Source organism: Nocardia sp. IFM 10818, assembly GCF_054655275.1.
Window position 1 is genome coordinate 4,936,450 of record NZ_BAAHJH010000001.1, and the last position, 56,741, is coordinate 4,993,190.

A 56,741-nucleotide genomic window follows, 5' to 3' on the forward strand; every position below is an offset into this window, starting at 1 on the left:
ACGGCAACCAGCTGTGGACCAGCTGCAACGACAACGGTTTCATGGTGCTGCAACTGTCCGACGAGGTCTACACCCCGCCGGCCGATCAGCGGTCCGTGGTGGGCTCGTGACGGCCGCCCGCTGGACCCGCGCCGCCGCCCTGGCCGCCGTCACCCTGCTCGCCCTCGGCGCGGGATTCCTGCTGCGGCCCCTGCTCGTCCCCGAGAACCGTTCCGCGCCACCGGTTCTGACGCCCACCGAGATCGGCTTCATCCAGGACATGTCGCTGCACCACCAGCAGGCCCTGTTCATGGTGCAACGCCTGGACCCGGCGGCCGATGCGGGCATCCGCCGCCTCGCCACCCAGATCGCCGATACCCAGCGCGCCGAGATCGGCACGCTCACCGGCTGGTTGCGCCTGGCCAACGCCTCTCCCACCAATCCGAACCCCATGTCCTGGATGCACGGCGAGAGCCATGCGGCCCACGGTGCTTCGGCGGTCATGCCCGGCATGGCCACCCTCGCCGAGCTCGACGTGCTCTCCGCCGCTCGCGGCGCGGATGCCGAAACCGTATTCCTCCAGCTCATGCTGCGCCACCACGCGGGCGGTGTAACGATGGCCAAAGCCGCCGACGAGCTGATCACCGCCGGCCCGGTCAAGGAAACCGCCCGCGCAATGATCACCTCCCAGTCCCAGGAAGCCGGGCTGATGACCCTCCTGCTCGCCGAACGCGGCGCGCAACCCTTGTCGTAGCCTGACATTGGTTCGATCACCCTGGGAGGAACCATGTCGTGGACCCTGACAAAGGACCCGGCCGCATTCGATCGCGCCGCGAGCGCATACTTGGCGTCCGATCCGATCCGCCACACCATCCCGCTCTCGGTCGTCGCCAATCTCAGGGCCGGGCGCGCGAGCTACGATGCGACGCTGTTCGGCTGGTGGACCGATGAAACCCGCACCGTCACCGCCGTATTCATTCACACCCGCCCTGGCCCCTCGGGCTCTACGGAGTCCGGGAGCCCGCGGCCAGCGAGCTGGTCCGGCTGCTGACCGAGGGCGGTCACGAGATCGGCGAGGTGAACGCCGAAGCGGCGACCGCGCACCTGTTCACCGGCGCGTGGACGGACGCCCACGGGCGAAACACCAAGGCCGCCACCGGCATGCGCCTCTACCGCCTGGGCGAGCTCATCGCCCCCGCGCCGCCCCCGCCCGGTGCGGCACGGCAAGCCGGGGTCGCCGACACCGACCTGATCGCCCAGTGGTTCACCGCATTCCAGGCCGAGACCGGCGGCCCGCCCGCCGATCAGCACCGGTCCGCCGCGACCCGTATCGAGCTCGGCACGGCCGTCCTCTGGGAGGACGACGGCCCGGCGGCGGTCGCCTGCTGCTGGCTGCCGTTCCACGGCGTCGCCCGTATCGCTCCGGTCTACACACCGCCCGCCCGGCGCGGACACGGATACGGCGGCGCGGTCACCGCGGCGATCGTCCAGCGCGCCCGGGAACTGGACGCGCAGGAGGTCGTGCTGTTCGCCGACCTGGCCAATCCGACCAGCAATGCGCTCTACCAGCGCTTGGGATTCCGGCCCGTCGCCGACTTCGCCATTCGCGAGATGTGCTGAGCGCCGGCCGCCCGAAACCCGCTCGCACCCGCTCCGAGCCGCTCGGTATCGTCAATCTTGTTCGACGTGCCGCCGTGCTTTTTCGACGTGCCACCGTGGCCGGGAGAGGTTGATCCACGCATGACCGAGGCCCATCGCATGACCGAGGCCCATCGCATGACCGAGTCGCAGCAGCTCACCATTCCGGACCACATTCACGGCTACCCGGATATCGCTTTCGGCGGCTATGTGGCCGGACTGCTCGCCGCCCGCAGTCCGGCCGACACCGTGCGCGTGGATTTTCGCCGTGCGCTCCACGTCGGCAGGCCGGTACACCTCATCGAATCCGGCGACGACCGCGCCGCTCTGACCGCGCCGGACGGCAGCGTCCTGGTGGAGGCGAGCCCGTCGGCCCTCGCCATCACCCCGCCCCCGGCGCCGTCCTGGGCGGTGGCGAAAACCGCGACCGAAACCGCCCTCACCTCCCCCCAACGGCAGGTCACCGACTGCTACGGCTGCGGTATCGCCTGTCCGCCCGGCCGCGGGCTGCGCCTGTTCCCCTGGTCCACACCCGATCACGTCCTGATCGCCGCCGCCTGGACTCCCGATCCGAACCTCGCCGACGCCAGCGGTGAACTACCACCCGAGGTGGTGTGGGCCGCCCTCGACTGCCCCGGCGGCATCGCCGCCTGGGTCCAATCCGATATGGGCCAGGGCGCTTTCACGGCCGCCTTGACCGCCACCCAGCTCCGCCCGGTCCCGGCCGGAGCCGAATACATCTCCCACGCCTGGTCGATCGCCCGCGACGGCCGCAAACACACTGTCGGCGTAGCCCTCTCGACCGCCGACGGCGACCTGTGCGCCCTCGCCGAAGCCCTCTGGATCGAGCCGAAGCCTGCCTGATCGCCTCCGCCGCACCTGGACGAGCGATCACCGGGAACTGATGGCGGCATCGGCCGAGTAGCCCCCGCCACCAGTTCCCGGTCGGTGATGTTTCGGATTGTCAGCGGCGCGTCAGGTTGCCGGTGACGGTGAAGTCTCCGGCGGAGTCCGTGCCGGTCATCAGGGTCATCTGCTGGTCGCCCTGCGTGGCGATGGTCCAGAAGCGCAGTGTCACAGTGGAATCGCCCCGGGTGCAGGTTTGCGCGGGCGGGTCGAGCTTGGCGGTGTTGCCGCGGGCCAGCAGGGTCCAGTGGCAGCCGTCGGTGACCGCGGTGAGGCGGTTGGCGTAGTTTCCGGTGAGGGTCACGGTCGCACCGGCTTTCGCGGGCGGGGAGCCGTAATGCCACACGCCTTCGAACTGCGCGGCGGCGGCCGGATCGAATTCGGGGACGCGGGTGCGGGCGCCGTGGGCGAGGGTGAATTCGTAGTCGCGGTCGGCGTGATGGCTGGTGGCGGTGAGGGATTCGGTCTCCCGGTCGCCGTCGACGCGCACAGTCCATTCGCGCATGGTGTAGAAGGCGCCGAGGACCGGGTTGCGGCAGGTCTGGCCGGGTGGATCGAGTGTCAGGGCGTCGCCGGTGACCCGGAACTGCCAGGTGCAGCCCACGTCGGTGCGGCCGGTGACATGCTCGGAATCGGTTGCGGTGAAGACGATATCGCCGATCTGCGGGCCTTCGGCGCCCGCGGCGAGACTCAGCGCCGCCATATTGATCTTCGTCGCGCTGTCGGGATAGTCGTAGTTCCAGCGGCCCTCGTAGGCGGCGGCCGGACTCGCGGTAGCGGGCGGCGCGAAGGGCGTCGCCGCAAGGCTGGTGAGGAGGAGAAGTGGCAGGAGTTTTCGGAACATGGCTGACCGCCATCCTTCGGCTAGATAATCTAGAGGCCAGGTTCACCAGATAACTAGAAAACCTAGTAATCAGAATGCCGAGAGGTTAGTGGGATGTCAACGGAGAAGGGCGCTTTGGTCGATGCCGTGCTGGCCGGGATCGGGCGCACCGTCGAACGCGGGCTGCGCATGAACCAGACCGCGGCCGCGCGGCTGGGGATCAATGCGACCGATATGCAGTGCCTGCAGCTGTTGCAATACGGTCCGCGCACCTCGAGCGAGCTGGCCAAGCTCATCGGCATGACCACCGCGTCCATGACCGCGCTCATCGATCGTCTGGAAAAGGCGGGATTCGTGACGCGGGTCCGCGACGAGCACGATCGGCGCCGGGTGCTGGTGCATCTCGCGCTCGATCGGGCCCGCGGGGATATCGCCCCGATCTTCGGCCCGCTGGTCGGCGGCTGGCGACGATCGCTCGACGGCTACACGGTTCAGGAACTCACCGTGATCAGCGATTTCCTGAACCGGGTCGAGCGGGGATTCGATGCCGCGCTGGACGACTAGCCGGATTCACTCGGGCAAGGCATTCACTCCGGCCAAGCGGACCCCTCGATGACGTCCACGAAGTTGGGTCGCACGTAGCCGGGCGAGAAGCGCTCCAGCACATCGGCTTTCACATTGCCGAAGGTGGTGGCGGGACGGTGGGCGATGCCGTCGGTGAAGGCCGCCAGGATGCGGCGCTTGAAGTCCGGGCGGGGGTGGGCCGCGACGACGGCCGCGCGGACCTCGGCGGAGAGGTCGTCGAATCCGATTCCGAGGACGTCGTATTCGACGCCCGCGGTCACCAAGGCGATCTCGGGGGCCATGCGGGCAGGGATGTCGGGTGTCGTGTGCAAGGCGATGGCGGTCCACACGGTGTCGGCGGCGGTGCCGGCGAGGCCGTGGGACAGCAGGAATCTGCGCGCCTCGTCGGCGCCGTCGATCTCGAAGCGCTGATCGGCCGTGCGGTACTTCTCCGTCAGGCCCAGGTCGTGGAACATGGCGCCGACGTAGAGCAGTTCGGGATCGAAGTCCAGGCCGCGGCGGCGTCCTTGCAGCGCGCCGAAGAGGAAGACGCGGCGGGAATGGTCGAAGACCAAGGGCGTAGCGGCTTCTCGCACCAGCTCGGTGGCTTCGCGGGTCAGACGGGTGTCGGGGATGTCGATATCGGCGATGCGTGTCATGCACCGAGCATCGCCGTCACCGCCGGGTCCCCACCATGTCCATCCGGCCGGGTATCCCACAGATCTGGCCATTACCCTCGGTCCGGTGACCCATCGAAGGATCGCCGTCCTGGCCTACGACGGAGTCCGCCTGCTCGATGTCGCGGCTCCGCTCGAAGTACTGAGCACCGCGATCGAATTGGGCGCCGACTACGACGTGACCGTCTGCTCGCCCACGGGACGAGCGGTGAGCACCTCGGCGGGCGCGACGCTCGGCGCGACCGCTTCGTTCGCCGAGATCGGCGACGTGCACACGGTGGTCGTCCCGGGCTCTCCCAGGCTTCCCGCCGCACCCGCACCGGGCGAACTCGTCGACGCCATCACCGCTCTCGCGGGCACCGCGACCCGCATGACCTCGGTCTGCACCGGCGCTTTCGCCCTGGCCGCCACCGGCCTGCTCGACGGCCGCCGCGCCACCACCCACTGGCGGCACACCGCCACCCTCGCGCGCGCCTATCCCAGGATCACCGTCGAACCGGATTCCATCTACGTGCGGGACGGTTCGGTGCTCACCTCGGCGGGTGTCAGCGCGGGCATCGATCTCACTCTCGCGCTGGTCGAAGCCGACGCGGGCGCGGACCTGGCCCGGGAGGTGGCCCGCGACCTGGTCGTCTTCCTTCAGCGCCCGGGCGGCCAATCCCAGTTTTCGGCCGCCTCGCGGCTCCCGCGGCCACCGCACGATCCGCTGCGGTCGCTGCTCGACGAGGTCGTCGCCGACCCGGCGGCCGATCATTCCCTGTCCGCCATGGCATCCCGCTCCGCCCTGAGCGTGCGCCACCTCACCCGCCTGTTCCGCGAACACCTGGGCACAACCCCCGCCGCCTTCGTGGAGTCGGTGCGCGTGGAAGCCGCGCAGACCCTCCTGGAATCAGGCGAATCCGTCACTCGAGCCGCCCGCCGCTCCGGCCTCGGCAGCGACGAATCCCTCCGCCGAGCCTTCCTCCGCCACTTGGGCATCACCCCCTCGGCCTATCGCGCCCGCTTCCGCACCACCCTGCAGCTGGACGTGTGATCACCGGGAACCGGTGGCGGCATCGGCCGAGAGAGCCACGCCACCAGTTCCCGGTCGGCGGTGTTTCACTCAGGCGGAACGCAGTTCGGCGGCGCCGAAGGAGACGTTGAAGCGGTCGCACCAGATGGTGACGCTGGTCAGCTTGGCCAAGTCGGCCTCGGCGGGGATGTCGTAGTTCTGGCTGCCCTTGTTGCCCTTGAGGTTTCCGAGTCCCAGGTGCTCGCCGTCGTCGAAGACGCGCCAGCCGTCGACGCCGGGGATGACCGGGGCGTCGGCGAGCCAGACGTGCAGGTCGGGGCCGTCGCTGGTGTCGAGGTTCTCGAGCCGCAGGACGCGGCTGCCGTCACCGAGCTGGAGGACGGCGACGGTGCCCGAGGTGGCGTGCTCGTGGGAGATGAAGGTGCCGGTGTAGAGGGTGCGGGTCTCCGGAACCGGGGCCGCGCCCGGGGTCACCGGGGCGCTGATGGTCGGCGCGGCCTCTTCGACCGTGGTGCTGGTGAACAGGCGCCACGGCTGGAACAGGTACAAACCGACGGCCAGGGCGATGACGGCCACACCTGCCACCACCCAGGTGATGCGAGAGCGTGCGATTCTGCCTACCGAAACCATGTCCTGCCTCCACGTGTCGTCTCGACCTGTCAGGTCGATTCAACGCGCTCGGGACGCGGTCCGATAGGCGGAATCGCCGCTCGTCAGGGATTCGTCAGAGATTGCCGACGGTGTGTTCCAGGCGCTGCGCAACCAGTTCGCGGGCCCGCTCGCGCAGGGCCGGGCGGTAGCCGCTGGGGTAGACCGGGTCGCCGGGCGCGTAGGTCTCGAGGACCTTCTTGGCGAGAGTGATCTTGTGGACCTCGGTGGGCCCGTCCGCGATGGCCATGACCTGGGCGTAGTTCATCATGTCCACGAAGGGCAGATCGGTGCTCACGCCGATCGCGCCGTGCAGGTGCATGGCCCGCTGGGCGATATCGTGCATGACCTTGGGCATGGCGACCTTGATGGCGGCGATGTCGTGGCGGACCTTGCGGTAGTCCTGCTCCTTGTCGATGCGCCAGGCGGTGCGCAGCACCAGCAGGCGGAACTGCTCCATCTCGATCCAGGACTCGGCGATCTTCTCCTGGGTCAGCTGGAGACCGCCGAGGACGCCCTTGCGCATGGGGCGCGACACCGCGCGCTCGCACATCATGTCGAAGGCCTTGCGCACCATGGCGACCGTGCGCATGGCGTGGTGCACGCGGCCGCCGCCCAGGCGGGTCTGGGCCACGATGAAGCCGAGGCCCTCGGCGCCCAGCAGCGCGTCGGCGGGGACGCGCACATCGGTGAAGCGCAGATGTCCTTCGTGCTCACTGAAACCGGGGACGGTGAAGTTCTTCACGATCTCCAGTCCGGGGGCGTCGGCGGGGACGATGAACATGGACAGCCGCCGGTGCGGTTCGGCGTCGGGATCGGTGACCACCATGACGATGTGGAAGCTGGCGAAGGCCGCGGCGGAGTTGAACCACTTCTCGCCGTTGATGACCCATTCGTCGCCGTCGCGGACGGCACGCGTCCGGAACGCCGTCGGATCCGAGCCTCCGGTCGGCTCGGTCATGACGTAGCAGGAGCCGATCTCGCCATCGAGCAAGGGCTGCAGGTATTTCGCCTTCTGCTCGGGCGTGCCGAAGTGGGCGAGGATTTCGGCATTGCCGGAATCCGGCGCCTGACAGCCGAAGACCAGCGGCGCCCACTTGGAGGTGCCGATGACCTCGTTGAGCAGCGCCAGTTTCAGCTGGCCGTAGCCGGGGCCGCCGAGTTCGGGGCCGAGGTGGCAGGCCCACAGGCCCTGCTCTTTCACCTTCTCCTGCAATGGTTTCATCAGCGCCCGGATCTCCGGGTTCTTGCGGTCGTAGGGTTCCGGGTAGAGCAGATCGAGGGGCTCCACCTCGGTCCGCACGAACTCCGCGACCCAGTCCAGCTTCCGCTGGTATTCCGGATCGGTGTCGAAATCCCAAGCCATGGTCAGCCTTTCATTTGTTTGCGACCGGTGCCGCGACACCGTCGAGAATGGTGGAGGTGAGGACGTCGGCGATCTCGTCGGGCGTGCGGCCGCCGTCCGGGCGATACCAGCGGCTGACCATGTTCAGCATGGCCACCACGCTGTTGGTGACGACATGGTCATTGGTCCGCAGCGCCCCGGCCGCATGCCCTTCGTCGAAAACCCTGTTCCAGCAACGCTGAATGCCTTCTCGCAGCTCCTGCAGGTCGGCCTCGCGTTCGGCGGTCAGCGCCCCGGCGTCGCGCAGGGCGATGGTCACCTCGTACCGGTGCTCGATGATCAGCACGATGTGGCTGCGAATCAGGTTGCGCAGCTTGACCAGCGGCTCATCGCCGCTGTCCGCGATCACCGCGGCCGCGTCGAACATGATCTGGGTGTAGTTGCGCCGGATCTGGAAGAGCAGCTCCTCCTTGGATCCGATGTGGTAATACAGCGCGCCGCGCTGGATCCCGGCCCGGTCGCCGATCTCGGCGACGCTGGTGGCGTGGAATCCCTTCTCCGCGAACAATTCCATGGCTGCGCGCACGATCCGCTCGCGGGTCTGTCCCGAATTCACCTCCGAGGCGGGCGGCCGCCCGCGCCGCCGCACCGGGGTCTCGGCGGTCATTGGAATCCGCCGTCGATCGCCAGCGTCGATCCGGTGCAGAACGCCGAGGCCTCCGAGGCCAGGAACAGTGCGGCCCCGACGATATCGCCCGGAGCCCCGATGCGGCCGAGCACCGTGTGCCCGGCCATGAACTCGCGCACCTCCGGCGGCCACGACTTGGCGATATCGGTATCGAAGGGCCCGCACCGAATGGTGTTGACCCGCACGGCCGGTCCATAGGTGCGCGCCAGGCCGACGGTCAGCGATTCCACCGCCGCCTTGGCCGCCGCGTACGGCACGGCCATGGGTTCGGGCTGGACCGCCTCCACCGAGGAGATATTGATGATCGAGCCGCCGCCGGCCGCCGCCATGCGCGCCCCGATGAGCGCCGACAGCCGGAAGGTGCCCTTGAGATTGGTGGCGATCACCTTGTCGAACATGGCCTCCGAGACCTCCTCCAGGCTCGGATACAGCAGGGACATCCCGGCATTGTTGACCAGCACGTCGACCCGCCCGAACTCCCCGTAGGCGGCCTCGACGAGGTGGCCGCACTGCGCCCAGTCCCCGACATTGCACTGCGCCGCCAGCGCCCGCTGCCCGGTCTTGTCGCGCACCTCGGTGGCCAATGCCTCACACGCCTCGATCTTGCGGCTGGCGATGACCACGTCGGCGCCGGCATCGGCGAAGGCCAGCACCATTTCCCGCCCCAGCCCGCGACTGCCGCCGGTGACCACAACAACCCTGCCGGACAACGTTTTTCCCATTAACGGCACCTTTGCGCGTCTACTCGAGGAAATGTTCCGCTGAGTACATTAAATGTACCGGGCGATACAATCAAGACCTGGCGGGTACCCGGGAACCACCCCCGAACAGCGGTGCCGCGCACGACCCGTGTTGACCCGCGAGTAACATGACGGGCGTACTTTTTTCCACCCGGCTATCTCGAAACGAGGCAGTAGATGACAGAGCGGATTCAGGTCGGCGGGCTGCAGGTCGCGCGCGTTCTTCACGAGTTCGTGGAGAACGAGGCTCTTCCCGGCACCGGCGTAGACTCCGCCGCGTTCTGGTCGGGTGCCGAGGCCGTCATCAACGACCTCGCTCCCCGCAACCGTGCTCTGCTGGCAGAACGCGACGACATCCAAGCCAAGATCGACGAGTGGCACCGCGCCAACCCCGGCACGGGCTACGACAAGGCTGCCTACAAGCAGTTCCTCACCGAGATCGGCTACCTGCGTCCCGAACCGGCCGATTTCCAGATCGGTACCGAGAACGTGGACGCCGAAATCGCCACCCAGGCCGGACCGCAGCTGGTCGTGCCGGTCATGAACGCCCGCTTCGCCATCAATGCGGCGAACGCGCGCTGGGGTTCGCTGTACGACGCGCTGTACGGCACCGACGCCATCTCCGAGGAGAACGGCGCGGAGAAGGGCTCCGGCTACAACAAGGTTCGCGGTGACAAGGTCATCGAGTGGGCCCGCAACTTCCTCGACGACGCCGTGCCGCTGATCACCGGCTCGCACATCGGCTCGACCAAGTACTCCATCGAGGACGGCGAGCTCGTGGTCGGGCTCGAGGACGGCACCGATATCGGCCTCGCCGATTCCGATGCGCTCGTGGGTTACCTGGGTGATCCGGCCAACCCGACCTCGGTGCTGCTGAAGCACAACGGGCTGCACATCGAGATCCAGATCGATCCGTCCTCCCCGATCGGCTCCACCGACACCGCCGGCGTCAAGGACGTCGTGCTGGAGTCCGCGGTCACCACCATCATGGACTTCGAGGATTCGGTCGCCGCGGTGGACGCCGAGGACAAGGTTCTCTGCTACCACAACTGGCTGGGCCTGATGAAGGGCGAACTGGCCGAAGAGGTTTCCAAGGGCGGCAAGACCTTCACCCGCACCATGAACCCGGATCGCGTGTACACCGCGCTCGACGGCAGTGAGCTCGTGCTGCACGGTCGTTCGCTGCTGTTCGTGCGAAACGTGGGTCACCTCATGACCTCCGACGCCATCCTGGACTCCGACGGCAACGAGGTGCCCGAGGGCATCATGGACGGCCTCATCACGGTGCTGGCCGCCAAGCACGCGCTGGTCGGCGACACCAAGCTGAAGAACACCCGCACCGGCTCCATCTACATCGTGAAGCCGAAGATGCACGGCCCGGACGAGGTCGCCTTCACCAATGAGCTGTTCGGCCGCATCGAGGAGGTGGTGGGCCTGCCCGCCAACACCCTCAAGGTCGGCATCATGGACGAGGAGCGCCGCACCACCGTCAACCTGAAGGCGTCCATCCACGCCGCCAAGGACCGCGTGGTCTTCATCAATACCGGCTTCCTGGACCGCACCGGCGACGAGATCCACACCTCCATGGAGGCCGGGCCCATGGTCCGCAAGGCCGAGATGAAGGCCCAGCAGTGGATCAAGTCCTACGAGGACTGGAATGTCGACACCGGCATCGCCACCGGCCTGCCCGGCAAGGCGCAGATCGGCAAGGGCATGTGGGCCATGCCCGACCTGATGGCCGAGATGCTGGTCCAGAAGATCGGCCACCCCAAGTCCGGCGCCAACACCGCCTGGGTCCCCTCGCCCACCGCCGCCACCCTGCACGCCACCCACTACCACCTGGTGGACGTGTTCAAGCGGCAGGCCGAGATCGCCAAGGGCGGCCCCCGCGCCACCGTCGACGAGATCCTCGAGATCCCGCTGGCCCCCAAGACCGACTGGTCCGCGGAGGAGATCCAGCAGGAGCTGGACAACAACTCCCAGGGCATCCTCGGCTATGTGGTCCGCTGGATCGACCAGGGCGTCGGCTGCTCCAAGGTCCCCGACATCAAGGACATCGGCCTCATGGAGGACCGCGCCACCCTGCGCATCTCCTCCCAGCTGATGGCCAACTGGCTGCGCCACGGCATCGTCTCCGAAGCCGACGTCATCGCCTCCCTGGAGCGCATGGCCCCGGTCGTCGACCGCCAGAACGCCGCCGACCCGAGCTACCGCGCCATGTCCCCCGACTTCGCGGGTTCCATCGCCTTCCAGGCCGCCAAGGAACTCGTCCTCGAGGGCACCAAGCAGCCCAACGGCTACACCGAGCCCATCCTGCACCGCCGCCGCCGCGAGGCGAAGGAGTACAACGCCAAGTTCGGCGCGTAACCCGCGCAGGCTGAGCAATACCGAGTCCCCGGTCGACTGCAGTCGGCCGGGGACTCGCCGCATGACCCGCGAACGAACGCGCTCGCGTCAGCAAACACCTACAGACTGATGCAACATCGTCATACACTCGTACGCATGACCGTACGCGTGACACTAAGCCTTCCGGACGAGATCTCCGATCACCTCAAGACCCTCCCGCAGGGCAAGCAGAGCGACTACGTGGCCCGCGCCGTTCGGCAACAGATGGTCGCCGAGGAAATGGCCATGATCATCCAGCAGCCCATCGATGAGGAACGCCTTGCCGAGGCCGAGATGCTCGCGTGGCAGAGCGATGAGTGAGCCGGGGCGGCAAGGCGAAATCTGGACGGTAACCGGCCCTCTCGGGCGAGCTCGAACGGTCGTCGTTCTGGACACTCCGGCGATGATCCACCAAGGCGGACTCATTCAGACTGCGACGGTTCACGAAGCACGCGAGGTTCCCTCCAAACGTCTCCTACTGTCCATCCCGATCCCCGGCACTTCCAGGATCGTCGCCGTCTACGATCTCGTCGGCTATCCCCTGTCGAACTTCACCAAGCTCGAAGGAATGATCCCCGCGGAGACTCTCGAACGAGTAAAGAACGGCCTTCGCGCCCGGTACGACCTCTAGATCGACCGATCGGCTGTGCGGTCACAGCGATTCTCATTTGCGCCAAGACGTTCCACGCCCTCCCTATCGCGGATACGCTGCGCTGCGATATCCGCCCGAATGTGAGGTAAGTCGATGGGTTCTACCGTCCTCGATGTCGTCAACCTGGTCCTGGCTCGCGTCAATGCGGCGTGGTCGTGGGCGTCCAGTGGGTCCTCGGGGCCGATGCCACTCTGAGACCTGTAATCCGGGTCTCTCCCGGAACAAAGGGGCGAGCCCCCTCGTTGTGTGTGTACGGCGAGGGGGCTTGCTGCTGTTAACGGCCGGTCCCGGCGGGGCGAAAAAGTCAGCGACAACGGCTGGGCCGTTGTGTCACCATCAGTTTCGAGAATGATCAACCGGCCTACGGGGCCACTAGCGGCAGAGAGGAGGAGACGGCATGAATCCGGTGTTTCCAGAGCAACATTCGGTGTTGATGGGATCGCAGGCCCGACTTACGGGCGATATGAAGCGCGATGAGCGCGGCGGCCGGGGCACCAGCCGTCTCCAGGCGCTCGTCTAGCGCATTCCGACTCTCCTTTCTGTTCGATTCCCTTTCACGAAACATGGTGACTCCCATGCTGTTCCGTCATGCCGACCCGGAAATAACCATCGACAACTGGATACACAGCGGCGTGCTCGTGCTCAATGCCTCGTTCGAGGCGCTGCACGAGATCCACGCCGAACGCGCTGTGGTGCTGCTGCTGAGCGGCGCGGCCGAGACCGTGGTCGATCGGGAGCCGTACTTCCCGATTCGCTCGAAGCATGTGGAGATCGCGCTGCCGGAGACCATCCGGCTGACGCGGTACGTGTATCTCGAGCACCGGGTGCTGGTGCACGACGAGAGCCGCGCCACGCTGCCGGCCGTGCTCAGGCGTGATCGGTACCGGTGCGGGTACTGCGCCGGGTGGGCGCGCACGGTGGACCACATTCGGCCGCGGTCGCGGGGTGGGCCGAATACCTGGTCCAACCTGATCGCCGCGTGCGGGCCGTGCAACACCTACAAGGCCGACCGGACTCCGGAGGAGGCCGGGATGCGGCTGCTGTGGGAGCCGAAGGCCCCCAATGACATGGAGAGAAGGCAGCGCCAGATCTGGAAGGACCTGGCTGCCAGCTGAGTGGAAAACAAGGTGATCGGACGTGAAAGGAGCGAGATCCGATGACTACAACTGAAGTTCGGGAGCTGAACCTGGCGGATCTGCTCCCCATCTCCGATTCGAAGGACTACTGGGCGCATGCCGCGTGCAAGGGTGACCCCAACCACGAGGCGTGGTTCCCGTACCCGTCGCAGGACTTCGACTACGCGCGAAGCATCTGCGCCGGCTGCCCCATCCGCCGCGAGTGCGGTGAGTTCGCGTCGCGCACCGGCCAGTCCGGTGTGTGGGGCGGGCACGAGTACGACCGCGGCAAGATGATCCGCGACTGAGCGGAGCATGATCGGCGGCCGTTCCACCCGGGACGGCCGCCGATTTCATGCCGGTCGGATTGCGCGTAACCGCCCGGGTCAGGCAGCTAATTTCGCGTGAACATACACTGAAGATCGTGGGTACTCATCGCGCCGCGAGCAGGTCACGAGGTGTCAGCAAGGGACCAGTCGTCGCAGTGGTAGCGGTGATCGTGCTAGCTCTGGCCGTCGTCGGCTGGGCCTGGTTGCAGGAACGTTCCAAGGATCGCGACAGCGCGGCCGCCGCGGCGTGCGTGGAGGGCACGGTGACGCTGAATGTCACGGTCGATCCCACCATTGCCGAACCGGTCAAGGCCGCGGCCGAGCGCTTCAATGCGACCAAGCCGCATGTGCGCGACCATTGCGCGCTGGTCGCGGTGAACCCGCAGCCCTCGGCCGCCATGGTGACGGCCTTCGCGGGGGCCGTGGCGAACGCGCCGTGGGATCCGGCGCTGGGCCCGCAGCCCGGTCTGTGGATTCCCGAGTCCATGCGCTCGGTGGAACTCATGCGGGTGCCGGGGCTCATCGCGGGCACGCCGCAGCCCATTGCCGTCAGCCCGATCGCGCTGGCCGTGCCCGACGAAGTGCGCCGCGCCATGGAGACCGCTCAGACCAAGTGGGCGGATCTGCCACGGCTGCAACAAGGTTCACTGACCGACCTCGGTCTCCCCGCATGGGGCCCGCTGCGCCTGGCCATGCCGGCCGGGGACGCGTCCCTGGCCGTGGCCGCGGCGGTCGGCTCGGGCGTCTCCGGCACCGATCCGCTCGATGAGACCGCCGCCCGCTCGGGCCAGGTCATCTCGGCCGTCTCCCAGCTCGCGGCCACCGCGCCCGCGGCCGCGGACGCCACGACCGCGCTCACCGAGCTGGCGGCGGCGCTCGATCCGGCCGCCCCGCTGCACGCGGTCGCGGCCACCGAACAGCAGATCCGCACCCGCCCGGGCCTGACCGCCTACCGCCCCGTCGGCAACGGCCCGGTGGACGACTACCCGGCCGCGGAGATCGTCGGCAACTGGGTGAACCAGACCCAGAACCTGGTCGCCGGCCTCTTCATCGACTACCTGCGCGCCCCGGAGCAGTCGAAGCTGTTCACCGACAATGGTTTCGGCGCCGCTCCCCCGGCCACCTCGGCCGTCCCCGCCAAGGCCGTGCTGACCCGGGTGCAGCAGGTCCTCGCCGAACCGGTGCTCGGCGTGCACGCCACCGTGCTGCTCGACACCTCGTCGTCGATGTCCACGGCGGAGGGCTCGATGACCCGCCTGGCGAATTCCCTTGCGGCGCTGCAGTCCACGATGACGGTCATGCCGCCGGAGTTCGGCCTGGGCGTGTGGACCTACGCCAAGACCACCGACGGCTCCAACCCGTATCGCATCGCCGCCCCCACCGCGGCGCTCACCGATCAGCAGCGCACCGCCGTCACCCAGGCCCTCGGCGCCGTCTCGGCCTCCGCCATCGCGCCGGATCGGACATATCCGACCCTGGAGGCCGCCTACCGCTCCGCCCTGGAGAACTACACCACCGGCCGCACCAATTCGATCCTGCTGATCACCGACGGCCCCCAGGACGACTCGACCATTACCGGCGAACAGCTCCTCACCGATCTCGCCGCCCTGGCCAATCCGGCCAAACCGATCCGCATCGATGTCATCGTGATCAGCGGCAACGGCACCCAAACCCTGCAAACCCTCACCCAGCGAACAGGCGGCACCTACACCAAGGTCACATCCTCCAATGACCTTGCCTACGGAACTGCGGTGTCGAAGGCCCTGACCACCCCCTGACCCGCCCCGTTTGCAACACGACGGTCACGATGTAACCATCCGCTAGCAACCTCGTGGCATATTCACCGCATGGCACACAGTTCAGGTACCGAAGAATCTTCGGTCAAACAGGGATTTGCGGCCGGAACATCGATAGCGGCAGCCGTCCTGCTGCTCATCATCGGCGTACTCGACATCCTCCAGGGAATCTCCGCCGTCGGCTCCGACAACCTGCTGGTGGTCACCGACGACTACGTCTACAAGTTCAACACCACCACCTGGGGCTGGATCCACATCATCATCGGCGCGATCATCATCATCGCCGCCATCGGCCTCCTGGCCGGCACCACCTGGGGCAAGGTAGCCGCCATCATCCTGGCCGCCCTCGCCATCGTCGAGAACTTCCTCTGGATCCCCTACTACCCCGCCTGGTCCATCCTGATCATCGCCCTGTGCGTGGTCGTCATCTGGGCCGTCTCCACCTGGCACACCGACTCCAAGGTCTAGCGGACTCGTCCGCCCCACGGCGAAGCGCCCCACCGGTTCCGGAAACCGATGGGGCGCTCCGTATTTCAGCTACCGTGGCTGCCACCGAGCCGTGGACCTACTCGCCGTAGGCGTCCAGGGGCGGGCAGGAGCAGACCAGGTTGCGGTCGCCGTAGGCGCCGTCGATGCGGCGGACCGAGGGCCAGACCTTGGGGCGGGGGTTCTTCAGGCCCATGGGGTAGACGGCGGTTTCGCGGGTGTAGGGGTGGTTCCAGTCGCCTACCAGGCAGGCCGCCGTGTGCGGTGCGCCGCGCAACGGGTTGTCCTCGACGGGCCAGACGCCTGCTTCGACCTGGTCGATCTCGGCCTTGATGGCGATCATGGCGTCGATGAAAGCGTCGATCTCTTCGAGGTTTTCGCTTTCGGTGGGCTCCACCATGAGGGTGCCGGCGACCGGGAAGCTCATGGTGGGGGCGTGGAAGCCGTAGTCGGCCAGGCGCTTTGCGACGTCGTCGACGGTGACGCCGGTGCGCTTGGTGATTTCGCGCAGGTCCAGGATGCACTCGTGGGCGACCATGCCGTTGTCGCCGGTGTAGAGGACCGGGAAGTGCGGATTCAGGCGGCGGGCAATGTAATTCGCGGAGGCGATGGCGGTCAGGGTGGCCTTGCGCAGGCCGTCGGCGCCCATCATGCGGATGTAGGACCAGGTGATCGGCAGGATGGAGGCCGAGCCGTACTTGGCCGCGGAGACCGCGTGCGAACCGGACTCCAGCGGGTCGCCCGGCAGGTACTCGGCCAGGTGCTCGCGGACCGCGACCGGGCCGACGCCCGGACCGCCGCCGCCGTGCGGGATGCAGAAGGTCTTGTGCAGGTTCAGGTGGCTGACGTCGCCGCCGAAACGGCCCGGACGGGCAAGGCCGACAAGGGCGTTCAAGTTGGCGCCGTCCACGTAGACCTGGCCGCCGGCGTCGTGCACCATGGCGCAGAGTTCGGCGACCTCGTGCTCGTACACGCCGTGCGTGGACGGGTAGGTGATCATGATGCAGGCCAGCCGATCGGCGTGGTCGGCGATCTTGGCGCGCAGGTCGTCGAGGTCGACATCGCCGTTCTCGCGGGTCTTCACCACCTCCACGCGCATGCCGACCATGGCGGCCGAGGCGGCATTGGTGCCGTGGGCGCTGGACGGGATGAGGCAGGTATCGCGGTGGGTGTCACCGCGATCGAGGTGGTAGCGGCGGATGGCCAGCAGGCCGGCGTACTCGCCCTGACTGCCGGCATTGGGCTGCAAGGAGACTCGGTCGTAGCCGGTGACGGCGGTCAGCCAGCCCTCCAGGTCCTCGATCAGCTTGATCAGGCCCGGCGCGTCCTCGACCGGCGCGTACGGGTGGATGCGGTTGAAGCCGGGCCAGGTGATGGATTCCATCTCCGCGGCGGCATTGAGCTTCATGGTGCAGGAGCCGAGCGGAATCATGCTGCGGTCCAGCGCGATGTCCTTGTCCGAGAGCGAACGCAGGTAGCGCAGCATGGCGGTCTCGGTGCGGTAGCGGGTGAACGCCGGGTGGGTCAGGAATTCCGAGGTGCGGACCTCGATGTGCGGGCGCGGCTTACCGTGGAACAGCGCGCCTTCCGACCCCACCGGGACCTCCGCGCCGAAGCAGTCGAGCACGGCCACCACGTGCGCGTCGGTGGTCGCCTCGTCGCAGGCGATGCCGACATGGTCGGCGTCGACCAGGCGCAGGTTGATGCCGCTCCCCTTGGCCTTGGCCACAATGGCTTCCGCGCCGCCGGGCACGTGCACCAGCACGGTGTCGAAGAAGCTCTGGTGCACGACCGCGTCGCCGAGCCCGGCGGCCAGCCACTGCGCGTGCCCGTGCACGCGCCGCGCGATCTGCTTGAGCCCGTCGGCCCCGTGGTAGGAGGCGTACATGGCGGCCACGATGGCCAGCAGCACCTGCGCGGTGCAGATATTGGAGGTCGCCTTCTCCCGGCGGATGTGCTGTTCGCGCGTCTGCAGCGCGAGCCGGTAGGCCACATCGCCGTCCGCGTCCACGGATACGCCGACCAGGCGGCCCGGCAGCTGCCGCGCGTGCTCCGAGCGCACCGCGAGATATCCGGCATGCGGCCCGCCGAACCCGAGCGGCACGCCGAAGCGCTGCGAGGTGCCGAAGCAGGCGTCCGCGCCCTGCTCGCCGGGCGGCGTAATCAGCGTCATGGCAAGCAGATCCGCGCCCACAGCCACCAGCGCCCCGCGCTCGTGGGCGGCCGCGATGAGCGCGGTCCAGTCCACGATCCGCCCGGAGGCGCCCGGCTGCTGCACGATCACACCGAAGAACTCGCCCTCGGGCAGCACCCCGCCGGACAGCTCCGCCTCGACGATCTCGATCCCCAGCGGCTCGGCGCGGGTGAACAGGATGGTCCGCGTCTGCGGGAAAAGGTCGGCGTCGATGAGCAGCCGTTGCGACTTGGACTTGCGATTGGCCCGCTGCAGCAGGGTCATCGCCTCGGCCGCCGCGGTGGCCTCGTCCAGCATGGACGCATTGGCGACATCCATGCCGGTCAGATCCGAGACCATGGTCTGGAAGTTGAGCAGCGCCTCCAGCCGGCCCTGGCTGATCTCCGGCTGGTACGGCGTATAGGCGGTGTACCAGGCCGGGTTCTCGATGAGATTGCGCACCAGCACCGGCGGGGTCAGGGTGTCGTAGTAGCCGAGCCCGATCATGGTGGTGGCCACCGTATTCGAGTTCGCCAGCGCCGCCAGTTCGGCGAGGGCCTCGTGCTCGCTCACGGCCGGCGGCAGCGCGTCCAGGCCATTGCTCGCGACGGCGTCGAGGATGCTCGCGGGCACCGCCTTCGCGGCGAGATCGTCCAGCGATTCGGTGCCGACGACCTGCAAGATGCGGTCGAGTTCGCCCTGATCGGGCCCGATGTGGCGGTCGGCGAAGGAACGGGTCTGCACGGCAGCTCCAAGGGTGGGCGGGAAGTCGGCCTCACGGCCGACCGGTCGTCTGCCCTCCCCCTCTGTCCTGGGCGCCTGAGAGATTCAGGCCATCGACAGCGCAAGCGCCGGTGACCCTTTCACCATGGGCGGGTGGCTCGCGACCACCGCTTTCCAGAGGCGCCGAAACTCCGCACGGTCCCTTGTGCCTGAGAGATTGACGGGGAGGTGCTGCTCCTTCGGCGCCCGGGTGGCGACCCGGGACTCTCCCGCACGGCTGCGACGCAACGCCAGTCTAATTCGCGCCAAGTTACAGGCGTGTTGCCTGGGCCGGTTTCACACAACAAACGCGCGCTGCCGGTGGCAGCGCGCGTCATCGGCCCGGTCCTAACCGGTCTTGCTCATACGGGCCTTGCGGCGGAAGGCCAGTTCGTCCTCGGGCCGATCGGAGGTGCTGCCGGATTCGGCGCGCTCGGCCGGGAAATTGGCGATGGCCCCGGTGAGCTCGCGCATGGCGCCGCTGACGGCAATGCCGAAGACGCCCTGTCCGCCCTGCAGTAAATCGACGACCTCTTCCGGCGAGGAGCATTCGTAGACGGTGGCCCCGTCGGAGAAGAGCGTGATCCCGGCCAGATCCTCGACGCCCCGGCTGCGCAGATGATCCACGGCGATGCGGATGTTCTGCAGCGAGATACCGGCGTCGAGCAGCCGCTTGACGATCTTGAGAACCAGGATGTCCTTGAAGGAGTACAGCCGCTGGCTGCCCGATCCGGTCGCGCTGCGAATGGACGGAACCACCAGCCCGGTGCGGGCCCAGTAATCGAGCTGACGATAGGTGATCCCGGCCACCTGGCAGGCGCTGGGCACCCGGTAGCCGACGAGGTCGTCCGGCACCGTGTCATCGGGGAACAGCCCAGGCTGCACCACATCCTGCGAGTGCGGTTGATCTCCCACTGACTACTCCCTTACTGCTGGCCTATCAGGGCTCGTGTCCTGGACACTGCTCTGTCCCGGATACTTACTGCATCGACGCTGGAGCGTTGGCCTAACTGTCGAGGCTACTCTCCTGATTGTCTCGGGAGTATCGGGTACCACCAAGCCTGACGGACCGCGTGTTTCTATACCTAAACCTCAGGTCGAGACACGATTTTGCAACGACGGCGCGGCATCAGCTGTCGGTCGCCTTGAAGTCGTCCGGCGATACCGACTCGAGAAACTCCTTGAACTTTTCGACCTCGTCCTCGCGCTCGTCCGGCATGACCAGTCCGGCTTCCTCGAGCACCGCTTCCTCGGCGTGGATCGGACACCCCACCCGCAGGGCGATGGCGACGGAATCGGACGGGCGCGCGGAGACCCGGAGATCGTTCTCGAAGACCAGATCGGCGTAGAAGGTGCCCTCCTGCAGATCCACGATCCGCACCTCTTTCAAGGTGTGCCCGAGCTCCTTGATGAGGATCTTGATCAGATCGTGGGTGAGCGGCCGGATGGGCGTGACGCCCTCCTGTTCGAGCACGATCGCGGTCGCCTCGGCCTGGCCGATCCAGATCGGTAGGTACCTGTCGCCGGACACCTCGCGGAGCAACAGCACGGGCTGGTTCTGTGGCTGTTCGACACGGATGCCGATCACACGCATTTCGCTCATGGCCGTGCCTCGCTAGCGCTCGCCCCGCCCATGCGCGAAGGCGCGCTGTGTTTGATCATTCGCTCGCTTCGCTCACTCATGGCACTGCCTCCCATAAACTCGCCGGCTGCCCAGCACTGACACCGCGGAGCCTGCCGTATCACCGAGTCTAGGCGAAGATTTCAGCCCCCGAGTGAAGCACGCACCGAGGTCTTCACCAGGCAGGTGTGCAGGGTCAGCGACAGCGCCGCCAACTCGCGCACGGTCTCCTCGGCGCGGGCGCGGGCGTCGGCGTCACGACTCTTGGCGATGGGCGCGGCGATTTGCGCCACCATCGCGGCCTCACGGTCCGCGGCGAGTTTGAACGCGCGCAGATGCCTTGCTTCCAAACCGAATTCGCTCAAAGCCTTCGCGGTGCGGGCCAAGGTCACCGCATCCGAATCGAAATACCCGGCGGCGCCGGGGGTGATGAGATTGGCCCGGATGAGCTCGGTCAGGAACTTCTCGTCGATTCCCGCCTGCTCCAGCAGGTCCGCCCGCGGAATCCGGATCTCGTGATCGAACCGGAGTTCCTCGGGCGACACCTCACCGGGCACGACGCCGAGCCGCCGCAGGCGGCTCCCCCCATTGGCGGACATGGCTTCCCCAACCGCTTCGACGCCCGCCCGGGCGCGGGCTTCGCGTTCCCGCACCCCGAGCGTCGCCGCCCCACTGTCGATCGCTTCGAGCTGTTCCTTGATCACCTTCAGCGGCAGGTACTGATCCCGCTGCGCCGTCAGCACGAACCGCAGGCGCTCCACATCGGCGATGTGGAACCTGCGGTAACCCGAAGGCGTGCGCTCCGGGCTGATCAGTCCCTCGGATTCGAGGAACCGGATCTTGGAGATGGTGATGTCCGGGAAATCCGGACGCAGCAGATCCAACACGGAGCCGATCGACATGCCCCCGCGTGTCCACTGCGCTGCGCCAGTCATTCCAGGTGGTCCTATAGCGTGCCCGCGTCGCTGGTCTGCGGACGAGGCCCGGTCAGGAACACGAGACGGAACTTGCCGATCTGCACCTCGTCGCCGTTCTGCAGCTCCGAGGAATCCACCGGCTCCCGGTTCACATAGGTGCCGTTCAAGCTGCCCACGTCGACGACCTGGAAGGTGTCGTCGTCCTGGCGGAACTCCGCGTGCCGGCGGCTGACGGTGACATCGTCGAGAAAGATGTCGCTGTCGGGGTGACGCCCCGCGGAGGTGGTGGGCTGATCCAGCAGGAACCGCGAACCGGCATTCGGGCCGCGCTTGACGACCAGCAGAGCCGCGCCCGCAGGGAGACCCTCGACCCCTTGCACCGGCTGCTCGCCGGTCTGCTCGGTGCGCGACGTGTCGACCTCGTTCAGGAAATCGGCACGGAACACCGAAGTGGTCTCTGCTGCCGTCTCCTGGTAACCCGGGTCTTTGTTCTCGCTCACCCTTGCTCTCCTCCTCGAACCGAATAATCCATGCAAGCAGTTGATGCCTTCAGCGTCACGGCCACCGGCCCTTCAAGCTGTCGGATAGGTCCCGAAAGTCCCGGGCACCGGCTGCCGGCACATCTGTTGGCATTGACCGTACCCTGCCAGGTCGTACCTGTGCAGGTAGAACTGTGAAGGCTCCTTCAGCCTCCGATAACTCCTTGATAACCTGCGGCATCCAGCAGACCGCCGAGGGCCGCGTCGAGCGCTTCGGCCGACTCGACCTCGAGCTCGAACAGCCAGCCGTCGCCGTAGGGATCGGTGTTGAGGGTCTCCGGCGCGCCGGCCAGAAGATCGTTCACCGCAACAACTTTCCCGGCCAGCGGGGCGTAGATGTCCGAGACGCTCTTGGTGGACTCCACTTCGGCGATGCTCTCGCCGGTGTCGGCCTTCTTGTCGACCTCGGGCAACTGCACGAAGACGACGTCACCGAGCTGTGACTGGGCGTAGTCGGTGATGCCCACTCGCACCCGGGTCGGCGCCACGGTGCGAACCCATTCGTGCTCTTCGGAGTAGCGCAGGTCCTGGGGTAGGTCGGTCACAGATGGTGTCCTTTCAATGGGCGGTCCTTCCGGGATCGTCGTCGATCCGTGTGCCACACCCTATCCATGCTGATCTTCGTGCGGCACGGGCGGTATCGCTCGGGCCACGGCGACGGCCTTACCGGCGTAGAGGATGCCGGTCCAGACGTACACCGCGGTGCCCCAGATCAAGAATGCACCGCCGAAGGCCCTGCCGAAACCTGCGGCGGCCCAATCCATCTGACCGGCCAGCAGCCAGGGCAGGGCGGACATGAGCGCGAAGGTGGCGGCCTTGCCCAGGTAGATGACCTCGGGGGGCGGCAGGTCGCGGCGCTTGTAGACGGGCAGCAGCAGCGTCAAGATCAGATCTCGACCGACCAGTATGAGTACCACCCACCAGGGCAGGATGCCGCGAATCAGGAAGCCGCCCAGGGTCGCCAGCAGATAGAGCCGGTCCACCAGGGGGTCCAGAATCGCGCCGAGTTTGGAAGACTGATCGAGCAGGCGCGCGAGCTTGCCGTCGAGGAAGTCGGTGACACCGCTGACGACCAGCAGGGCGAAGGCCCAGCCGTCGGCCCGCTCGACCAGCAGCAGCCACAGGAAGACGGGGACGCCGATGAGCCGCAGCACGGACAGGACGTTGGGCACGGTGAAGATGCGGTCGCTGTACACCGGTTCGGCGTTCCGCTCGGTTGTCACCCCCCGGTCTTACCACGCTGTGCCCAATTTGCCTCCGCTGCGCTCCGGCGGGTGCGGGGCCTGCAAGCTCGATTTTCCCTCCCTCCGCTCCTCCGCTTCGCTCCCCCGCTCCACTCAGTCCACAATCGAGCCGGCCCCGAACCTCGACAGCAATCCACCAATCGCCTTGCCCCGGGACGCCCGAGAGCGCATCGCCTCTATATGGTGTCCGCCATACCGAGTTGATGAGAGAATGAATACAGCCCTCTCTCATTATCGAAGTAACCAGTCAGTCCTGCGAGAGGAAAGACCATGCCCGACTTCGACTACGACGTCGTAGTGATCGGCTCCGGGTTCGGGGGGAGCGTGAGTGCGCTGCGCCTGACCGAGAAGGGCTACCGGGTGGCCGTGCTGGAATCCGGCCGCCGCTGGAACGCCGAGGACATTCCCAAGACGAACTGGAATGTGCGCAAGGCGATCTGGGCCCCGCGCCTGGGGATGACCGGCACCCAGCGCATCAGCGTGCTCGGCAAGTGCGCGGTGTTCTCCGCCTCCGGTGTGGGCGGCGGGTCGCTGATCTACGGCAATACCCTCTACGAGCCGCTGCCGCAGTTCTACACCGACCGGCAGTGGGCGCACATCACCGATTGGAAATCCGAGCTCGCGCCCTATTACGACCAGGCGCAGCGCATGCTCGGGGTGACGCCGAATCCGCGCATCACCCCCGCCGACGAGGTGATCCGCTCGGTGGCCGAGGACCTCGGCGTGGCGCACACCTTCCATGCCACCAATGTGGGCGTGTTCTTCAATGAGGAGAATCCGGGCGCCGAGGTGGACGACCCGTACTTCGGCGGGGCCGGGCCGCGGCGCAACGGCTGTGTGCACTGCGCCCGCTGCTTCACCGGGTGCCCGCACAATGCCAAGAACACCACGCCCAAGAACTACCTGTACCTGGCCGAACAGGCCGGCGCGCACGTGTTCGAGCTGACCACCGCCACCAAGGTGCGACCACTGGCCGGCGACGACGGCGGATACGCCATCGAGACGGCGCGCTCGGACCGCTGGGTTCGCAAGCAGCGCAGGGTTTTCACCGCCCAGCAGGTGGTGTTCGCGGCGGCCGCGCTGGGCACCCAGAAGCTGCTGCACAAGATGCGCGACGAGCAGGTGCTGCCGAATCTGTCGCCGCGGCTGGGCGAGCTGACCCGGTCCAATTCCGAGGCCATTCTCAATGTGGTGAGCAATGAGCGCGACGATTTCGCGCAGGGCGTGGCCATCACCTCCTCGATTCATCCCGAGGAGAGCACCCATATCGAGGTGTGCCACTACGGCAAGGGGCAGAACGGGCTGTTCCCGCTGTCGGTGCCGATCGTGGACGGCGGGGCGTTCCGGTTCCTGCGGTTCCTGCTGGCCATCCTGCTGCATCCGATCGTGTTCGCGCGCAGCCTCAATGCGCACCGGGCCTCGGAGAAGTCGGTGATCCTGCTGGTCATGCAGTCGCTGGACAACTCGCTGACCTCCTATCGCAAGTGGGGGCAGCTCAAGACCAGGCAGGGCACCGGGCAGCCCAATCCGACCTGGATTCCGCTGGCGCACGAGGTCGGGCGGCGGTTCGGCAAGAAGGTGAACGGCGATGTGCACAGCCTGATCATGGATGTGTTCAATATTCCGGCGACCGCGCACTACATCGGCGGTTGCGTGATCGGCGAGGGGCCGGAATCCGGTGTGGTGGACCCATATCAGCGGGTGTTCGGGCATCCCGGGCTGCACATTGCCGACGGGTCGGCGGTGACGGCGAATCTGGGCGTGAATCCCTCGCTCACCATTACCGCGCAGGCGGAGCGGGCCATGGCGTTCTGGCCCAATCGGGGTGAGGCCGATCCGCGTCCGGAGCTGGGTGCGCCCTACCGCCGCATCCGCCCGGTCGCGCCGAAACAGCCGACCGTTCCGGAGTTTGCTCCGGGTGCGCTGAAGCTCCCGATCTTCCCCTCCGATCCGGCCATTCCGGTCAACTAGGCACCACAGCGACCCGCCGGTAAGTTGTGTTTCCGTGAGCTCCAACATGATCGACTTCCGCTCCCCCGTCTCGGCCGAGGAGGTGCGGGCCCGCGGCCGCGCGCTGCGGGATCGCACCCCGGTCGGTGCGCGGGACCGGGAGGCTGCCGGGGCGAATCGGCCCGGGGTGCTGGAGTTCCTGGAGACCAGCAATCGCGGGCGGCTGGCGCATTTGATCCCGCTGCGGCACGGGCGCATGGCGGCCTCGCCGTTCACCTTCTTCCGGGGTGCGGCGGGGCTCATGGCCGCCGATCTGGCGGGCGGGCCGACCAGCGGGCTCACCGCGCAGCTGTGCGGTGACGCGCACGCCGCCAATTTCGGGCTGTACGGCACCCCGCGCGGCGAAATCGTCATGGACATCAATGATTTCGACGAGACCGTGCCCGGGCCGTGGGAGTGGGATCTGGAGCGGCTGGCGGCCAGCCTGGTGCTGGCGGGCCGCGAGGGCGGGGCATCCGAACAGGACTGTTTCGACGCCGCGCGCGACAGCGCCCGTTCCTATCGGCTGGTCATGGCCGTACTCGCCGAGCAGCCGTTCCTCGCCTCGTGGAATGCGCTGCCCGACGAATCGGTGCTCGGCCGGGTGCGGGCGGACGCGCTGCTCGACGACTTCCGCAAGGCGGCCAAGAAGGCGCGCAAGAACACCAGCGCCAAGGTGGCGCGCAAGTGGACCGAGCATCTCGAGGATCACGAAACCGGTATCAGCACACACAAATTCGTGGCCGATCCGCCGATTCTGACCACGGTCGAGGAGGCCGTGGCGGAGGCGGTCATCGACGGGCTCACCGAATACGCGGGCACGCTGCGGGAATCGCGGCGGCAGCTGATCGCCCGATACTCGGTGTCCGATATCGCCTTCCGCATCGTGGGCACCGGCAGCGTGGGCCTGCACTCCTATCTGGCGCTGCTGCAGGGCAATGCGGACGAGGTGCTGGTGCTGCAGATCAAGCAGGCGCGGCCCTCGGCGCTCTCGCCGTATCTGCCGCCCGAGCCGGCGCGGCACGAGGGTGAGCGAATCGTGCAGTCCACCAGGATGGTTCAGGCCGAATCCGATATTCTGCTGGGCTGGACCACGCTGCGGCTGGGCGGGGAGGAACTGCCGTTCATCGTGCGGCAGTTCCGGAATCTGAAGGGCAGTATCGATCCGGCGGCCGTGGAGCCCGGCGATCTGGACGATTACGGGCGGCTGGCGGGTGCGCTGCTGGCCCGGGCGCACCACCGTTCGCTCGATCCGCGCCTGGTCGCAGGCTATCTCGGCGAGTCCGAGGAGTTCGACGAGGCGGTGGCCCGGTTCGCGGTCCGCTATGCCGATCGCACCGAGGCCGATCACGCCGACCTGGTGGCCGCGGTGCGGGACGGCCGCGTGGCGGCCGATACGGAGTGATCCGGCCGCGTACGATGCAGTCAGCCGTGTCTTCTCGACGAGGAAGGTGAGAGCCGATGCTCGTCCGCGTGCAGAACACCGCCGGCACCCATGCCGAGAAGGTGCTCATCGATTGGCTGCGCACCTGGAAGGGCCGCGGCGATCCCAAGGGCGTGGCCACCGTCAATTGCAGCCTGTTCCACGGCGATCGGCTCTACCCGTTCGACGCGGTGATCTGGACGCCGACCAGCTGCGTGGTCATCGAGGCCGAGGCGCTGGTGGAGCGCGGCGAGGGCGAGCTCGAGGTGCCGCTCAACGGCCCGTGGCGGATGGGCGACAAACTCATCAGCTTCGAGGGCGGCGACAAGCGCACCCCGCTGGACAAATCCCGCGATCACACCTTCGCACTGCAGAACTGGCTGGCCGAACGCGGCCTCGGCCAGCGCGTGGTGCACGGCGCGGTGCTGGTGATCCCCACCTCCGGATCGAATGTGCGGGTGCAGCAGCTGTGGAGCGATCCCAGCTTCCAGGTGCTGCTCGGCGACGATCCGCGGCGGCTGCGCGACTACTTCAACACGCTGTCCTCCCGCGGCCGCCCGCAGTGGTCGGCCAATGATGTGGCCTGGGCCTTCCGCGGCCTGGGCATCCTGCCGTACCTGCCCGCACCCCAGGATCTGCTCAACGAGGGCTTCCTGGGACCGGTCGACATCACCCTCTGGCACGGCGGCCCGCAGCAGGCGCAGGCCGAGGCCTACGCCGAGGAGCAGGCCCGCAAGGAACGCGAAGCGGCCGAGGCGGGCCACCGCCTCACCGTGCCTACCCCCTGGTTCAGCCCCTCGAAGCTGTATCCCCGCCAGCAGGGCGAACTCGAACTCGGCCGCGGCCTCATGCGATTGATGCTGACCATCGGCATGGTGATCGCCGTGCTCTGGGTGATCTGGTTCATCATCGCGGGGATCGTGGCCTACGGCCCGCTCTGAGCGCGCGATATCGCACGGGCAGATACACGGCGGCCACCAGCGCGACCGCGGCCGCCGCACCGCCGACCACATCGGACGGATAGTGATAGCCCAGGCCCACCATCCCGACCAGCACCACGGGCAGCACCACCGCCATGACCACCACCACCGCCGCCCGGATCCACACCGACTCACTGGCCAGCGCGAAGGCGGTCACCACGGCCACCAGATGCACGGTGTGCCCGCTCGGATACGCCAGATAGTCCCCCAGCGGCCGCTCCCACAACGGTTTGAGCAGCAGCGCATTCACCCCGATAGCGAATTCGGGCGCAATGACCACGAACCCGGCCTGCCACCACTGCCGCCGATAGGCGAACCAAGCGAATCCCGCCAGCAGTAGCAGGACCACGACGAGCGCATCGCTGGGCGCCACCAGCACCCGATAGATCCCCGCATGCCCATCGAACGACGAATGGATGTGCTCCCCCACCGCCCGATCGAACCCGGTCGGTCCGCCATCGGCCGGAAAGAACCGCGGCACAACCACGGTCACGAGCACCGCCGCCACGATGAGCGCGGGCAACGCCGCCCGGCGCGCATGCTCCGCAAGCCCGGCGGGCGCGGAAACGGTCGATCGGTTCACCCGAGCACGATAGCGGGTACGCCCGGACGCGGCCTCGTGCATCGCCGACGCCCAAGTCCGCGCCAAGCGCCGGACAAGCCCGGGGCGGTGTCCTGTCGGCATGAGCGAGCCCGATCTGCTGGTCTTCACGGTCATCCACCGCGCGATGCGGACCGACGTCCACCGCCTGGCCGCCCTCGGCGCCGGCCCGTTCGCCGGCGAGCACGAGGCCGCCGTCCGCCGCTATCTGTATGCCGTCCTGACCGAGATCCAGCACCACCACGCCACCGAGTGCGCCGTGCTGTGGCCGGTGATCGCGCATCACGCGGGCGCGGTCATCGACCTCGCGCCGTTCACCGATGACCACGCGGCGCTGGAGCCGATCCTGGCCCGTGCCCGCACAGCCACCGGTTCGGCGCGAGCGCGAGCCCTGCGCGAGCTGGCCGAACAGCTCGACGAGCACGTCCAGGAAAAGGAGGCCCTGCTGTTCCCGGTGCTGCGCGAGTATGTCCCCACACCGGCATTCGACAAGGCGGAGAAGCGTTTCCACATCCGCCCGGCCCACGCGCAGACCCGCTTCGCGGTGCCATGGCTGCTCGCGCACGCCCATCCCGCCGAGCGCAGGCCATTGCTGCATCGCATCGGCGCCCCGGCACGGCTGGTGAATCGCACCAGCGCCCCCGCCTATCGCACCTTGGCCGCCACCGTATTCGACTGACACCGCACTTCGGATCTGAAACAGCACCGACTGGGAACTGGTGGCGGGCGCTACTCGGGAAATGCCGCCACCGGTTCCCGGTGATCGCCCGTCCAAGATGCGTTCGGCCCGCAGGCGAGCGCCGAGACCGGCGCGTCATGCCGCCGGAACGGGTCAGCGGAGCGTGCGGCCGGGAGTTGGACGTTGTCGTATTCGGTTGAGCGCCGCCAATTCCCAATGCTCCGCACCCGCGGTGCGGGCGACCGCCGCCGCGCGCGTGTAATGCGCTCGCGGGTCGTCGCGGCCGAGCAGCGCGGCCAGGTCACCGAGCACCAGGGCGACCGGGCACAGCGCCAGTGCCGCGGACATGGTGCCGGCGAATCGGTCCGCGTACGGGGACAACTCGTCGTAGGTCGGGGCGGCCAGGGCGGTGTCGCCGAGGCCCGCCGCCACGAGTCCGCGAATGCTCAGGTGCAGATCCCGGTGGAAGTCCGCGCGTACGCGGCCCGGGCCGTGCGATCCGGCGGCGGCCGAGACCGCCCGCGCCGCTTCCTCGGTGCGGCCGGCCTCCAGGAGCGCCAGGGCGTACATATCAGCGGTTCCCGTCAGGCGGCCCAGGGTTTCGTGGAGGCGGAGGGTGTCGTCGACGAGTTCGCCGAGACGGCCCTGGGCGTAACGGATGGTGTAGATGCCGACCCAGGCGGTGGCGACCTCGCCGCCGAAGGTGCTGCCGCCGCGGATGCGGGCGGCGGTTTCCAGGTAGGCCGATTCCGCCGCGGCGAAGCGTCCGGTGATGGTGTGGCGCATGCACTTTCCCCAGTCGCCGATCTTGCCGAGCAGGGGCAGGTCCATGTCCTCGGCCAGGCGGGTGCCCTGCGCCCAATGGTCCGCGGCGGCCGGATCGAGGCGGGCCGACATGACCTGTTGCAGGAGCAGATGGCCCAGGACCTGGTAGAGGCCGAGGCCGTGCGCTGTGGCGAGAGTGAGGATTTCCTCGGCGACGCGATGCTGCTCGTCCAGCAGGTCCGCGGTGTGATACAGGTTCAGGTAGCGGCCGTTGAGGGCGTGCGCGAGCAGGTCGGGGCGGCCGATCGCGCGGGCCAGCGCGACGGCCTCGGCGGCGGCTTCGCGCCCGCGGGGGCCGGATTCGCTGTCGAGCTGCATGGCCAGGCTGGTGAGCAGCCGGGCGCGCAGGACCGGTTCGGTCACCGTCGGCAGGGCGGCTTCGGCGGCGTCGATGACGACCGTCTCGCGGGTGCCGTACATGCGATTGATCCACAGCGTGGGCACATCGAATCCGGTGATGACGCGGGCGGCCAGCAATGGATCGCCGAGTCGCAGGGCCGCCGCCAGCGCCCGGTCGCGCAGCACTCGCGCCCGGATGATGTCTCCGGACAGCGCACAGCTGCGAATCCGCGCCACCTCCAGTTCGATTCGCCGGCGCGCCTGCTCGGCACGGCCCTGCACCAGGCCCGCCTCGGACCGGTCGTACGCGGTCAGCGCCTGCTCCCACAGCCCGACCGCGGTGCGATGCGCGAAGCGCGACTCAGCGAGTTCGGCTGCCCGGCAGGAGTATTCGACGACATCCGCCAGCCGGGCCGGATCCCCCGAGGCCATGCAGTGCTGAGCCAGCCGGGCCGGGTCGATACCGGGGCGGCGCGCCAGCACATCGGCGACGCGACCGTGAATCCTTGCCCGCCGCAGCCGCGAGATGCTGTCGTACAAGGCGTCCCGGATCAGCACATGCGTGAACCGCACGCCCCACAGCTGCCCGCCCGTATCGGTGTGCTCGGTGAGCAGCCCCGTCAGGCCCCCGGCCTCGAGCGCATCGAGGACGGTGTCCTCGGACTCGCCCGTCACGGCCGCGAGCAGATCCACATCCGCGTCCCGCCCCGCCACCGCCGCACAGCGCAGCACCGTCTGCGCGACGGCCGGCAGCCGGGCGATCCGCCGCCGCAGCACATCCGCCACCCCGCTCGGCACCTCCTGCAGGGCGGCCTCGGGTCCCGCCGCGGCGAGCAGGCGCGCGGTCTCGCGCACGAAGAACGGATTCCCGCCGGTGCGTTCGCAAATGGCGGCCACGACCTCCGGCGTCACCTCCTCCGGGCAGCAGGCGCGCACGAGTTGCGCCACGGCCGGCTCCGCCAGCCCGTCGAGCGAGATCCGCACCGGCTCGACCGGCGCCAGCTCACCCAGCACGCCGGTGAGTCCCGACGGCGATTCGCCCGGCCGGTAGGTGGCGACCACGAAGATCCCGGGCACCCGGCGCGGCAACACCGCCAGCAGCGACAACGTCTCCTCATCGGCCCGATGCAGATCCTCTAGCACCACCAGCAGCGGCCCATCGGCCGCCACCGCCGACAGATACCGTTCCAGCGCCCGATGGGTATGGAATCGCACCGACGCGGGATCCCCACCCGCGGCGGCGCGAATCCCGTGGTCGGCGGGCCGCGTCGAATACCCGTGCGGCGTCGAATGCCAACGGCTCATCGGATCCGTGGCGGCCGGCGCGGCCCCGCGGTCCATCGCCGCGGCGCTGCCCGTCCCCGCCACGCGCCGCGCATTCACGGACGCCGCGGCCGCCGTGCCGTCCGCGCGGTCGGTGAGTTCCGCGGTCGTGTTCGTGCCGGCGAGCAGCGGGGTCAGCAGCGAATCGGTCACCGGCCATCGGGAATCGAGTGCGCGCAGGACCTCTCCCCAGGCCCAGCCGGCCGGGGCGGCCCCGGTCTCGGGGGTGCGGCCCCACGCCGGCGTCCATTCGGCCAGGGCCGCGGACAGTCTCCGCGCCAGGGTGGTCTTGCCCGCGCCGGGGTCGCCGGCGATCAGGCCCACGCGAACGCCGGCGCGGGCCGCATCGGCGAGTGCCGCCAATTCCGTTTCACGGCCGAAGAAATCCTCGGTCCGTGGACTGTCCGGCGCGAGGCCCGCGTCGGTGCGCGGGGTGATGCGGGCGGTCTCGATGGCCGGAGCGGGACCTGCCGCGATCGGGCCGGCGGGCAGGTCCAGATGCGGTGCCTGCGTGAGGATGTCGGTTTCCAGCGTGCGCAGGGGCTGGCCCGGGTCCACTCCCAGTTCGGTGGCCAGCACCTGACGCACCCGGCGCAGTGCGCCCAGCGCGTCGGCTTGGCGGCCGCAGCGATAGAGGGCGAGAGCGAGTAGTCGCCAGGGTTCTTCGCGCAGGGGGTGGTCGGCCAGGTGTGCTTCCAATTCGGCGACCACCGCGGCCGCGGCTCCGGCTTCCAGCAGGGCCGCCGCGCGTCGTTCCACGGCCGTGCCGCGTAGTTCGAGCAGGCGGGCGGCCTCGGTTGCGGCCCAGGGCAGTTCGGCGAATTCGGCGTAGGCGGGACCGCGCCACAGGCCCAGTGCCGCACCGTAGGCCGCGGCGCGTTCGCCGGGGGCGCCGGGCGATTCCGCGGTGATCAGGTCCTCGAACCGCCAGGCGTCCACGGCCGCCGCGGGCAGTCGCAGCGCATATCCGGGTGGTGCGGTCACCAGGGTTCGGGCGGGAGTGCGCGGGGCGCGGCCGGGTTCGAGGGCGCGGCGCAGATGGGAGACGAACACCTGGATCCCGCCCAAGGCGCGCGGGGGCGCCTCGTCGACCCAGAGGTCGGCGATGAGACGGTCCACCGGGACCAATTGGCCGCGCGCCGCGACCAATCGGGCCAGGACGGCGCGCTGTCGTGTTCCCCCGAGTTCCGCGGGCGCACCGCCGACCGTCAGGCCGAATGCTCCGAGGACACTGATTTCCACCACGGCCGGAGTATCGCGGAGAAATCGGCCGGGTGTAACGGATTGCGAGCGGCTCGCGGATCGGCCGGGGCGGATTACTCGCGGACGGCGGCCTTTTCGAGGACCGGGCGCATGCGGGTGGGCGCCCACCAGTTGGCGGTGCCCATGACGCGCATGAAGGCCGGTACCAGCACCATGCGCACGAGGGTGGCGTCCATGAGCACGGCCAGGGTGAGGCCGAGGCCGAGGATGCGGTTGATGGAGACGCCGCTGACGGCGATGCCCGCGAAGATCACCGACATCATGACGGCGGCGGCGGTGACGATCGGCCCGGAGCGGGCGATGCCGAGGGCGACCGCATTGTCGTTGTCCGCACGGGTTTTGGCGGAGTTCTCCCATTCCTCGGTGAAACGGGCCAGGAGGAAGACCTCGTAGTCCATGGACAGGCCGAAGGCCACGCAGAACAGCATGACCGGGAGGGTGGCGATGGTGTAGCCGGTGGCCAGCGTGCCGAGGCCGCCGAGGTGCCCGTCCTGGAAGATCCAGACGAGAGCGCCGAAGGCGGCTGTCAGCGAGAGCACATTGAGCGCCAGGGCTTTCAGCGGGAGCACGACGCTGCCGGTGAGCAGGAGCAGCAGGACGAAGGTGGTGACGGCAATCCAGGCGATGGCCTTCGGGAAGCCCTGGGCGATGCCCGCGGCGGAATCGGCCGTCTGCTGCGCCAGTCCGCCGAAGAGCACCGGCGCGGGCGCCTCGACCGCACGCAAGGCGTCCAGCTGTCGTTGTCCCGCTTCGGAATACGGGTCCAGAGCGCTGGCGACGGTGAGATGTGTAGTGCCCGAAGCGGTTTCGGCCGTCACTCCGCGCACGTTCGGAACCGTGGCCAGGGCGGCGGCGTAGGCGCCGACCTCGGCCGGTTCGGTGACGAGGATGTGCACGGCGCCGGTCGTATTGCCGTCGAACCGGTCTCGCAGCAGATCACCCACCTGTCGCGATGGCAGGGTCTCCGGTAGCACCCGGTCGTCGGGCAGGCTGATTTTCAGTCCGAGTATGGGTGCGCCGAGCATGAGCAGCAGCGCGATCACCGGCAGTGCGCACAATGCGGGGCGGCGCTGCACGGTGCGTGCGATGCGGTAGAGCCTGCTCTCCGGCACGGGTTCGGCCTCCCGCAGCGGCTTCCGGTTGAGGCGCTCGCCCAGCAGCGCCAGCAGGGCCGGAACCAGGGTGAGTGCCAGCACGATCGACAGGATCACCACCGCCAGGCCCGCAAAGGCCAGTGAGCGCAGGAAGTTCAAGGGGAAGAACGACATTCCGATGAGCGCGATGCCGACGGTGATGCCGGAGAAGGCGACGGCCCGCCCGCCGCGGCGGGCGGCGATGGTGAGCGCTGCCGCGCGCTCCCGCCCCGTCGCGATCTCCTCGCGATAGCGGCCGATGATGAGCAGCGAATAGTCGATGGCCAGCGCGAGCCCGATGGCGGTCACGATATTCAGCGCGAACACCGACAGCTCCACGACGAAGGTCAGCGCGTAGAGGATCGCCGTGCTCCCGACAATCGCGACGACGCCGGTGAGGAATGGAATGGCCGCCGCCACAGCGCTTCTCAGGAACCACATGAGTAGCAGAAAGGTCAGCGGCAGGGCGATGGCCTCGGCGATCATCAGATCCCGCTGCGTCTGGGCGCCGGTCTCGTGCCACACCATGGCCTGCCCGCCGGCCCGGACGGTGACGCCGTCGGACTGTTCGCCGTACGCGCTGTCGAGTTCGCGCGCCAGCTCGTTCGCGGTCGCGGGCGCATGGTTCTCGTCACCGCGCACAGTGGCCACAATGAGCCCGATGTCGCCATCACGACTGATGAGCGTCCCGGCGAGCTGCGGTTCGGTCCACGGCGAAACCACTTGGGAGACCCGGCCGTCGCCCTTCAGCGTCTCGGCGATCGCTCGCCCGCGCGCCGTCGATGCGGCGCTCTGCGCCCCGCCCGCGGATTCGACCGCCAGCACCAGCTGCATGCCGGACATGCCGTAGTCGCGTTCGAGCATCTCGGCGACCCGCGCGGATTCCGATTCCGTCCCCACGAATCCGCCATTGGTCAGCTTCGAGGCGACACCCGCCCCGAGCGCTCCGCAGAGCAGAAACGCCACGCCCACCACGATCAAAACGAGTTTCGGCGCGCGTACGGCGATGCCGGACAGTTTCGTGATCATTCCCGCCCCCGGGCTCGAATCAGCCGTTAGTTCGATACACATCCTCGTCTACGACAGGATGTAGTGGAATCGACTGTAGCGCAGGTCACACGACGCGCGGCAGGTCTCACTCCGGCCGGCGGCAGTAGACGAACAGGTGATTCTCGGCCGCGCCATCGCGGTGGCCCGGAACGAACTCGCGTTCCCGCAGCTCCACGATCTCCAGCCCCGCCAACCTCAGCCGATCCGGATAATCCGCGGCGGCGTAGCTGCTGACCCGCGCGGCGTGGCCCATGAACACGATGTCCACCTGCTCGACATCCCCCGGCACGGTGCCCAGCACCAGATACCCCCCGGGCCGCAGCCACTCCGCCATCCGACGCAGCGACGCATCGATATCCGCCCGGGTCATCTGCAGCAGCGGAAAGAACGCGCACACGGCATCCAGACTGCCCGGCTCCACCTCGAATTCGCGCACATCGGCTTGATGGAAGACAGCCTCGGGAACCCGCCGCCGAGCCAGCTCGATCATCACCCCCGAGACATCGATCCCCTCCACCCGGAAACCCTTGTCCGCGAGCGCCCGCGCGGTCGGCACGCCGGTACCGCTGCCGACATCGAGCACCCGGGCTCCCGCGCCCAGGCGCTCACCCAGCCACTCGAGCGCCGCGTGTTGCTCGGGCAGATGACCGAACGCCTTCTCATAGTCGGCCCCGAGCAGGTCGAACAGGCGATCAGCGGGCAACGGCGCATCGGACGTCACGCTCGAAGTCTAGTCGGCGGAAACAGAATTGGGGCATTCGACCGATAGTGGGCCGTGCGGCAACGGCCTAGCGTCGGGATCGTCAGCATTCGGGTCGGGGAGGAGCCGAGGAGATCATGAGAATCGAGTCGATGGTGTTCGCTGCGCTGGTGACGGGGATCGTGGCCGGTGTCAGCGGGTGTGGGATCACCGTGTCGGACCCGGTGAGCGTTCCGAGCCCGAGCCGGAGCACGACGGTCGCAGCTCCGGATGGGGACCGGGGCGGCGAGGCTCCGGCGGGGAACCAGGACGGCGACGCGGGCGAATCGCAGCCACCCACCGTGGCGCCGGTGACGGCGAATCCCGCACCGAACGGCAGTGGGCACGGATTGTGTTTCGACCTCAATTCGCGGCTGGCGAATGACGCGGTGAGCCGGTTGGCGGTACCGGCGACGGGTCCGTGGCGGATCGAATCCGCCAGCGACGATCCGATCTCGGAGGGATGCGCGGGCACGCTGTCCTGGATGACGGTGCTATCCGGCGATATTCACCCGTACCTGCACATCCTGTACTTCGCCGACGGCGAGTGGCTCGGCACGGCCACCGCGAAGCCGTACGGGTACACGAAGATACTCGGCAAGACCAAGGACACGGTCCGGGTGCAGTACCAGTGGCTGACCGCCGATGAGCCGCTGTGCTGTCCGCAGGGCGGGCCGAGCGTGGTGAGTTTCACGCTGGCGGGCGGCAGGATTCAGGCCGACGGGCAGTTCCCGCCGGAGCGGTGAGGTTTCGGGTACCGATGGGGCGTCCAGGTTTTCGGGTCTTTCCGGCGGGGTTGTGCCACCGGACAATCGGGGAACGATGAACCGATCGACCGATACCAGCGCTGTGACGATCGATCGCGTGAAGCCGTCGGCCGCACCGCGACGGGTGGTGCGGGACAACCCGGTCGGGGCGCGGGCGGGTCGCGTCACGCTGTACACGGGTCTGCTGTCGGTGCTGCTGTTCGGCGTACTGGCCTTTCAGCGGCGATGGATCAGCGATGACGGCATGATCGTGGTCCGCGTGGTGCGGCAGATCCTGGCGGGCGCGGGACCCGACTACAACCCGTTCGAGCGCGCCGAGGCGGGCACCAGCCCCTTGTGGGTATGGCTGCTCGCCGGGGTGTCGTCCGTCTGGCCGGGCGAGATCGACGCCGCGGCGGTCGGATTCGGCCTACTGCTCGCAATGGCGGGCCTGGCGGCGGGTCTGGCCGGGTGCGTGGCGCTGCATCGGCAGCGCGGCGAGCGGGGGATGCTCCTGCCGGTGGGCGCGCTGGTGCCGCTCGCGGTCGGCGGGTTCTGGGACTACGCGACCTCCGGATTGGAAACCGGGTTGAGCCTGTGCTGGCTCGGGTCCGTGTGGTGGTCGCTGGTGTCGATCACCGAAAAGTCCAGCCGGAGGCACATTTTCGGGACCATGGTGGCGATCGGGCTGGGTCCGTTGATTCGCCCCGATTTCGTGCTCGCCGCCCTGGTATTCGGCGCGACGGCGCTGGTGCTCCTACGGCCGGGTCGGCGACGCGGCATACAGTATTGCGCCGCCGGCCTGCTGCTCCCGGTCGGCTACGAGATCTTCCGGGCCGGTTATTACGGAATCCTGGTGCCGCTACCGGCTTTGGCCAAGGAAGCCGGCAACTCACGATGGACACAAGGCGTTTCGTACCTCAACGATTTCATGGGCGCCTACCTGCTGTGGATCCCGCTGCTGGTGATCGCCGTCATGAGCACCCGGATGCTCGACCGCACCGTGGTCGATCGCCGCAGCGCGGTGCTGATGGCGGCCCCACTGCTCCTCGGCGCCTCCCTCGCCCTCTACCTCGTACGGGTCGGCGGCGACTACATGCACGCCAGACTGTGGATTCCCGTGCTGTTCACGCTGCTGTTGCCCGTCCTGATGGCTCCGGTCGACCGCACCCGCCGCCCGGAGTCGATCGGTGTGGCATTGCTCGCCGCGTGGGCACTGCTCGCCGGCCTGCTGCTCGAACCGCCCTACCACGGAAAACAATTCGGCCCCACAGGCATCACCGATGAACGCACCTACGAAACGGTGGCCTACAACGACCCGAACCCCACCGCCGAATCCCGTCGACAAGACTCCACATTGGTGGCGACACTCGCCACCTTCACCAACCGTCCCGACCGAACCCTGATAATGCGCACCCGCATAACCGCCGACGGCCTCCTATGGACAATCCCGATGTCCCCCACAATCCCCGACCGCAGCGGCTACTTCTACAACAACATGGGCATAGCCGCCGCGATCATGCCACTCCAGGGCACCGTCATCGACGTCAACGGCCTCGCCTCCCCCCTGGCCGCCCACCTCCAACTCGAGCACCCCGGCCGCCCCGGCCACGAAAAATGGCTTCCCCCAGCATGGGTCCTCGCCCAATACGCCGACCCCGCCATCATCCCCCAACTGCGCGACACCGAAGACGTCACCAAAGCCCAGGTATTCGCCGCCCGCGAAGCCCTCTCCTGCGGCGCCCTGGCCGAACTCATGGACTCGGTGCACCAGCCGATGACCCTGAGCCGCTTCTGGTCCAACCTCACCGGCTCCCTGTCCCGCACAACCCTCCGCGTCCCCCGCGACCCCTTCGCCGCGAAAGCCCAGTTCTGCCGATAACTTCCCCCGGTCACTGATATTTCAGTTGAGCATGGCGGCGCGGAGCATGGGTTCGGGGACGCCCAGGGCTTCGATGAGGGTCAGGGCCCGGGGGCGGAGGCGGTCGACCAGTTCGTTCATGCCGCGGCGGACTGCTTTGGCGCGTTCCACCGACATGAAGCGGTGCATGATGTACCAGGCTTGGTTTTCTTCGATGGTGGCGTAGACGTACAGGTCGCAGACGGCTTCGGCGAGTTTGCGGGCTTCGGGGTCGTCGATGCCGGCGATGCCTTCGATGAAGGCTTCCAGGACCAGGCGGTCGATGTGGGCGGCGCCGGCGGTGAGGATGTGGTCCTGGGCGTTGTTGAAGGCTTCGAAGGGGCCGGTTTCCTTGGCGCGGGCGCGCAGGCGGTGGGCGGCGGTGCGGGTGAGGTAGTCCTCGCGGTCGGCGAAGAGCTGGAGCTGGACTTCGCGGCGGGCCAGGTCGCCGTCGTCGACGCCCTGATCGGAGCGGTCGCGCAGGCGTTGGATGAGCTGGCGCACGCCGGTGCGGTCGCGGACCACGTCGCGGGTCATGGTGGACGCGAAGCGGACCCAGCCCAGGGCGTCCAGGTCGCGGACTTCGTCGGCGTAGGCGGTCAGCAGTTCCTTGGCCACGAGCTGGGTCAGGACGACATTGTCGCCTTCGAAGGTGGTGAAGACGTCGGTGTCGGCTTTCAGTGTGACCAAACGGTTTTCGGTGAGGTAGCCGGCGCCGCCGCAGGCTTCGCGGCATTCCTGGAGGGCATCGGTGGCGTGGCGTGTTTGCGCCACTTTGAGGCCGGCGGCGCGTTTTTCCAAGGCGCGCTGGGCGTTCGGGTCCAGGTCCTGGCCGGTTTGCACCAGGTGCATGCGGCGGACCAGGTCGTTCTGGGCGAAGGCCAGGGCGTAGGAGCGGGCGATGAGGGGCAGCAGGCGGCGCTGGTGGCTGCGGTAGTCGAGCAGCACGGTTTCCTCGCCGGTATCGGGATCGGCGAATTGGCGGCGCTTTTCGGCGTAGCGGACGGCGATGCTCAGGCCGAGGCGGGCCGCGGCGGCCGCCGCTCCCCCGACGCTGACCCGGCCGCGGACCAGGGTGCCGAGGGTGGTGAAGAAGCGGCGGCTGGGATTCTCGATCTCGGAGCTGTAGGCGCCGTCCGGAGCCACGTCGGCGTACCGGTTGAGCAGGTTCTCGCGCGGAATTCGCACCTGGTCGAACATGATCCGGCCATTGTCGACGCCGGGCAGGCCGCCCTTGAGACCGCAGTCGGAGGTGGTGACGCCGGGCAGGTCGTTGCCGTCCGCATCGCGGATGGGCACTACGAAGCAGTGCACGCCCCGGCCTTCCCCGCCGGTGATCAGCTGCGCGAAAACCGCTGCCATGCGGGCGTGTTCGGCCGCGCCGCCGATGTAGTCCTTGCGCGCCGACGGAGTCGGGCTGTGCACCACGAACTCCTGGGTCGCCGGGTCGTAGGTGGCGGTGGTCTCCAGATTGGCCACATCGCTGCCGTGGCCGGTCTCGGTCATGGCGAAACAGCCGAGCAGCTCCAGCGACAGCAGCTGTTCGACGAACGGGCGATGGCGCTCGGTGCCGAGATTCTCCACCGCGCCGCCGAAAAGCCCCCACTGCACACCGCATTTCACCCACAGCGACAGATCGGTGTAGGCGAGCATCTCCAGGGCGGTGACGGCCGCGCCGGGATCGCTGGAGCCGCCGTTCTCACGGCGGAAGCCCTTCTCGGCCCAGCCGAAGGAGGACACCAGCCGCATCTGCTCGAGCACCCGGGCGCGCGCCGCCCGATAGTCGAGGTAGGGGTCGCCGTAGAGGCGTTCATCGTCGAGGTGTTCGCGCGCCTTCTCCCGTACTTCTCGCCAGGAGCCGTCGAGGGCCGCGCGTAGGTGGTCCGCTGTCCGATCGCCGTCGCTCGCCATACTCAAACCCTAGTGCCCTCGATCTGGACAACCGGGTGATCTCGGGCACCCGTGTACGTTTTCCCTGTGAGCAACGATCTCGCGACCGAACTCGAAGGGCCCCCGGCCGGGCTGCGCGAACGGTGGCGGCGGCTGCTGAACGGCGTCACCGATCGGCTGGTGGCCGAGCGCCGCGCCACCGTCGACACCGTGGTCGAGGCGCCCGCGCCGCTGCAGCCGATCGATCTCACCGACGACGCCAAGGTCACCCAGGTATTGGATCTGGCCGAGCGGGTCGGCGAGGTCGTGCTGGATGCCGGCACCGCGGTCACCGACACCTCCGCCCAGATCGAGTTCATCGCCTCCACCTACGGCCTGACCAATATCGCCATCGACGTCACCTACAACTCCATCCGCATCTCGGTCGATCGCGGCCCGAACCTGCCGCCGGCGAGCACCATGAGCGTGGTCCACTACCGTTCGCTCGATTTCACCCGGCTCGCGGCCGTGGACCGCCTGACCCGCCGCATCCGCCGCGAACTGCTGCCGCCGGAGGTGGCGCTGGCCGCGCTCGACGAGATCACCTCGGCGCCGCATCCGTACCACCGCTGGTGGTCCACCTTCGGCTGGGCGCTCATGGCGGCGGCGGTGGCGCTGCTGCTCAATGGCGGTCTGCTCATCGCCCTGATCAGTTTCGCCACCACCACCGCCATCGACCGCGCCAACCGGCGGCTCAATCGGCGCGGTCTGCCCTTCTTCTTCCAGCACATGGTGGGCGGCGCCATCGCGGCCGTACCCGCGGTGCTCATCTCCACCTTCGCCTCGCAGTTGAAATTGGATCCGGCACTGATCATCGCGGCCGGAATCGCGGTGTTGCTGGCCGGTTTACAACTGGTCGGCGCGGTGGAGGACGCCATTACCGGCGCGCCCATCACCGCGTCGGCCCGCATTCTCGAGGTCGTCATGATGACCACCGGCATCATCGCCGGCATCATCCTGACGCTGCGCATTTCCGAGCAGCTCAATTTCACGGTGCCGACGGTCAATATGACGCCGTCGCGCGATCTGGAGAATCTGCCGCTCAAGCTGCTGGCGGGCGCGATCACCTCGCTGGCGTTCGCGCTGGCCTGTTATGCCGAGCGCCGCGCCCTGGCCGCGGCGGCCTTCAGCGGCACGGCGGCCATCGCCGTCTATCTGATGGTTCAGCACGTGGGGTTCGGCCCGGTGGTGTCCTCGGGCGTCGCCGCCGTGGTGGTCGGCCTGGCCGGTGGTCTGCTGGCCCGCCGCGCCCTGACCCCGCCGCTGGTGGTCGCGGTCGCCGGTATCACGCCGCTGCTGCCGGGCCTGAAGGTCTATCGCGGCCTGTACGCGCTGCTCAACAGCGAGACGCTGATCGGATTCAATCAGCTCTTCAGCGCCGGCGCGGTGGGCTGCGCGCTGGCCGCCGGTGTGACGCTGGGTGAATGGATCGCCCGTGACCTGCGCCGCCCGGCGATCATGGAACGCTTCGGCATCCGCAACAAGTTCTCAGGCTGGGGCGACATTCGTTAGCTGGGTCAGCGCGCACAGCCAGCGGCCGTCGCGGTGCAGGTAGACGTCGCTGGTCCATTCGTCGGCGTCGACCCGATCGCCTTGGTAGTGAGCGGTATTCACGATGCGCGCGGTGAGCACCGCGCAGTCGCCGTAGACGCGGACGCGCGGTTCGCCCACGCGTTCCATCGCGGAGTGCGTCAGGTCGCCCGCGGCCACCAGCGCCAGGAACTCCCGCCCGGGTGCGATACCGCGCTCGGACACCATGATCCAGTCGTCGGTGACGAATTCGGCAATGCGCGCCGCGTCATTGGCGACGATGGCCGCCAGCCAGTTCTCGTGGGCCGCCAGGATCTCCTTCCCGGCGGCGTCGGGTGCGGGCATCTCGGTCATGCGCGTACGCTACTGCTCGCCCGCGCGGGCGCCTTGGACGAATGGGAACGGGTGCCGAGTCCGATCTTGCTTGCTACCGTGCGATATGGACCTGTTCGCCCGCTGGGGTGATTTCGCGTGCCGCTGGCGATTCGGGGTCATCGGGATCGTCGCCGCCGGTCTCTTGGCTTTGGGCGCTTACGGTTCCGGGCTCGAGGCCGAGCTCAGCTCCGGCGGGCTGGACGATCCTGGCTCGGAGTCGGCGGTGGCCTCGCGGCTGGCCGATGCGGCGTTCGGGCGCAGTCACGATGTGGATGTGGTGGTGCTCTACACCGCGCCCGAGGGCAAGACCGTCGACGACCCGGATCTCGGCCGCGCCGTGGTCGCCAATCTGAACAGCCTGCCGCAGGAGTATCCGGGCGAGATCTCGGGCATCAATGGCGCGTACTGGCCGACCGAGACCGGCAGGGCCAGCGGCCCGGCGCTGGCCACGAAGGACCGGCAGCACGCCATCGCCACCATCGCGCTGCGCGGTGACGACGACACGGCCATGATGCACAACTATCGGAAGGTCAAGGACGCCTTCGATATTCCCGGCGTCAAGGTGCAGGTCGGCGGATTGCAGGGCCTGGCGGGCGCGCTGAACGACACCGCCGCGGCCGATGTGCACCGGATGGAACTGCTCGCGCTGCCGGTGGTGGCGGTCCTGCTGTTCTTCATCTTCGGCGGGGTGGTCGCCGCCGCGCTGCCATTGATCCTCGGATTGCTCACCGTCGCGGGCGCGAACGGGATCATGCGCCTGGTCACCAATGTCACCGACGTGAACTCCTTTGTCGGCCCCGTGGTTTCGATGATCGGCGTCGGCCTGGCCATCGACTACGGGTTGTTCATCGTGAGCCGGTTCCGCGAGGAGCTCGCCGACGGCTACGACACCGATGCGGCGGTGCGGCGCGCGGTGATGACCGCGGGGCGCACGGTTGTGTTCTCCGCCACCATGATCGTGGTCAGCCTCGGCGGCATGCTGCTGTTCCCGCAGGGCTTCCTGAAGTCCATGGGTTACGGCGCCATCGCGACGGTGACCCTCGCCGCGCTGACCGCGGTCACCATCCTGCCCGCCGCCCTGGCGGTGCTCGGCCCGCGCGTGGATGCCCTGGGCTTCCAGCGATTCCGCCGCACCCCGGCGACGGAGGAGATCGAGAACGGCTTCTGGGGCCGCACCACCGATTGGGTTATGCGGCATCCGCTGAAGATCGCCGTGCCCATCGTGCTCGGGCTGTTCCTGCTGATTCTGCCCATGCGCGGCATTGCCTTCGGCGGGTTCAGCGAGAAGTATCTGCCGCCGGACAATCCGGCCCGATTGGCGCAGCAGCAGATCGACATTCACTTTCCGCTGCGCAAATCCGATCCGGTGGAACTGATCCTGGTATCCGGCAATCCGAGCGCTGTCGGTCCGGCCTGGGATCTCGCCAATAGGGCACCGGGTTTGGCGGGCAAGTTCGATCTGCCCATGCGCTCGGCCATCCAGCCGGAGATCTACCGCGCCAAGGCTTTTCTCGCCGACTCCGGCAAGGCCGACGCCACCATCGACTACCTGCGTTCCATCGACGTCCCCGACGGCATGACCCTGCTGGTCGGCGGCGTCCCCGCCATTCAGCACGACAGCATCGAAGCCCTGCTCACCCGGGTGCCCATGATGATCGCCCTGGTCCTGTTGCTGACCGGCCTGCTCATGTTCCTGACCTTCGGCTCGGTCATCCTGCCGATCAAGGCGGCCCTGATGAGCGCCCTGGGCCTGGGTTCCACCCTGGGCATCCTCACCTGGATCTTCATCGACGGCCACGGCGCGACCATCCTGAACTTCACGCCGCAGCCCATCCAGTCCAATGTGCTCGTGCTGATCATCGCGATCATCTACGGCCTGTCGACCGACTACGAGGTATTCCTGCTGTCCCGCATGGTCGAAGCCCGCTCTCGCGGCGCGACCACCGAGGAAGCGATCCGCACCGGCACCGCCCACACCGGCCGCATCATCACCGCCGCGGCCCTGATCCTGCTCGTGGTCACCGGCGCCTTCGCCTTCTCCGATCTGGTGATGATGCAGTACATCGCCTACGGCATGATCGCGGCCCTGTTCATCGACGCCACCATCCTGCGCATGCTGCTGGTCCCGGCCGTCATGAAACTGCTCGGCGACCGCGTCTGGTGGGCCCCGGTCTGGATGAAACGCATTCAGCAACGGGTCGGCCTGAGCGAACCGGTGCTCGACGACGAACACGATGCCGACCGCCTCACCGCGACGGCGCCCGCCCGGCACTGAATTCCGACCCTCCCGAATTGATTGCTGCGCGTTTGCTTGATCGCCACGGCCGCCTGAGCTGAGATGACCTCATGGCACAGCGGTGGTGGCGGGACCTCCCCCCGGCGACGGGCGCGTTCGTCATGGCGACGGGAATCATCTCGATCGGCCTGCATCTCACCGGTTTCGAGGTGACCTCGCGCATCTGGCTGGTGCCGGCCGCCGCCGTCTGGGTCCTGCTGGCCATCGATTTCGTGGCCCGCCTGGAATGGGACCGCACGCGGTGGGAGGGCGAATCCGCCACCCCGCCCGCCCTGACCGCGATCGTGGCCACCACCGTACTGGGCACCCGAGTGTCCCTGCTCGGCTGGCAATGGCCGGCGATCGCCCTGCTGATCATCGCCGCCGCACTCTGGCCGGTGCTCCTCTCGGCCGTGATACGCCACTGGAACCGCCACATGCCCGGTGCGGTCTTCCTGGTCTGCGTGTCCACCCAGGGCATCGCCGTCCTCTCGGGCACCCTCGCACTGGCGGGCGTCGCCGACTGGCTGATGCCGCTGGCGCTGCCGTTCTTCCTGGCCGGCCTGGCTCTCTACCTCGCCGCCTTCGAGCGCTTCGACGTCTCCCAGATCTGGAACGGCGCGGGCGACCAATGGGTAGCCACCGGTGCGCTGGCCATCTCGACCCTGGCCGGATCGAAACTGATCACCTGGCAGCACTGGACCGGCCTCCCCCACCAGACTCTTCGCATCACCACTCTGATCCTGCTGAGCCTCAATCTGATCGGCTACGCGATCCTGGCGGTAGCCGCCGCCATCCGGCCCCGCACCGCCTACGACATCCGCTGGTGGGCCACCGTCTTCCCGCTCGGAATGACCTCCGTGGCGACCTATTCGACCGGAACAGCCCTCCATGTCCCCGCCCTGCACACCCTCGGCGCCCTCCTGCTGGCCGTCGCGGTCGCCGCCTGGCTGATCACCCTCGCGGCACTGCTCGCCGAGTCGCTCAGCTCCCGGAAATCTTGATCACCGGCGCGAAGCCGCCGGAGAAGGCCGCGGTCAGCACGGTGTCACCACCCTGCTGTTGCAGGCCGACGGGCTCGCGTGAGCCCAAAAGCTGTGCGTTGCCTTGCAGGACAACGTCTTTGATCGTGATCGGGCCGGTGGGGCGGTCGAGCACGGTCACGTAGACGTCGGAGCCGCGCCGGGTGAAGACGACCTTCCCGCCGCCGGTCGTGGCGGCCGAGGAGATGCGCCAGGGGCGGGTGCCGTCGACCGCCTCGCGGTTGACAGCCATCCAGGCGCCGAGGGCGTCCAGCCTGCTGAGCTGGGCAGGAACGATCTCGCCCGCTCCCCCGCTGGGCCCTGCGTTGAGCAGGAACGTGCCATTGTTCGCGGCCGCCTGGAGCAGACTGGTCAACAGCGTGTCTGAGGTGGCGTAGTCGGCATCGGTTTCCTGACGATTGAAACCGAAGGAGCCGCCTATGCCGCGGTCCTGCTGCCAGTAGGTGTCCTGGATCGTGTCGAAGCCGGTGTACTCGGGAGTGCGGAAGTCGCTGTGCGGCACCGGGGGCGGGGTGCCGGCCCGGTCGGCCACCCGAGGGTCTGCTTCGAGGGCGCGCTTCATGAGTTGGTCGAAGCACCAGCGCAGGGGCCGCAGGCCCATGACCTGCTGGAGGAAGTTGGCGGTGCGCCAGCGATCGTTGACGACGCCGTCGGGGACGGTGTTGTAGTAGTCGGCCAGCAGGGCGTTGAGACGCTGTTGGCCGGTGGGCCAGCTGATGTCGTTCCAGAGGAGATCGGGGCGGTAGCGGTCGATGAGTTCCCGGACCTGGGCCTCGGCGTAGTCGCGGTAGTCGGAGCCGTAGGGCAGGTAGGCGTAGTCGCCGAGGGTTTCGACCACGTGCGGCTGGAAGGTCCAGTCGACACCGCCGGAGTAGTAGAGGCCGAATTTCAGGCCGCGCGCCCGCACGGCGCGGGCGAGTTCGCCGACCACGTCGCGATTCGAGTGGAAGTCCGGTGCGTGGGGGTTGCGAACCGCGCTGGGCCACAAGGAGTATCCGTCGGCGTATTTGGCGGTGAGAACCACATAGGAGGCCCCGATGGACCGGAACTTCTCGGCCCAGGCGTCCGGATCCCATTCCGCCAGACCGGTTTCGAACCGCGCGGCCAGGTCGGCGTAGGTGGCGTCGCCGTAGGTGGCGCGGTGGAAGGCGGCGGTGGGCGAGTCCGGGTCCTTGATCTGGTTCGCGTAGTCCTCGGCGTAGGGGCTGCGGGTGAGTGCGTGATCGTAGTCCCGGACGAGGGTTTCATTGAAGGTGCGGCCCTTCGGGGCGAAACCGGGGACCGAATACGGACCCCAGTGCAGCATGATGCCGAACTTCGCGTCCTGAAACCAGGTGGGCAGCGGGTGTTTTCGCAGCGATTCCAGTGCAGCCCGGTACGGACCGGTTGTCGTCATGGCCGCCTTCCCGTCATCGGAACGCGCCCACCACCACGACCCGACGCCCAGCGCCGCCGCGACGACCACGGCCAGGACCGTCAGGGCGAGGGCCGTCCGCAGCAGCATCCGGCCGATCCGGCGCGGCCATGATGGGCTCGGCCGCTCGGCGGGCGCCGGGTCCTCGACCACCGGATACGCATCGTTCACGCGAAATACGGTAGGTCCGGCGATAGCCGGCTGTAATCACCCTCAGGACGCACGGCGCGTCAATCCTGAGTATCACCGCTGGTACCGATCGGCGGAGAAACGGTGCCTCAGCGGCCGGTCAGCCCTATGCTGCGGCCGATATCGGCGAGGGTGGCGTCGAACAGGACGTCCGGGTGCGAGACGTGAATCGGGTAATTGCCGAATACTTCCAGGGTCACGTGGCCGTACAGGCGGGCCCAGAACTGGATCATCACGTAGCTGACGCCGAGGTCGAGTTTCTCGGCGGGGAATTTCTGGCCGGAGTCGGCGAGGACGCGCAGTAGGTCGGTCTGGAAGCGGATCAGGTCGTCGCGGAGTTCGGCGGGGATGAGTTCGGTCGGCGGGGTGACGATCTCGTACTCGTTGAGCAGACGGCCGGCCGCTTCCAGGAACAGCCGGCCCACCGGCTCGCCGAATTGCCGCATGGCGCTGTCGATTCCGGCGGAGGCGGGCGAGGCGAAGACCAGGGTGAATTCGCGGGCGTGGGTCAGCGCCCATTCGCGGAAGCCGCGGCAGATGGCGAAGAAGCGCACGCCCGCATCATCGGGCACGCCGTCGAGCGCGGCCGCCATATCGCGGGCCAGGTCCAGGCACACATCGCTGCGCACCGCCGCCACCAGGGCTTCCCGCGATTCGTAATAGCGGTACAGCGCCGGGGCGGTGATGCCCAGCTCGCGCGCGATGGCGCGCAGGGTGATCGCGTCCAGGCCCTGCTCCACCAGGAGTGACCGCGCGACGCGCCGGATGTCCGCATCGCTCACCGCGGGCATCCGGCCGCGTCGCTTGGTCTGTGTCATTCGTACTTCCGTTTACTCGTAAGCCACTTGCCAGCTCTTGATGCCATTGAGCCAGCCCGAGCGCAGGCGGACCGGCTCGGAGACCTGGCGCAGGTTCGGCATCACATCGGCGATGGCATTGAACATGAGGTCGATCTCCAGGCGGGCGAGGTTGGCCCCCACACAGTAATGCGTTCCGGTGCCGCCGAAGCCCACATGCGGGTTCGGATTGCGCAGGACATCGAACTGGTACGGGTTTTCGAAGTGGCGCTCGTCGAAATTGGCCGCGCTGTAGAACATGCCGACCCGCTGACCCTTGCGCAGCTGCTGCCCGCCGAGCACGGTGTCCTGCATGACGGTCCGCTGGAAGGCGACGACAGGCGTTGCCCAGCGCACGATTTCGTCCGGCGCGGTGCGCGGGCGCTGCTCCCGGTAGAGCTCCCACTGCTCGGGGAAGTCCACGAACGCCTTCATGCCGTGTGTGATCGCATTGCGGGTGGTCTCGTTGCCGGCCACCGCCAGCAGGATGACGAACCAGGCGAATTCGTCCGAGGCCAGGCCCTCGCCGTCGACGTCGGCGTTCAGCAGCGTGGACATGATGTCCTCGGCGCCACCCAGATCGACCGGGCACTTGCGCTTCTCCTCGGCCAGATTCCAGGAGTAGCCCATGACCTCGGCGGTGGCGACCTTGTGGTCACCCTCGAAGGACGGGTCGTTGTAGGAGATCATCTCATTGGTCCACTGGAAGATCTTGCCGCGATCCTCCTGCGGGATGCCGATGAGCTCGGCGATGGCCTGCAGCGGCAGCTCACAGGCGACCTGCTCGACGAAGTCGCCGCTGCCGGTCTTCTTGGCCTCGTGCACGATTCGCTCGGCGCGGTCGCGCAGGGCATTGCGCAGGCTCTCCACCGCGCGCGGGGTGAAGCCCTTGGAGATGATGCGGCGCAGCTTGGTGTGCCGCGGCGGATCCTGGTTCAGCAGCAGGAAGCGCTGCACCTCGATCTCTTCGCGCAGGATGTCGCCGTAGAAGCGGATGACGGCGGTGTTCTCCTCCGAGGAGTAGACCTCGGGGGTCTTGGAGATCTCCTTGATGTCCTCGAGCTGGGTGACGGCCCAGTAGCCGTCATCGGTGAAGCCGCTGTCCTGCTGGGGAACCCAGTGGACCGGGGACGTGCGGCGGAGTTCGGCGAATTCTTCGACGGGAAGACGTTCGGAAAGCAGATCAGGATCGGTGAAGTCGAAGCCCGACGGGATGGACGGCGCGGACACGGGTACCTCCTTTGGAACACGTTCCAGAGGAGTGAACCACACCACACACCTTTTGTGAACAGGTATTAGTAAATCCCGTTCACTTGACGCGTCAAAGGGTACGAGGAGCCCCCGCCGTGGTACGCGGCGGGGGCTCGAATGAGGATGAGCGGGAAGCTAGTAGGCGCCATCACCCCGGGTGACCGCGCCGATCGTCTTCGCGATCAGCAAGAGATCGAGCACCATCGACCAGTTCTCCACATACGACAGATCCAGGCGCATGGCATCGTCCGGCGTCAGGTCCGAGCGCCCGCTCACCTGCCACAGACCCGTTACGCCCGGCTTCACCAGCAGCCGCCTGCGCATGACCCCGTCATAGGAATCCACCTCGCGCTGCACCTGCGGCCGCGGTCCGACGACGCTCATCTCGCCGCGCAGCACATTGAAGAACTGGGGTAGCTCGTCGAGGGAGTACTTGCGAATGACCCTGCCGACCGGCGTCACCCGCGGATCCTCGCGGAGCTTGAAGAACACCGGGTTGCCGCCATTGCCGGCGATGAGCGCGTTGATGTGGGTATCGGCGTCGGCATACATGCTGCGGAACTTGAACATCCGGAACGGCTGGCCGTCGCGGCCGATCCGCTCGGAGCGGTAGAAGACCGGCCCGCGGCTGTCGAGCTTGACCGCGATGGCGATGGCCAGCAGTGTCGGGGCGGTTGCCAGCACCGCCAGCAGGGCGAAGCAGAAGTCGAAGACCTCTTTACGAATCGACTTGGCGCGGTCGTATTGCGGCTTCTCCACGTGCAGCATCGGCATATCCGCGACGATGCGGTGGGTGAGCCGGGTGCCGGAGATATCGACCAGGCCGGGCGCGACGATGAGCTCCACGCCGAGGGGGTCCAATTCCCATGCCATGTGCCGGAAGTCGGCCGGGCCGAGATTGTCGGTGGCGGTGACCGCGACGGTGTCCGCCCCCGTGCGCCGCACCGCGTCGATAACCGAACGGTCGCTTCCCACAATGGGTATCTCCCGTCCGCCCACCTCCAGCGAACTCTCGGCAAGATCGCCCTCGGCATCGCGCGTGCACACGCCGACCACCTGGAACCCGGATTCGGCATCGCGGGAGAAGGCCGCCACCATGGCGCGCGCGGCATCGGGACTGCCGACCACCAGCATGGCCGTGCGGTATTCGCCGCGGGCTCGGCGCTTGGCCACCCGGCTGCGCCAGATGCGGCGCTCGATCATCAGGCCGATCATGCCCAGCGGGAGCGCGATGGCCAGGTAGCCGCGCGCGATATCCACCCGGAGCAGCAGCGAGACAATGGCGACGCCGCCGAACAGCCGCAGCGAGGCGGACACTACTCGCCGGTATTCCTCTGTGCCGCTGCCGATTACCCGCAGCGACCGGGTACCGGTGGCCGAGAGCGTGCAGCACCAGGCCAGCGCCAGCACCATGGATACCGCGGTGTAGCCGACCTCGACCGGGAAGGTCGAGGCCAGCGGTGGCGCGGCCGGGCCGCCGAAACGGATTATTTGCGCCGCGCCGACAGCCAAGCACACGACCAGCAAATCGCTGACAGCTAATCGGCGCGCGTAATCTCCTTGCCAGCGTTCGCGGTCCGAACGCGGTTCCGGCCGCGGCAGCCGACTCGCACGCACAGTGCGGCCGGCAGAAATGTCGTAACTCATGAAACGAACGCACCTCCCCCACGGGAGAACTCGGTCCCGATCCCCACTGATCAGTTCCACAGAACGGGCTGACGCCGGTTCCCCAAGGGCTTTCAGACTCATGACAACCGATGGGGCCACCGATCACTTCGGTAGCCAGGGGTCGAATGTTACACACCCGGATCGTCACAGAGGGCGAAACCCGCGTAGCCCCAATGTTTCCCGGGAAGTCGCGGGCAGCATAGCGACCGGTTTCCCGTTTCCAGCCCCCTATTTCCCCTATTCGCAAAATCGCAGGTCCGCGGGCACTGGACACGCCGCGTGACCAGCATGTAACCCTTACCGTGCACGACTCGTAAGTTTGCCGACCGAACGCCCGGTTCTGCGGGTCGCAGAAATTTACCCCCTGATCACCATCGCATCACGTCAAGACGGCCAGGGGCCAGGTCAATCCTGTTGTAACGTAAGGCCGGACCGATCCGACCACAGTGCAGCCGGCCTTCCGGTGGGTCCGGGTCTCGGTGAAAGGTGGGGAACTGCGTGCAATGCCGTCTATGTGAATCCAGCAGCCTGATCAGCATTCTCGATCTTGGTGCGACGCCGCCCTGCGAGAAGTTTCTGACGGCGCCCGAACTGGATCTGCCGGAGCCCACTTATCCGCTGCATCTGCGGTTGTGCGAGAACTGCCTGCTTTTGCAGATTCCGGCATTGATAACCCCGGAGGAGACTTTCACGGAGTATGCCTACTTTTCGTCCTTTTCGGACAGTTGGGTCAGGCATGCCGAACTCTTCGTGAATCAGGCAATCGCGCGGCTCGGAATGAAAGATTCGTCTTTCATGATCGAGGTCGCCAGCAATGACGGCTACCTGCTCCAGCACGCGGTGGCCGCGGGCATCCCGTGCCTGGGCATCGAGCCGTCGGTGAACGTCGGTGCGGCGGCGCGCGAGAAGGGCGTGCCCACGGTGACCGCCTTCCTGGACGAGCGGCTGGCCGCCGGGATCCGCGCCGAGCACGGCCCGGCGGACCTGGTCGTGGCGAACAATGTGTACGCCCACATTCCGGATCTGCTCGGCTTCACCCGCTCACTGCGCGCCCTGCTGGCCGACGACGGCTGGCTGTCCATCGAGGTGCACCATGCGCTGAACCTGGTGGCGCTGGGCCAGTTCGACACCATCTATCACGAGCATTTCCAGTACTACACGGTGCTCTCGGCGCAGCGCGCCCTGGCGACCGCGGGCCTGGCGGTGGTCGATGTGGAACTGCTCGGCACACACGGCGGCTCGCTGCGACTATGGGCCCGGCCCGAGGCCGTCGCCCAGCCCACCGAACGGGTCGCGGAGGTCCTGCGCCTCGAGGCCGAGGCCGGTCTGCACGAGGTGTCCGGCTATCTGGAACTGCGCCCGCGCACCGAGCGCGTGCGCCAGGATCTGCTCCGATTCCTGTTGGAGGCCAAGGCTTCCGGCAAACGCGTCGTCGGCTACGGCGCGCCCGGCAAGGGCAACACCCTGCTCAACTACTGCGGCATCCGCACCGACCTGCTCGAGTACACCGTCGACCGCAACCCTTACAAGCACGGTCGATTCACTCCGGGCACCCGCATACCCATCCACGCCCCCGAGCGCATCGACGCCGACAAACCCGATGTGGTCGTCGTGCTGCCCTGGAATCTGGAAACCGAGATCACCGCACAGCTGGCGCACGTCCTGGACCGGGGCGGCGAACTCGTCTACCCCCTCCCCACCCTGCACAGCGCCCGGCCTGCGGAAAGGCAAGTGAAATGAAGGTCGTACTGTTCTGCGGCGGCTATGGCATGCGCATGCGCAACGGCACCGAGGACATGATCCCCAAACCCATGCAGATGGTGGGCCCGCGCCCGCTCATCTGGCATGTCATGCGGTACTACGCGCACTTCGGGCACAAGGACTTCATCCTGTGCCTGGGCTACGGCGCGGCGCACATCAAGAACTTCTTCCTGACCTATCAGGAGTCGGTCTCCAATGATTTCGTCATTCGCGGCGGCCGGGTGGAGCTGCTGCAATCCGATATCAGCGACTGGACCATCACCTTCGTCGACACCGGGGTGGAATCCCCCATCGGCGAGCGGCTGCGCCGGGTGCGCGAGTACCTGGACGGTGAGCGGTACTTCCTGGCCAATTACGCCGACGTGCTCACCGACGCGCCATTGGACAAGATGATCAACGACTTCCAGGATTCCGGCGCGGCGGCGTCGATGATGATCGTGCCGCCGCAGTCGTCGTTCCATTGCGTGGATGTGAACACCGCGGGCGAGGTCAAGAACATCACCCCCGTCTCGCGCCTGCCGATCTGGGAGAACGGCGGCTACTTCGTGCTCACCCAGGAGGTCTTCGACCTGCTGCCGCCCAATGGCGATCTGGTCGAGGACGCCTGCGGCGCGCTGGCCGCCCAGGGCCGGCTGTTCGGCTATCAGCACCACGGCTTCTGGAAGCCCGCCGACACCTTCAAGGAACGCGCCGAGCTCGATACCGGGTATCAGCGCGGCGATCGTCCCTGGATGGTCTGGGAGCAGCCTCGCCCATGATCCGATTCCACACCGGCGCGATCCGCGAAATCGCGCTGCTGGCCGCGCATTGCGATGATCTGGCCATCGGCATGGGCGGCACCCTGCTGACCCTGGCCGCCGCCGTGCCCGGCGTGCGCATCCGCGCGCTGGTGCTCAGCGGCGCCGGCACCGACCGGGCCCGCGAGGAGCAGGTCGCGCTGGAATCCTTCTGTCCCGGAGCCGATCTCGATCTGCGCATCCTGGATGTGCCGGACGGCTACGCGCCCGCGCACTGGGAGCGGGTCAAGGACGCGGTGGCGGCCCTGCGGCGCGGCGGCCATGCCGATGTGGTGTTCGCCCCGCAGCGCGGCGACGCGCATCAGGACCACCGGCTGCTGGCCGAGCTGGCGCCCACGGAGTTCCGTGATCATCTGCTGCTCGGCTACGAAATCCTCAAGTGGGAGAACGACACTCCACAGCCCACGGTATTCCATCCGCTCGCGGACGGGATCGCCGAGCACAAGGCCGCGCTGCTGCTGAAGCACTATCCCTCGCAACGTCATCGGGACTGGTTCGACGAGCAGTCCTTCCTGGCGCTGACGCGGCTGCGCGGCGTGCAGTGCCGCGCGATGCACGCGGAGGCGTTCCTGCTCGACAAGGCCACCCTTACTTTCGGAGGTGCATGATCATGCGTGTTCTGGTCACCGGCCATCAGGGCTATCTGGGCACCGTCATGGTGCCGGTGCTGCAGGCCGCCGGGCATGAGGTCACCGGTCTGGACAGCGGTTTCTTCGCCGACTGCGTGCTCGGCGAGGCGCCGCCCGCACCGCCGGCGCTCGCGGTCGATCTGCGGGATGTGACCGTCGACCAGCTGACCGGATTCGATGCCGTCGTGCATCTGGCGGCGCTGTCCAATGATCCGCTCGGCGCGCTGGCGCCGCAGATCACCTACGACATCAATCATCACGCCTCGGTGCGGCTGGCCCAGCTGGCCAAACAGGCGGGGGTGCGCCGGTTCCTCTACGCCTCCACCTGCTCGGTCTACGGCGCCGCGGGCGACGGCCTGGTCACCGAGGACGCCCCGTTGCGCCCGCTCACCCCGTACGCCGAATCCAAGGTGCGCGTCGAGGACGATGTGGCCGCCATCGCCGATTCCGGCTTCTCCCCGGTATTCCTGCGCAATGCCACCGCGTTCGGCTTCTCACCGCGGCTGCGCGCCGATATCGTGCTCAACAATCTGGTCGGGTACGCGGTGCTGACCGGTGAGGTGAAGGTCCTCTCCGACGGCACGCCGTGGCGGCCGCTGGTGCACGCCCGCGATATCGCCGCCGCCTTCGCCGTCTGCCTGACCGCGCCCATCGACGCCATCCACTGCCGCGCCTACAACGTCGGCACCGAGGCCAATAACCTCACCGTGGCCGAGATCGCGCAGGCGGTCGTCGACACCGTGCCCGGGTCCACGCTGAAGATCACCGGGGAGAGCGGTGCGGACCCGCGCTCCTATCGGGTCGACTTCTCCTGTGCCCGCATGGAATTGGGCTTCGAGGCCGCCTGGAGCATTCCGGACGGTGCGGGCGAGCTGTACGGCGAGTACATCGCGCGCGGGCTCACCGCCGACGCCTTCTTCCATCGCTTCACCCGTCTGGCGCACCTGCGATCCCTCCAGGAGTCCGGCGTCCTCGACGAGGAGCTGCGCCGGATCAGGATCGGGGCCTGAGGTGCCGGTCGAGGAGATCGCGCCAGGAGCCCGCGTGCGCATCCCGGTCGGAGACCACGGTCACCGGCTGCGGCCAGGCGATGGCCAGCTCCGGATCGTCGTAGGCGACGCCGATGTCCTCGGCCGGATCGTGCGGCCGGTCGATGCGGTAGCAGACGTCGGCCACCGGGCTCAGCGCCTGGAAACCGTGCAGGAAGCCCGGCGGCACGTACAGGTGCCGGAAGTCGTTGTCGTCCAGCAGGAAGGCCTGCTGGTGACCGAAAGTCGGCGAATCCGGGCGGATGTCGACCAGCACGTCGTGCACCGCCCCGTGCGCGCAGCGCACCAGTTTGGCCTCGCCGCGGCCGAGCCGGCCGTGCATGCCGCGCACCACGCCGCGGTAGGACCGCGACTGCGAATCCTGCAGGAAGGTCGCGGCCAGGCCCGGAGTGTCGAGGAAGGCGTCGAACTGCTCGGCGTCGAAGGTCCGGGTGAACAGGCCCCGGCCGTCACGGAAGGGTTGCGGGGTCAGCACCAGCACGTCGGCGAGCTTGGTGGGTTCGATGCGCACCAGGTCATGGTGCCATGACCGGGGCGGTGACGCGCGGATGTCGCGGATGCGGCTCCGGAACCCTGGACCGGGTGCTGGATCTGGGCAAAATGCCTGCGGCGGATGACTTTCCGCCGCTGGGCACGACGGCCGACGCGGTGCATCCGCTGGCCATGGATCTGTGCGGGAAGTGCGGGCTGGCGCAGCTCGCCGAGGACGACACCGTCACCGCGGAACCGCGCGGGGTGGAGCCGCAGGCCCTGCGGGATCAAGCCGCCGACGCCCTGCACCGGGTGGCCGCCGCCGGGCGGCTGTCCGGGCGCACCGTACGGGAATTCGGCAGCCCGCACGGCGGCAGCTGGCTGCCCCTGCTCGCCGCGCGCGGATTCACCGAGACCGCCGCGCCCGCCGATGTCGTCATCGACTGTTTCGGCATCATGCACGAGCCCGATCAGCGGGCCGCGTTCGCGGCCCGGGCGGCCGCCACCGCGCCCGGCGGCGTCCTGCTGCTGCAGTTCCATTCGCTGCACGCCATTGTCTCCCAGGGTCAGTGGAATGCCTTGCGGCACGGGCACTTCGCCTACTACTCGCTGGCCGCATTGCGCCACTTGCTCGAAGACGCCGGGATGTCCCTCACGACCGCTTGGGAATTCGAGCTGTACGGCGGTACCGTGCTCGTCGCCGCGGTCCACGCGCCGGCGGCGGCGGACGAGACGGTCACCCGCATCATCGAGGCCGAAGCGTCGGTCACCCATCCGGAAACGGTCCGGCGGCTGCAACGTGCCGCCGATCGGCAGGCGCGGCTGCTGCGCTCCTGGCTCGACCACGAAAAAGCCACGGGCAGGCGTGTTTACGCCTATGGCGCGGCCTCGCGCGCGGTCGCGCTCTTCCATCTCGCGGGCCTGGACGCCACGGTGCTGGCCGCGGTGGCCGACGCATCTCCCGCCAAACAGGGACGGCGTATGCCGGGCACCGATGTGCCCATTATCGGCCCCGCCGAACTGGTTGCCGCACACCCGGACCTGGTGCTGCTCACGCTGCCCGACCTGCTCCCCGAGGTGCGGTCGCGCTGGCCCGAACTGGAGGGGAGGTGGGTTGTGGATCCGCCCGAATGTCTTTGACCATCAATGTGATTCATGGCAGATCGGCATAGAATATCAACGTTTGGCAGGGGAATTCTTGTACGCGTAGCTATTACGCGACGCACAACCTGATGAGGGAATGGGGAACATCATGAAGCGTTCGCAGTACATCCGTACACGCGCCACCGCGCGCACCATGGCCGTCACGGCGGCCCTCACCGTCGGCCTAGCTCTGGGCGCCGGCCCTTCCGGCGCCGCCATCGACAGCACCAACTCCATCGTGGACCGCAACGATCGCACGGTGGAGGCCATCCAGTCCGATACGCGCATCAGTTTCGTGGCGCCGTTGGACGGCAATCCCCTGACCCGCGAATGGTTCCACGACGGGCGCGCC

General features: G+C 67.9%; 53 protein-coding genes and 1 riboswitch (2 of these 54 only partly in view). Of the genes, 29 read left to right on the plus strand and 24 right to left on the minus strand.

Going from position 1 to position 56,741, the window contains the following annotated elements:
* The 5 genes from ACYQ5L_RS22840 to ACYQ5L_RS22860 all read left to right on the plus strand — a co-directional run.
* On the plus strand, positions 1 to 110 hold the 3' end of the coding sequence (locus tag ACYQ5L_RS22840; RefSeq protein WP_459960013.1) for an LVIVD repeat-containing protein. Its footprint begins 1,468 nt before the window's first position; only the last 110 of its 1,578 coding nucleotides appear in the window; the start codon falls outside the window, past its left edge; the stop codon is at positions 108 to 110.
* Positions 107 to 733, plus strand: coding sequence for a DUF305 domain-containing protein (locus tag ACYQ5L_RS22845; protein ID WP_459960014.1), 627 nt, complete (start codon positions 107 to 109; stop codon positions 731 to 733). The genes ACYQ5L_RS22840 and ACYQ5L_RS22845 overlap by 4 nt, the downstream gene beginning before the upstream one ends.
* Before the next feature lie 33 nt (positions 734 to 766).
* Positions 767 to 1,030 (plus strand): hypothetical protein, encoded by a 264-nt coding sequence (locus ACYQ5L_RS22850; protein ID WP_459960016.1) that lies wholly within the window; start codon positions 767 to 769, stop codon positions 1,028 to 1,030.
* Between the two features lie 26 nt (positions 1,031 to 1,056).
* Positions 1,057 to 1,599: a GNAT family N-acetyltransferase gene (locus ACYQ5L_RS22855; protein WP_459960019.1), complete on the plus strand. Its 543-nt coding sequence runs from the start codon at positions 1,057 to 1,059 to the stop codon at positions 1,597 to 1,599.
* Positions 1,600 to 1,719: 120 nt separating this feature from the next.
* Positions 1,720 to 2,481, plus strand: coding sequence for a PaaI family thioesterase (locus tag ACYQ5L_RS22860; RefSeq protein ID WP_459960021.1), 762 nt, complete (start codon positions 1,720 to 1,722; stop codon positions 2,479 to 2,481).
* A gap of 100 nt (positions 2,482 to 2,581) precedes the next feature.
* Here the strand turns inward: ACYQ5L_RS22860 and ACYQ5L_RS22865 are convergent, their stop codons facing one another.
* Entirely contained in the window at positions 2,582 to 3,367 is a 786-nt protein-coding gene (locus ACYQ5L_RS22865) for a hypothetical protein (RefSeq protein WP_459960023.1), read from the minus strand.
* A gap of 93 nt (positions 3,368 to 3,460) precedes the next feature.
* On the opposite strand from ACYQ5L_RS22865, the gene ACYQ5L_RS22870 reads away from it, so the two are divergent.
* Positions 3,461 to 3,910, plus strand: a complete 450-nt coding sequence (locus tag ACYQ5L_RS22870) for a MarR family winged helix-turn-helix transcriptional regulator (protein WP_459960025.1) — start codon at positions 3,461 to 3,463, stop codon at positions 3,908 to 3,910.
* Positions 3,911 to 3,933: 23 nt separating this feature from the next.
* Here the strand turns inward: ACYQ5L_RS22870 and ACYQ5L_RS22875 are convergent, their stop codons facing one another.
* Positions 3,934 to 4,569, minus strand: a complete 636-nt coding sequence (locus ACYQ5L_RS22875; protein ID WP_459960026.1) for an HD domain-containing protein — start codon at positions 4,567 to 4,569, stop codon at positions 3,934 to 3,936.
* 85 nt (positions 4,570 to 4,654) lie between these two features.
* On the opposite strand from ACYQ5L_RS22875, the gene ACYQ5L_RS22880 reads away from it, so the two are divergent.
* The gene (locus ACYQ5L_RS22880) at positions 4,655 to 5,620 is read left to right on the plus strand and encodes a GlxA family transcriptional regulator (RefSeq protein ID WP_459960027.1); all 966 of its coding nucleotides are present in this window, start codon (positions 4,655 to 4,657) and stop codon (positions 5,618 to 5,620) included.
* 69 nt (positions 5,621 to 5,689) lie between these two features.
* Here ACYQ5L_RS22880 and ACYQ5L_RS22885 read toward each other — a convergent pair whose 3' ends face one another.
* The 4 genes from ACYQ5L_RS22885 to ACYQ5L_RS22900 all read right to left on the minus strand — a co-directional run bounded on the left by ACYQ5L_RS22885 (position 5,690) and on the right by ACYQ5L_RS22900 (position 9,002).
* Positions 5,690 to 6,229, minus strand: a complete 540-nt coding sequence (locus ACYQ5L_RS22885; RefSeq protein ID WP_459960028.1) for a DM13 domain-containing protein — start codon at positions 6,227 to 6,229, stop codon at positions 5,690 to 5,692.
* A 94-nt stretch (positions 6,230 to 6,323) separates the two neighbouring features.
* A complete protein-coding gene (locus ACYQ5L_RS22890; RefSeq protein WP_459960030.1) occupies positions 6,324 to 7,613 on the minus strand; it encodes an acyl-CoA dehydrogenase family protein in 1,290 nt (429 codons plus the stop codon).
* A gap of 10 nt (positions 7,614 to 7,623) precedes the next feature.
* Positions 7,624 to 8,259: a TetR/AcrR family transcriptional regulator gene (locus ACYQ5L_RS22895; protein ID WP_459960031.1), complete on the minus strand. Its 636-nt coding sequence runs from the start codon at positions 8,257 to 8,259 to the stop codon at positions 7,624 to 7,626.
* Entirely contained in the window at positions 8,256 to 9,002 is a 747-nt protein-coding gene (locus tag ACYQ5L_RS22900; protein WP_459960033.1) for an SDR family NAD(P)-dependent oxidoreductase, read from the minus strand. Before ACYQ5L_RS22900 ends, ACYQ5L_RS22895 begins: the two co-directional genes overlap by 4 nt.
* Positions 9,003 to 9,197: 195 nt before the next feature.
* Between ACYQ5L_RS22900 and ACYQ5L_RS22905 the strand changes: the two genes are divergently transcribed.
* From ACYQ5L_RS22905 to ACYQ5L_RS22935, 7 genes are all read left to right on the plus strand, one after another.
* Entirely contained in the window at positions 9,198 to 11,387 is a 2,190-nt protein-coding gene (locus ACYQ5L_RS22905; protein ID WP_459960035.1) for a malate synthase G, read from the plus strand.
* Positions 11,388 to 11,522: 135 nt separating this feature from the next.
* Positions 11,523 to 11,726 carry a hypothetical protein gene (locus ACYQ5L_RS22910; protein WP_459960037.1) on the plus strand — a complete coding sequence of 68 codons (204 nt, stop codon included), beginning with the start codon at positions 11,523 to 11,525 and terminating at the stop codon, positions 11,724 to 11,726.
* Positions 11,727 to 11,808: 82 nt separating this feature from the next.
* Positions 11,809 to 12,036, plus strand: coding sequence for a hypothetical protein (locus tag ACYQ5L_RS22915; RefSeq protein ID WP_459960039.1), 228 nt, complete (start codon positions 11,809 to 11,811; stop codon positions 12,034 to 12,036).
* Between the two features lie 596 nt (positions 12,037 to 12,632).
* Positions 12,633 to 13,172: an HNH endonuclease gene (locus ACYQ5L_RS22920; RefSeq protein WP_459960041.1), complete on the plus strand. Its 540-nt coding sequence runs from the start codon at positions 12,633 to 12,635 to the stop codon at positions 13,170 to 13,172.
* 41 nt (positions 13,173 to 13,213) lie between these two features.
* Positions 13,214 to 13,480: a WhiB family transcriptional regulator gene (locus ACYQ5L_RS22925; protein WP_459960043.1), complete on the plus strand. Its 267-nt coding sequence runs from the start codon at positions 13,214 to 13,216 to the stop codon at positions 13,478 to 13,480.
* A 185-nt stretch (positions 13,481 to 13,665) separates the two neighbouring features.
* Complete coding sequence (locus ACYQ5L_RS22930) at positions 13,666 to 15,279, plus strand: VWA domain-containing protein (RefSeq protein ID WP_459960045.1); 1,614 nt, start codon at positions 13,666 to 13,668, stop codon at positions 15,277 to 15,279.
* Positions 15,280 to 15,348: 69 nt separating this feature from the next.
* A complete protein-coding gene (locus ACYQ5L_RS22935; protein ID WP_459960046.1) occupies positions 15,349 to 15,765 on the plus strand; it encodes a DUF7144 family membrane protein in 417 nt (138 codons plus the stop codon).
* A 97-nt stretch (positions 15,766 to 15,862) separates the two neighbouring features.
* Here ACYQ5L_RS22935 and gcvP read toward each other — a convergent pair whose 3' ends face one another.
* From gcvP to ACYQ5L_RS22970, 7 genes are all read right to left on the minus strand, one after another.
* Positions 15,863 to 18,700 (minus strand): aminomethyl-transferring glycine dehydrogenase, encoded by a 2,838-nt coding sequence (gene gcvP / locus ACYQ5L_RS22940; RefSeq protein WP_459960048.1) that lies wholly within the window; start codon positions 18,698 to 18,700, stop codon positions 15,863 to 15,865.
* Between the two features lie 165 nt (positions 18,701 to 18,865).
* Positions 18,866 to 18,961: riboswitch (glycine riboswitch) on the minus strand.
* 105 nt (positions 18,962 to 19,066) lie between these two features.
* Positions 19,067 to 19,633: a MerR family transcriptional regulator gene (locus ACYQ5L_RS22945; protein WP_379194359.1), complete on the minus strand. Its 567-nt coding sequence runs from the start codon at positions 19,631 to 19,633 to the stop codon at positions 19,067 to 19,069.
* A 214-nt stretch (positions 19,634 to 19,847) separates the two neighbouring features.
* Entirely contained in the window at positions 19,848 to 20,321 is a 474-nt protein-coding gene (locus ACYQ5L_RS22950) for a bifunctional nuclease family protein (protein ID WP_459960050.1), read from the minus strand.
* Positions 20,322 to 20,482: 161 nt separating this feature from the next.
* Positions 20,483 to 21,241: a transcriptional regulator FtsR gene (ftsR, locus tag ACYQ5L_RS22955; RefSeq protein ID WP_379194362.1), complete on the minus strand. Its 759-nt coding sequence runs from the start codon at positions 21,239 to 21,241 to the stop codon at positions 20,483 to 20,485.
* Positions 21,242 to 21,285: 44 nt separating this feature from the next.
* Entirely contained in the window at positions 21,286 to 21,756 is a 471-nt protein-coding gene (gene odhI / locus ACYQ5L_RS22960; RefSeq protein WP_379194364.1) for an oxoglutarate dehydrogenase inhibitor Odhl, read from the minus strand.
* A 185-nt stretch (positions 21,757 to 21,941) separates the two neighbouring features.
* Positions 21,942 to 22,340, minus strand: a complete 399-nt coding sequence (gcvH, locus tag ACYQ5L_RS22965) for a glycine cleavage system protein GcvH (RefSeq protein WP_459960053.1) — start codon at positions 22,338 to 22,340, stop codon at positions 21,942 to 21,944.
* A 60-nt stretch (positions 22,341 to 22,400) separates the two neighbouring features.
* Complete coding sequence (locus ACYQ5L_RS22970) at positions 22,401 to 23,018, minus strand: CDP-alcohol phosphatidyltransferase family protein (protein ID WP_379194368.1); 618 nt, start codon at positions 23,016 to 23,018, stop codon at positions 22,401 to 22,403.
* 291 nt (positions 23,019 to 23,309) lie between these two features.
* Between ACYQ5L_RS22970 and ACYQ5L_RS22975 the strand changes: the two genes are divergently transcribed.
* Genes ACYQ5L_RS22975 through ACYQ5L_RS22985 form a run of 3 tightly spaced genes read left to right on the plus strand, consistent with a single transcriptional unit; the run spans position 23,310 to position 27,392 of the window.
* Positions 23,310 to 25,010, plus strand: a complete 1,701-nt coding sequence (locus ACYQ5L_RS22975; RefSeq protein ID WP_459960055.1) for a GMC oxidoreductase — start codon at positions 23,310 to 23,312, stop codon at positions 25,008 to 25,010.
* 46 nt (positions 25,011 to 25,056) lie between these two features.
* Positions 25,057 to 26,433 (plus strand): DUF2252 domain-containing protein, encoded by a 1,377-nt coding sequence (locus ACYQ5L_RS22980; RefSeq protein ID WP_459963508.1) that lies wholly within the window; start codon positions 25,057 to 25,059, stop codon positions 26,431 to 26,433.
* A 56-nt stretch (positions 26,434 to 26,489) separates the two neighbouring features.
* Entirely contained in the window at positions 26,490 to 27,392 is a 903-nt protein-coding gene (locus ACYQ5L_RS22985) for an NERD domain-containing protein (RefSeq protein WP_459960056.1), read from the plus strand.
* Here ACYQ5L_RS22985 and ACYQ5L_RS22990 read toward each other — a convergent pair.
* Positions 27,358 to 28,014 (minus strand): phosphatase PAP2 family protein, encoded by a 657-nt coding sequence (locus tag ACYQ5L_RS22990; protein WP_459960057.1) that lies wholly within the window; start codon positions 28,012 to 28,014, stop codon positions 27,358 to 27,360. The two genes, ACYQ5L_RS22985 and ACYQ5L_RS22990, sit on opposite strands and share 35 nt — an antisense overlap.
* A gap of 100 nt (positions 28,015 to 28,114) precedes the next feature.
* Between ACYQ5L_RS22990 and ACYQ5L_RS22995 the strand changes: the two genes are divergently transcribed.
* Entirely contained in the window at positions 28,115 to 28,711 is a 597-nt protein-coding gene (locus tag ACYQ5L_RS22995; protein WP_459960059.1) for a hemerythrin domain-containing protein, read from the plus strand.
* A 153-nt stretch (positions 28,712 to 28,864) separates the two neighbouring features.
* On the opposite strand, the gene ACYQ5L_RS23000 is transcribed toward ACYQ5L_RS22995, so the two are convergent.
* From ACYQ5L_RS23000 to ACYQ5L_RS23010, 3 genes are all read right to left on the minus strand, one after another.
* Entirely contained in the window at positions 28,865 to 32,443 is a 3,579-nt protein-coding gene (locus ACYQ5L_RS23000) for an ATP-binding protein (RefSeq protein WP_459960061.1), read from the minus strand.
* A 71-nt stretch (positions 32,444 to 32,514) separates the two neighbouring features.
* Positions 32,515 to 34,623: an MMPL family transporter gene (locus ACYQ5L_RS23005; protein WP_459960063.1), complete on the minus strand. Its 2,109-nt coding sequence runs from the start codon at positions 34,621 to 34,623 to the stop codon at positions 32,515 to 32,517.
* A gap of 106 nt (positions 34,624 to 34,729) precedes the next feature.
* The gene (locus tag ACYQ5L_RS23010) at positions 34,730 to 35,365 is read right to left on the minus strand and encodes a class I SAM-dependent methyltransferase (RefSeq protein ID WP_459960065.1); all 636 of its coding nucleotides are present in this window, start codon (positions 35,363 to 35,365) and stop codon (positions 34,730 to 34,732) included.
* Between the two features lie 116 nt (positions 35,366 to 35,481).
* On the opposite strand from ACYQ5L_RS23010, the gene ACYQ5L_RS23015 reads away from it, so the two are divergent.
* Together ACYQ5L_RS23015 and ACYQ5L_RS23020 are read left to right on the plus strand one after the other, a co-directional pair.
* A complete protein-coding gene (locus ACYQ5L_RS23015; protein WP_459960067.1) occupies positions 35,482 to 36,129 on the plus strand; it encodes an LppP/LprE family lipoprotein in 648 nt (215 codons plus the stop codon).
* Between the two features lie 103 nt (positions 36,130 to 36,232).
* A complete protein-coding gene (locus tag ACYQ5L_RS23020) occupies positions 36,233 to 38,011 on the plus strand; it encodes an arabinofuranosyltransferase AftB family protein (RefSeq protein ID WP_459960068.1) in 1,779 nt (592 codons plus the stop codon).
* A 21-nt stretch (positions 38,012 to 38,032) separates the two neighbouring features.
* Here the strand turns inward: ACYQ5L_RS23020 and ACYQ5L_RS23025 are convergent, their stop codons facing one another.
* The gene (locus tag ACYQ5L_RS23025; RefSeq protein WP_459960070.1) at positions 38,033 to 39,940 is read right to left on the minus strand and encodes an acyl-CoA dehydrogenase family protein; all 1,908 of its coding nucleotides are present in this window, start codon (positions 39,938 to 39,940) and stop codon (positions 38,033 to 38,035) included.
* 111 nt (positions 39,941 to 40,051) lie between these two features.
* Here ACYQ5L_RS23025 and ACYQ5L_RS23030 point away from each other — a divergent pair, with 111 nt between their 5' ends.
* Positions 40,052 to 41,470, plus strand: coding sequence for a threonine/serine exporter family protein (locus tag ACYQ5L_RS23030; RefSeq protein ID WP_459963509.1), 1,419 nt, complete (start codon positions 40,052 to 40,054; stop codon positions 41,468 to 41,470).
* On the opposite strand, the gene ACYQ5L_RS23035 is transcribed toward ACYQ5L_RS23030, so the two are convergent.
* Positions 41,447 to 41,842, minus strand: a complete 396-nt coding sequence (locus ACYQ5L_RS23035; RefSeq protein WP_459960071.1) for a nuclear transport factor 2 family protein — start codon at positions 41,840 to 41,842, stop codon at positions 41,447 to 41,449. The two genes, ACYQ5L_RS23030 and ACYQ5L_RS23035, sit on opposite strands and share 24 nt — an antisense overlap.
* 91 nt (positions 41,843 to 41,933) lie before the next feature.
* On the opposite strand from ACYQ5L_RS23035, the gene ACYQ5L_RS23040 reads away from it, so the two are divergent.
* Both ACYQ5L_RS23040 and ACYQ5L_RS23045 read left to right on the plus strand, forming a co-directional pair.
* Positions 41,934 to 44,138 (plus strand): MMPL family transporter, encoded by a 2,205-nt coding sequence (locus tag ACYQ5L_RS23040; RefSeq protein WP_459963510.1) that lies wholly within the window; start codon positions 41,934 to 41,936, stop codon positions 44,136 to 44,138.
* Positions 44,139 to 44,209: 71 nt separating this feature from the next.
* Positions 44,210 to 45,142 (plus strand): tellurite resistance/C4-dicarboxylate transporter family protein, encoded by a 933-nt coding sequence (locus tag ACYQ5L_RS23045; protein ID WP_459960073.1) that lies wholly within the window; start codon positions 44,210 to 44,212, stop codon positions 45,140 to 45,142.
* Here ACYQ5L_RS23045 and ACYQ5L_RS23050 read toward each other — a convergent pair.
* From ACYQ5L_RS23050 to ACYQ5L_RS23065, 4 genes are all read right to left on the minus strand, one after another.
* Positions 45,123 to 46,766 (minus strand): alpha-L-fucosidase, encoded by a 1,644-nt coding sequence (locus ACYQ5L_RS23050; protein WP_459960075.1) that lies wholly within the window; start codon positions 46,764 to 46,766, stop codon positions 45,123 to 45,125. The genes ACYQ5L_RS23045 and ACYQ5L_RS23050 overlap by 20 nt on opposite strands.
* A gap of 107 nt (positions 46,767 to 46,873) precedes the next feature.
* Complete coding sequence (locus tag ACYQ5L_RS23055; protein ID WP_459960077.1) at positions 46,874 to 47,602, minus strand: TetR/AcrR family transcriptional regulator; 729 nt, start codon at positions 47,600 to 47,602, stop codon at positions 46,874 to 46,876.
* Between the two features lie 12 nt (positions 47,603 to 47,614).
* The gene (locus ACYQ5L_RS23060; RefSeq protein ID WP_459960079.1) at positions 47,615 to 48,850 is read right to left on the minus strand and encodes a cytochrome P450; all 1,236 of its coding nucleotides are present in this window, start codon (positions 48,848 to 48,850) and stop codon (positions 47,615 to 47,617) included.
* A 156-nt stretch (positions 48,851 to 49,006) separates the two neighbouring features.
* Positions 49,007 to 50,518, minus strand: a complete 1,512-nt coding sequence (locus ACYQ5L_RS23065; protein WP_459960080.1) for a sugar transferase — start codon at positions 50,516 to 50,518, stop codon at positions 49,007 to 49,009.
* Positions 50,519 to 51,037: 519 nt separating this feature from the next.
* Here ACYQ5L_RS23065 and ACYQ5L_RS23070 point away from each other — a divergent pair.
* The 4 genes from ACYQ5L_RS23070 to ACYQ5L_RS23085 are packed head-to-tail and all read left to right on the plus strand — an operon-like array spanning position 51,038 to position 54,736.
* Positions 51,038 to 52,279: a methyltransferase domain-containing protein gene (locus ACYQ5L_RS23070; protein ID WP_459960082.1), complete on the plus strand. Its 1,242-nt coding sequence runs from the start codon at positions 51,038 to 51,040 to the stop codon at positions 52,277 to 52,279.
* Positions 52,276 to 53,058, plus strand: coding sequence for a sugar phosphate nucleotidyltransferase (locus ACYQ5L_RS23075; RefSeq protein WP_459960084.1), 783 nt, complete (start codon positions 52,276 to 52,278; stop codon positions 53,056 to 53,058). The genes ACYQ5L_RS23070 and ACYQ5L_RS23075 overlap by 4 nt, the downstream gene beginning before the upstream one ends.
* Positions 53,055 to 53,705 (plus strand): PIG-L deacetylase family protein, encoded by a 651-nt coding sequence (locus ACYQ5L_RS23080; protein WP_459960086.1) that lies wholly within the window; start codon positions 53,055 to 53,057, stop codon positions 53,703 to 53,705. The genes ACYQ5L_RS23075 and ACYQ5L_RS23080 overlap by 4 nt, the downstream gene beginning before the upstream one ends.
* A 2-nt stretch (positions 53,706 to 53,707) precedes the next feature.
* The gene (locus tag ACYQ5L_RS23085) at positions 53,708 to 54,736 is read left to right on the plus strand and encodes an NAD-dependent epimerase/dehydratase family protein (protein ID WP_459960088.1); all 1,029 of its coding nucleotides are present in this window, start codon (positions 53,708 to 53,710) and stop codon (positions 54,734 to 54,736) included.
* On the opposite strand, the gene rfbC is transcribed toward ACYQ5L_RS23085, so the two are convergent.
* The gene (gene rfbC / locus ACYQ5L_RS23090) at positions 54,720 to 55,286 is read right to left on the minus strand and encodes a dTDP-4-dehydrorhamnose 3,5-epimerase (protein ID WP_379194408.1); all 567 of its coding nucleotides are present in this window, start codon (positions 55,284 to 55,286) and stop codon (positions 54,720 to 54,722) included. The two genes, ACYQ5L_RS23085 and rfbC, sit on opposite strands and share 17 nt — an antisense overlap.
* A 14-nt stretch (positions 55,287 to 55,300) precedes the next feature.
* On the opposite strand from rfbC, the gene ACYQ5L_RS23095 reads away from it, so the two are divergent.
* A complete protein-coding gene (locus ACYQ5L_RS23095) occupies positions 55,301 to 56,386 on the plus strand; it encodes a class I SAM-dependent methyltransferase (protein ID WP_459960090.1) in 1,086 nt (361 codons plus the stop codon).
* A gap of 112 nt (positions 56,387 to 56,498) precedes the next feature.
* A protein-coding gene (locus ACYQ5L_RS23100; RefSeq protein ID WP_459960092.1) for an MspA family porin crosses the window boundary here: on the plus strand, positions 56,499 to 56,741 show its 5' portion. The gene runs 393 nt beyond the window's last position; only the first 243 of its 636 coding nucleotides appear in the window; its start codon is at positions 56,499 to 56,501; its stop codon lies off the right edge, out of view.

Coding starts and splice junctions, on each gene's coding strand:
- ACYQ5L_RS22850 (WP_459960016.1), top strand. CDS start 767: ATGTCGTGGACCCTGACAAAGGACCCGGCCGCATTCGATCGCGCCGCG.
- ACYQ5L_RS22860 (WP_459960021.1), top strand. CDS start 1,720: ATGACCGAGGCCCATCGCATGACCGAGGCCCATCGCATGACCGAGTCG.
- ACYQ5L_RS22865 (WP_459960023.1), bottom strand. CDS start 3,367: ATGTTCCGAAAACTCCTGCCACTTCTCCTCCTCACCAGCCTTGCGGCG.
- ACYQ5L_RS22870 (WP_459960025.1), top strand. CDS start 3,461: ATGTCAACGGAGAAGGGCGCTTTGGTCGATGCCGTGCTGGCCGGGATC.
- ACYQ5L_RS22875 (WP_459960026.1), bottom strand. CDS start 4,569: ATGACACGCATCGCCGATATCGACATCCCCGACACCCGTCTGACCCGC.
- ACYQ5L_RS22885 (WP_459960028.1), bottom strand. CDS start 6,229: ATGGTTTCGGTAGGCAGAATCGCACGCTCTCGCATCACCTGGGTGGTG.
- ACYQ5L_RS22890 (WP_459960030.1), bottom strand. CDS start 7,613: ATGGCTTGGGATTTCGACACCGATCCGGAATACCAGCGGAAGCTGGAC.
- ACYQ5L_RS22895 (WP_459960031.1), bottom strand. CDS start 8,259: ATGACCGCCGAGACCCCGGTGCGGCGGCGCGGGCGGCCGCCCGCCTCG.
- ACYQ5L_RS22900 (WP_459960033.1), bottom strand. CDS start 9,002: ATGGGAAAAACGTTGTCCGGCAGGGTTGTTGTGGTCACCGGCGGCAGT.
- ACYQ5L_RS22905 (WP_459960035.1), top strand. CDS start 9,198: ATGACAGAGCGGATTCAGGTCGGCGGGCTGCAGGTCGCGCGCGTTCTT.
- ACYQ5L_RS22910 (WP_459960037.1), top strand. CDS start 11,523: ATGACCGTACGCGTGACACTAAGCCTTCCGGACGAGATCTCCGATCAC.
- ACYQ5L_RS22915 (WP_459960039.1), top strand. CDS start 11,809: ATGATCCACCAAGGCGGACTCATTCAGACTGCGACGGTTCACGAAGCA.
- ACYQ5L_RS22920 (WP_459960041.1), top strand. CDS start 12,633: ATGCTGTTCCGTCATGCCGACCCGGAAATAACCATCGACAACTGGATA.
- ACYQ5L_RS22925 (WP_459960043.1), top strand. CDS start 13,214: ATGACTACAACTGAAGTTCGGGAGCTGAACCTGGCGGATCTGCTCCCC.
- ACYQ5L_RS22935 (WP_459960046.1), top strand. CDS start 15,349: ATGGCACACAGTTCAGGTACCGAAGAATCTTCGGTCAAACAGGGATTT.
- ACYQ5L_RS22950 (WP_459960050.1), bottom strand. CDS start 20,321: ATGAGCGAAATGCGTGTGATCGGCATCCGTGTCGAACAGCCACAGAAC.
- ftsR (WP_379194362.1), bottom strand. CDS start 21,241: ATGTCGATCGGCTCCGTGTTGGATCTGCTGCGTCCGGATTTCCCGGAC.
- ACYQ5L_RS22975 (WP_459960055.1), top strand. CDS start 23,310: ATGCCCGACTTCGACTACGACGTCGTAGTGATCGGCTCCGGGTTCGGG.
- ACYQ5L_RS22980 (WP_459963508.1), top strand. CDS start 25,057: ATGATCGACTTCCGCTCCCCCGTCTCGGCCGAGGAGGTGCGGGCCCGC.
- ACYQ5L_RS22985 (WP_459960056.1), top strand. CDS start 26,490: ATGCTCGTCCGCGTGCAGAACACCGCCGGCACCCATGCCGAGAAGGTG.
- ACYQ5L_RS22995 (WP_459960059.1), top strand. CDS start 28,115: ATGAGCGAGCCCGATCTGCTGGTCTTCACGGTCATCCACCGCGCGATG.
- ACYQ5L_RS23005 (WP_459960063.1), bottom strand. CDS start 34,623: ATGATCACGAAACTGTCCGGCATCGCCGTACGCGCGCCGAAACTCGTT.
- ACYQ5L_RS23015 (WP_459960067.1), top strand. CDS start 35,482: ATGAGAATCGAGTCGATGGTGTTCGCTGCGCTGGTGACGGGGATCGTG.
- ACYQ5L_RS23025 (WP_459960070.1), bottom strand. CDS start 39,940: ATGGCGAGCGACGGCGATCGGACAGCGGACCACCTACGCGCGGCCCTC.
- ACYQ5L_RS23035 (WP_459960071.1), bottom strand. CDS start 41,842: ATGACCGAGATGCCCGCACCCGACGCCGCCGGGAAGGAGATCCTGGCG.
- ACYQ5L_RS23045 (WP_459960073.1), top strand. CDS start 44,210: ATGGCACAGCGGTGGTGGCGGGACCTCCCCCCGGCGACGGGCGCGTTC.
- ACYQ5L_RS23055 (WP_459960077.1), bottom strand. CDS start 47,602: ATGACACAGACCAAGCGACGCGGCCGGATGCCCGCGGTGAGCGATGCG.
- ACYQ5L_RS23065 (WP_459960080.1), bottom strand. CDS start 50,518: ATGAGTTACGACATTTCTGCCGGCCGCACTGTGCGTGCGAGTCGGCTG.
- ACYQ5L_RS23075 (WP_459960084.1), top strand. CDS start 52,276: ATGAAGGTCGTACTGTTCTGCGGCGGCTATGGCATGCGCATGCGCAAC.
- ACYQ5L_RS23080 (WP_459960086.1), top strand. CDS start 53,055: ATGATCCGATTCCACACCGGCGCGATCCGCGAAATCGCGCTGCTGGCC.
- ACYQ5L_RS23085 (WP_459960088.1), top strand. CDS start 53,708: ATGCGTGTTCTGGTCACCGGCCATCAGGGCTATCTGGGCACCGTCATG.
- ACYQ5L_RS23095 (WP_459960090.1), top strand. CDS start 55,301: ATGACCGGGGCGGTGACGCGCGGATGTCGCGGATGCGGCTCCGGAACC.